Below are 55,879 nucleotides of genomic sequence, written 5' to 3'. Positions count from 1 at the left end.
CGTGCCCGACGCCAGGTATTGCGGCTGGCCGGATCTGGTCTACGGCGGTTTGATCGCGATGTTGGTGGATTGCCATTCCAACTGGACCGCCATGGCCTATCACTACCGGGCGGAAAACCGCGACGCCGCCAGCCTTCCGCGCATCAATTGCGTCACGGGCAACCTCGGCATCAAGTTCATCAAACCGACGCCGATGGGTGTCCCGCTGACCCTGCGGGCGAAAGTCGAAGGTGATGTCGGGCGCAAGACTCGGGTCATCTGCGAGATCTACGCCGGGGATGTGCTCACGGCGGTGGGCGACTCCACTTTTGTTCGCGTGGACACCGCTCAATTGGCCGACGTCGCGCATAACCGATAGGTCGCCGCGTGATAACGTGCGCGCATCCTCTTTTGGAAGCGCACGCCCATGTCCATCGCCGACAATCTTCTCGCGTTTACCTTCGCGGCCACCCTGCTGACACTGACGCCCGGCCTCGATACCGCATTGATCCTGCGAACCGCAACGGTGGAAGGCCGACAACAGGCCTTCCGCGCGGCATTGGGCATCAATGCCGGCTGCTTCCTGTGGGGCGCTGCGGTCGCTTTTGGCCTGGGCGCGTTGATTGCGGTCTCGGAACTGGCCTTCAACGTCCTGAAATACTGCGGCGCCGCTTACCTGGCGTGGCTGGGCCTGAACATGCTGTTGCGCCCGCGCCGCTCGCTGTCGCCCCTCGAAACCGACGCAAAACCAACGGCCAACTGGTTCCTGAAAGGCATGATGGGGAATGTGCTCAACCCGAAAATCGGCATCTTTTACGTCTCTTTTCTCCCACAGTTCATTCCCCAGGGCCATTCGCTGATTGCCTGGACTTTTGGCCTGGTCAGCATTCACGTGGTGCTCGGTTTGATCTGGTTGTTGACGTTGATTCGCGCTACACAACCACTCGCCCTGGTGCTGCGGCGTGAAAAAGTCATCAAGTGGATGGACCGCACGACGGGCATGATCTTTGTTCTGTTTGCAGCGCGGTTGGCGTTCAGCAAGCGGTGAACAGCGCTCCCCTGTAGGAGCCGGCTTGCCGGCGATGACGTCCGAACGGGCAACGTAAAGTTCAAGACCACATCGCCGGCAAGCCGGCTCCTACAGTTTTGTGTTTCCCGGGACTGTGTGAAGAACCCAAAAAAATGCCCGCCTCTTGCGAAGCGGGCATTTCGTTCACGGGTCATGCGTCGTTTTCAGCGCGGCCTGCGTTAAAAACTAGCTTTGACCGACACCATAAAGTTGCGTGGATCACCGTAGTAGTTGCCGAAGGTCTCGGTTCCGATGGTGGCGTAGTAGCGCTTGTCGAACAGGTTGTTGCCGTTGAGCGCAACCCGCCTATTTCTGTCAGCCTGGGGACGCGCTACACAGATCAGCCGTTGGTGCGGTCGGTCGCCTTGGCTTTGCTTTCGGCAACAGCGGCTTCAGCCTTCTGTTTCTGTGCAACCTGGAAGGCTTCCATCGAGACTTTCCGGGCCGACTCCATGCGTGTGAAGGTCCGATCACCGCCACCTGTGGCCATAGCCAGAGTGGAAGCGGTCAGAGCGGCGGCGACGAAAAGAACTTTCATGGATTTCATTTGGGTTTCCTCAAGTAAGAGTTTATTAATAGATAACAGTGGTAGTTATTTGCTAAAGCATTACTTGCTTATTCAACCTGGCTTTAGCATTAAGCCAGGGCGGCGTTTTGTTGCGTCCAGGTGCCTTGCTCCATACGCCCGTCGGTATCTCTGCTTTTTGCCCAGGCGGTGAGCATTACCATCATTGCGAATCCACCAACGATGAGAACCGGATAGGCTGCCAGCAACTCGATCAGCGAGTATTTCCAGGCCAGCGGACGACCAACACCCAACATGGCGGCATAGAACCACGACACACCAGAGAGCGCACCCGAGAACAGCGCCAGCATGCGAAGGCTGAAGGAAAGTTCAAGTAACGAACCGGCTTTTTTCAGCGCCGGCAATACAGCGCTATGCAACAGGAAGCCGTTAAAGGTCAGCAGTACAACGATCCCGATTTTTGCTTGCAACTTTGGATTCTGGAAATACTCCATCCCCTTGCCGGCATAATCGATCCCGATAATGCCAATGCCCGTAATCCAAAGGGCTACAAGTGCAAGTACGACGGTTTTTTGAAGGCTTTCCATATGTGCGTCATCATGGTGACCCGACACGTCCCCCTTCAGGAGTTGCTTGACCATTGCAACGTCACTGGTCAAGACAAGACCGATTGCAACACAGCAGGCGATAAGATGGAAATATACAACGCCCAAACGAAAATATTCCACGGTGGACGAAGAAATCATACTAAGTTCCATGGTTACCTCTTGACTTCAATAGTGAATCAACATAGTTCTCGGCACAGCTTGATTGGAGTTTGCCGTTGCTGATTGTAATTAGGATCCAACAATTATTATTAAATAATCTCGCAGTGTTACGCTGCCAGGATAATAGTGATTTTCGCGAATGAACTTTTAATCATTCGTACTTAGTGCATATGAGGTTTAACTTCCGCTTCTGGGGTCGGCGATATCCAGAACCCTATCGGCGAGCGGATCAGGCAATGCTGGCGGGATTTGCCGGGCTTGCGCCCCATTCGAGGAAACGGATCTTGTGAACCTCACCCAGGCTGTCTTCATAGACCAGGGTCACCGGTACCACGCCTGTCTTGTTGGATGTATCAGTGCGCTGCAATACCCGCTTCACATCGATTTCCATACCGTAGTGGTAATCGACGGCTGAGACATGCGCGCCGGGTTCTTGCAGGCCGTTCTGGTCGAAGACAGTTGGCGCGAGACTGGAAATCACGGCACTGACAATTGTGGCCATGTTCATAAGGCTGTACCTCCACTGAAGTTCTCTTAACGAGGACTTAATGTGACACGTGATCAAAGTGAAGTTCACTTCACCGCGACGAACGCGCCGATCTGAGTCGCCTGTAGTGGCTTCAGGCCCCTAGCAATTCCCCGCGCTTGACGCCTTACGACCATTCGTCCATTAAACGCCGTATTTGTTGGGCCAAACGGCATTTTTGAGTGAGGTCATAACATGTTATGACGGATTTTCGAGCAAGATTTCACGTGCTGGCTGTGACGGCACATGGACCGAAAACGTCTGCGAGCCAGGGTGAGAAATATCGGGTATTGGCCGATTTCTGCCGTCCATGACTGGCCGAAATCGGCCAGTTTCCGCCGTTCGAGCGTCCAGGTTCAGTACTTGATATCCCGGGCTTTTTGACGTCCTTCCTGCTTCGTTTGTCGCTTGTCTTGTCGGCAACCGGGATTGCTCTGGGCATCGGCTGCTCGACAATCCTGTTTCGTCTCACGCGCACCCTGGCGCGTCTCCTGCCTGACATCGCGCGCGGAACGACGCGTCTCCGCTCGTTCGGTGGCCGCCCAAGCTGCCCCGTTCGCCACCAGAAGAAAAATCATCGCTACCCAACCAAACGTCCTGTGCTTTCTCATAATCTGATCTCCAGGAACTCGATGTCGGAATTTAAGTACAGCTGATTTCCAGACGTCCCGCAGGCTGAGGAACTGCCATTCATCCAAGCGATATCCATTGCTCGAGTCCAAGGGGGCAGCTGGTGAGCATCAGTGTCGATGGTGAACGGCAACAATCAGCCAGAAGCGCTCATTCCAGGTCCTCTCGATTTCCCCCTCGCAAATGAAGCCTCTTCCCTGCCAGAGGTTATAGATGCCCTCTCCGCCCCTGACATTGCATAGGTATAGGGGGTATGCCTATCATGCGCAATACATAGGTAGGGGGGGTATCCCATGGGCCATATTGCAGCAAACAAAGGCGATCTTCTCAAACGCGTAAAACGTATCGCCGGACAAATCCAAGCCGTTGAACGGGCATTGGAATCGGATCTCGATTGTGCCAAAACACTGCATCTTGTTGCCGCTACCCGCGGAGCCATCAACGGCTTGATGGAGGAAATCATCGAGGACCACGCGCGGGAGCATGTCGCGAACCCTGCTCTCAGCGAAGAGGAGCGTAACAAGGGCGTCGAAGAACTTCTTGAAGCCATTCGCCGTTACTCCAAGTGAACGCAGGTACACACTCATGAGCAGCTCCAACATCAACTACACACACGACCACATGTTCCTTGGCTCAGCGCACGACGAGAACGCCAAGCGTACGCTTTGGGTTGTGATACTGACCGTTGTGATGATGGTTGGCGAGATCACCGCCGGGTATATGACGGGCTCGATGGCGTTGCTGGCCGATGGCTTTCACATGGCAACCCATGCCGGCGCATTGGGTATCGCGGCGGCCGCTTATGGATACGCAAAACGCCACGCTTTCAGCCAGCGTTACAGTTTCGGTACCGGAAAGGTTGGAGACTTGGGCGGATTCGCCTCGGCGCTGATTCTCGGTATGGTCTCCCTGGGAATTGGCGTCGAGTCCGTCATACGTCTCTTGCAGCCAACGGAAGTTCAGTTCGGCACCGCGACGCTCATCGCGATTGCCGGCTTGATCGTCAACATTGTCAGTGCTCTGCTGCTGGGTCACGGACATAGTCATGGGCACGATCACGATCATGCCCATCATGGGAACGACAACAACCTGAAATCGGCCTACGTCCACGTCATCGCGGACGCGCTGACTTCGGTTCTGGCCATTGCTGCACTGCTCGCCGGCCGGTATCTCGGTTGGGTGTGGCTGGACCCGGTCATGGGCATTGTCGGCGCTATCGTTATCGCGCGCTGGGCATGGATCTTGATGGGGGTCACCGCAGGTGTACTGCTGGATCAGACAGACGCACACGTTGCCGAGGAAATCCGTGAACTGGTTGAGAAACCTGGGGATGCCACCATCACTGACTTGCACGTCTGGCGAGTTGGACCACAAGCTCATGCGGCCATCGTCAGCGTCCTTGGTGAAGCCACTGCGAACGCCGACAGCATTCGTGAACGTCTGAAGCCGGTTCATGAAGTCAGCCATCTGACGGTCGAGTTTCGACCGGCCTGATTCAGCCCCTCCCCTCCACTGCCTCCAAAGGAAACCGTAATGCCCCCAGGGAAACGTGAACTGGCGCAGATCGAACGCCGATTGATTGCCACGCTCACTGATGCGTGCGAAACAGCAAAAGGTGAAATCAAGGGTTTTACCTGGCTCACCCACATCACTGACCTGAACGCATTGGCTGAAACCCTGAAGGTGATCTGGGTGTTCGAAACCCTCGCTGACAAAAAGCTCGCCCAGGTTAACGCGAAGACGCGCATCTTTGAGCTGACGGCCATCGCCTTGAATGAGGCCAACATCGATCTGAGCCCTTCAGATAATAATGTCCGCTTTGACTCCGAAGAAGAATGCCAGCGCACTCACGGTGGCGATTGGCAGAAGCGCCTGGCCAAGGGTTATTGACGATGGCTAAAGAAATCGAAAACCCCTGCATCTCGGTTTGCCAACTGAGTGGCGATCTGTGTGTGAGTTGTGGACGGAGCAAGGAAGACATCAGAAAGTGGAAACGCATGAAGCGGCCTGAAAAAATGGCCGCTGTGCAAAGGGCGAATGTGCGTTTGAAAGGGTTGAAGAAAGCGCAGGGATAGTCGCTTGAGCTGGATGACCGCAATTGGGATTTCAGGGACAGACCACATTTAGAAAATGTGGTCTGTCCCCTAATAACCCATGGCTTCATGGCGCCGAATACAATCGGCCCGCTACCTTTCACAAACTGGCTATCGAAACCGAATTGAGAGCCTATGGATTTTCGTACTCTGGACTAACGTTGGTCATAGCGACCTCCGGTTAGGTCGTTTTTTACAGGCGTCACCGCTGAATGAAAAGCGCGACGACTCAATCACTGCTTTCGGTCAGTGCATCAACCGGAGGCTTTTAACGCTGACTGGAGTGTGAGCAGGTAAAAAACGCCGCTGGTCGATGGCGATTTGGACAAGAACGACTGGAGCTAACCTCTCAATGTCTGGATAATGGCCATATGCCTCCATCCGCATAGCCCATAGATAAGGACATCCATTCAGTGAAGCTGCCGTCCCCCATTTTGCTCCTCGCTTGCGCTCTGCTCCTGCCCACCGTCGCCCAAGCCAACGATGCAGCGTTGACCGAAACGCTCAAGGCACTCACCCACTGCGACGCCACCTTCTTCGCCCGCTTGAACACACACCGCGATGCCTGGGGCGCGATTGCGCCTATTGAACAGCGAAAAGATGCGGCGTGGATAGCCGTCAAAAACCGCGGCAGCAACCCGGAAAATTCGGTGCCTCTGCGCGGTACGCCGATTGTTGCCGGTATGAAACTGCTGTCCTATGTCGACGAGAGCAGCGACCTCGGCCAACTGGGTCACTACTATTTCTGGGGCTTCATTGTTGAAGGCGGCGTAGACGAAGTGGCTAGGCGCCTCGCGCCGCTGATGGAACAACCGGGGCAACTGCAGAATATTGGCTCGTCTTATGTGCGCAGTGAACTCAAGGTCGGTGACCAATGGCGACTCATCCAGCCGCAGCCAGGCACGGCGCCGGGTAGCAAGCGTGTGGAACGCATCTTGATCGTCGAGGCGGAAGGCAAACAGGGCACTCAGTCGCGGGTCAATTGTTCCCTGCAAGGCGCCGTTGACGGTGCGATGCTCGCCCAACTGCGCCCGGACATCACGCCGGCTGATTATCCTCAGCCACTACCGGATACGAGCATTGCCGGCGTCGCCGTACCGGAGGACGTGCTCAAGAGCCTCGACTCGCCGCTGCTCAAACCGAAATTCAAAACGTTGAGCTACACCTATGCCACCCGAACCGGCGATGCGATCAAGGATCGTCCGGTGACGGTTGAGTACACCGCAGACGGCGCTTTGCTGAAGAAGAATGAGATCTACAACGAAGCCTTCCACGTCGAGCGTCTCACCCAGGCGGGCCTGATTCAGTTGAAGTCGAAAATGAACGGCATAGGCGATGGACGTGTGTTGCTCACCCGCGAACTTGAGGTCAAGGCCCCGACGAGCTGGAGCCCCGGCGAGACGTTGAGCGCTCGTCTGGTCATGCAAGAAGTGCCTGCTCAGCCAAGCGACAAACCCATGAAGTGGTCGACGACTTGCACCGTGGGTCAGCGCTTTCCTGCCCGGCAAGTATTCACCTCGCTGACAGGTGACGCCATCGCGCTGGAGTGCGACCAGGGCACCAGTAAAACTTCCGCCGCCTTTATCGAGGATTTGGGGGTTTCCCTGACACTGGAGTCGACGTCGAAAAATACGAAGAGCGTTTACACGTTCACAGCAGTGAATGTTGTGCGTTGAGCAGTCATCGAGACTGAACTGTCTGCCAGACCCGGACAGGACAAATAGCATTGTTTTTTTGCGCAACAATAGGATCTATTGATGAGAAAGTTCGTCCTTCCATTTGTTATCGCACTGCTGTGCCTGCACGGTTGTGCGGAAATGCCCGCGTACTCCAACGTCGATCCCGCCACGGCGGATGACGAGTCGCGTTATACCGTGGTCGAGACAGATACTTATGCGGACAGGGCCCAGCGTCACTTCGCCGATCTCCAGCCGGACCTGAACATCATAAGGATCAACGACAACAAAGTCGGCAACATTCCGTTCTCTACGTACTACTACAAGAACGACTCCCCGCAGCGCGCGGTGTTGAAGCCTGGCACCTACACCATCCAATTGGAATACCAGTTGCCCCGCTACTTCCTGTTTGCGGACCTGAAGTTCGAGGGCAAACCTGGCCAGAAAATAATGGCGCGTTCAAGGTATGTGGGCCTCAATCGGCTTGAAGTGTGGCTGGAGGATGCAGTCACTGGCGAGGTAGTGAGCACCCGCGTGCACTGACGGCCCACGTCCGTAGCACCAGCGTCGCTGCCCAGAAAATCGTTCAAGATCCATCGTGGCCATCGAATGAGGTCTGCATTGCAAAGTCGAATACAACCGGAAATTGAGAGAGCGACCTACGATGAGTTCCTTGAGCTTTGGGACAGAGGCATGTTCGAAAATCAGCGTCTGGGTCAGGCTTTCTACAACCATTTCCGCCTGCATTGTTCTGGCGACCAGGCATTGCTACATCGTCTTTATGCATCTGACGGCAAGAAAGCCCTCAGTGCAATTGCTGATATTTTTCATATCAGGTAACCCACACCACTCTTCATTCGCCAGGCCGATTTGGGTCGATTCCAGGTCCTCACGACTGCAGAAATATCCAAAGGCAGTCACTAGCCGGGGATTTCAGGGACAGACCACATTTCGAAAATGTGGTCTGTCCCCTAATGACCCTCGATGGATAGAATTGATCGACTGACGCTTACAGATACAGGCGATGGATTAAAAGCGGAAAAAAGGGGACAGATCTTCTTTCAAAGGAAATAGATCTTTCCCCCTTTTCACAGTTCTCGCACAGTTCTCGCACAGTTCGTGAATGGATGCTTCTGGCTGTGGATTCAACCGGTCGACGCAACAGATTGGCTAAATCGTTCAGCGGGTGTTTCGTTGTCTAGTGTTCTTCGAGGGCGGCAATTTTCTCCTGCTCTCGCGATTGCTTGACTCGTAGAGTGTTGAAAGAAGAGATTTGCAAAAAATATTCGTCATTTACATGTACCTTCCAGCAGCAAAGGACGCTTGATGAGAACCCCGCTACTCGCCCTTACCCTCGCAGCTCTATTGAGCGCATGCGCCATCCCTTACGAAACCCCGGAAGCCCGCGCCAATATTGAACGCGACCTGAAGCTCAGAGCAGACGAAATCGTCACTATCACCGAAACCAACTGGTGTTTATCTGCCTATGGTGATTTGCAAGTGTGCAGACCCAAGCAAGGCCTGGGTGTGCTGACCAAGAGCAAGCTAGTACTGGCCTTCTATAAGGGCGGCATCTACCAGCAAGCTGAAGTCATCAACGCCAGCGATGTGCAGTGTGCCCACCTGCAAAGTGGCAGAGCCGCAGCCGATACCTTCTACCTGTTCAGTGAACGTTGGGCCGCCATGCTGGCGCCAATTACCGTGGGAGGTGCCTTGGCCCTCGACAAGAAAGCCCAGTTCCTGAGCGTGCTAGTGCCGCCAAACACTGAGAGCTTCACGGCTGGGCAAGGAAATTTTATTCAGGTCACCGATCGCAAGAATTACTCGGCTGTGGCGGTTCCAGGTACCAAAACCTATGTAGGATCCAGCGAGAGTATTTACCAGATTTTTAATCCGTGTACGCAGGGAAAGAATCGCTCAGCCGGATCCTAAGTACTGACCTGACCTGACCTGACCTGACCTTTCGAGTGAAACAGTCCCAGCAGCAATTGCAGCGCAAGAATCCAATGCAGGCCCGATGCGCCGGGCCTGTCGAGAGCCGACAGTCGGCTCTCGACAGTTACAGACGCAATGAAACAGAAGGACTGCATTGGGTCGATATCTGCCTTTCACAACAGGCAACAAACGGCCAGACCATCAGCCGCGACTTGTGCAAGAAAGCCTTACCCACTGAAAAATCACCGCAGATTAAAAATCAATTTGCCTGCCGCCGATTTGAGTTTCCGTATCACTCTGACCGGCAACCATAGCCGAAGCGCTAATTGCATTTTGATTCGCCCACTCACGAAGTTTTGTAAACTCGTCTTTACGCATTTTGCTCATTGGTACTAAACGCGAAATAGTAGTTTCAAAATCAACCATAGTCAGGTCGCTTACATCACCGGAGCCATTCATCCGCCGTGAGAATGCTTCAATCAGCGAGTCCCCAACCCAAGCTTCGATTTCAGCACCAGAAAGCACAATGTCTTTACCAAAATTCGACTCGCCTCCTAGAGCAGCCAATCGATCCAAATCAAATTTTTCTGGGTCACGTTTCAATTTCTTCAGATGTATTTCAAGAATCTTCTTTCTTTCTAATGTCGACGGGAAGTCAACGAAAAATATTTCGTCGAATCGCCCCTTTCTCAACAACTCCGGAGGTAAGCTGCTGATGTTGTTAGCGGTGGCAAACACAAAAACAGGCGCCGTTTTTTCTTGCATCCAAGTCAACAGTGTGCCGAATACGCGTGTAGCCGTGCCACCATCAGATGCTCCTCCGGAAGAGCCGGAAAGTCCTTTTTCAATTTCATCGATCCATAGGATGCAGGGCGAAATAGCTTCGGCAGTACGTAGTGCGGAACGAATATTGGATTCTGAAGAGCCAACCACCCCTTGGAAGATTTTCCCCATGTCTAAACGCAATAATGGCATGTTCCAAGACGACGATACGCATTTCGCCGTTAGAGACTTACCGCAACCAGGAACTCCAGTTAAGAGCAAACCCTTCGGGGTTCCGACACCGAACTCCTGAGCAATCTGCCCAAAACACTGGCTACGCAAATGGAGCCACTTCTTAAGAGTTGCCAGCCCTCCAACATCCTCAAGATTTACCTTTGAGTCGATGTATTCCAAGATACCTGTTTTCCGTATAATTTGTCTTTTTTCGGAAAGCAGATCTTTTACGGTATTTTCATTTACACTCAGACTGGATACCAATGAACGAGACAAGCTATTGTCAATTTCTAATCCCGTGAGGCCCAAAGCGGCATCAATGAGTTTATCTTTGGTTTCGCTAGAAAGATCAATCTTAACGCTGCTGTTGCCTTGCCAGGAATTAACAAAGTTATTTATCTGGGTCTTAACTTCATCTCTTGATGGCAAAGGAAAATCAATCAACGTGATTTCCTTTTGAAGATCATTGGCAATTTCAAAGCTGGGCGCCACGATAATGCAATTGCTTCGATATCCACGTGAGCGGATATTTATGGCTAAATCTCGAAGTCGACGACGATAGACAGGATTTGAGCTTGAGGAAAGGTAGTTATGAGCATCACAAAAAACAAAAATATTTTTGCTGCCCTCCTCCTTCGCCTTTTCTTCGCAAAAGTCCAAGGCCATTTTCAAATCAAAGGTTTTATCCCCAGCCACGACGCCATTTATCTGGACTCCTAGCGTCGAGTTCCAAACGAACAAACGATGGCCAAGCGCCTTGGCGATTTCAGAAACTTCAATGAGTGCACGCTCTTCCTCGAAAGTTTCAATGACCAAAATCGCATAACGCGCTTTGAGGTAATCTGTTATCTGCTTGGTACGGCTCATGCCTATTATCCCTGCGCTTGAACTGAGTTATACATGCATCGGAAGACCGGTTTTGGTAACACCAGATTTTGAAACAACAAATTCGACAACTCTTCTAGTACGGAAAAAGTCAATGTCGACTCTGTCGCTGGTTTTGATAATCTGCTTGTGCTGATAGGGGTGATTCGCGTTATGCCGATACCGACCAGCCAGCGTCAAGTCTACGGCTTTAACAACACGAATCATGGCTTCATTCTGGAATATCTCTTTTGGCGTATAGCCTGTATAAAGTATCCAGTTTTTCTCGCCATTGACGGCATGTATTAATTGCGCCAAGGCTGGCGCCTGGTCGAGCGGTTCCCCCCCAGAGAGGGTAACCCCAGCGATGTCCAGCGCATTTATCTTCTGTGCCAATTCATAAACAGGCATCAGCGTACTCGCTTCGCGAGCGTGGGTCTTCTGATTGAAGCACCCCTTACAATTCAGCGCACAACCCTGCACCCATAATGTCAAGCGTAACCCGGGGCCGTTAACGCTGCTCAACTCCATATGGTGTACATTGATTTCCATTTAGAAATTCGCACTGAGAATTTGAAGGGTTTGCTCTTCATGGACTACGGTATATTCCGGCTTCCACTCAGTCACAAGTTCCGCAGTAGGGCTAGAAAGTAGAGATTCAAGCTCTTCAGTAAGTTTTGTGCAAATATCGCCTTTCACGCCATGCACTTCCTCCGTAATTTCATCGCCCGTAAAGGTGACATGAATGCTGTATTCGTAGTTAGGTCCAAATTCAACCTCGAACCCTTGAAGAGTTTCTTTCACTCTTGCTGGAACACCTGATGCGTCGATGCGCTTGATGGTTTCATCGATGGCTACGCTGATGTACGCTTTCTGAAAGCTTAAAGCCAAATCAGCCATTATCGCTTCGTCGTCGGACGAAATAGTTCCCCGTTCGATGAGGAGTTTGTAGGAGCCCTCCTCAATTTGGCAAACAAATAGATTGAATTTATCAGCCGTTTGGCCACAAATAGCCCTAAATTGCTGCTTGCCCATATAGCCTATTTTGCTCAATACCTTTTTACTGAAGTCGCTGGCAAATACGGAAACCAGACCAGTCGTTGGGCTTAGGCCCATCTTGCCGAACGCTTTGGCAATGGCTTCTTCATTAACATAAGAAAATTCAAACTTTGTACAATGAGACATTGTTAAAGCTCCAGCCTGCGACCGGGAACAACTTCTTCGGCGTTCTGGATAGCAATTATTACGTCAGGGGCTACCTCAATGTTGCGCATAGGCGCCGTGGATGCAAGCGCAGCCTCAGGCGCAACAATTTCTGAAACCGATGTTGGAGTTCCAGAGTTGACAACTACCCGACGTCTTTGTGCTGTCTGTGATGCACCACTACCACAAAGAAGACTTGCATCAATCGCTTCCAGCAGCCTTCTTATTACCAGAATAGGATTTGATGTGAGCTTTTCATATAGCCCAATGCGCAACAAAGCATCGGCTCCATCATTGAATTGCAATTTAACGAAGTAATTTTGATTTTCATCGCCAGCGATCCCAATGCGCGAGACCTGATTCAGATCCCGCGACAGCTTTCTCCAAAGATACCCATCAAACGACGCTACAATGAATTTTGTCGCTGTTGCGGCAAAAGCATTGCTACCAACTTCAACCTCGTCAGCATCAAAATTCTGGTAGCTGACCAGAATTTTCTCCCCCACAGAAAATCCCAGAGCGGTTGCCAAATATTCATTTGTCGAAAAATCGATATCTGCGTGAAATTTTAAGCTTTTTGACAGAACATAAAGGCTAAAGATGCCTACTAATCCATAGCCTATTGCTCTCAGCGCGTCTTCCGGTGCAAGAGCCACAAAAACTGCGAAAATAAAAACAATGATTCCGTAACCGTAATTTATGGCCGTCTTTGTACTGAGCTTTTTATTTCTATAAGCCTGAAATGTTTTGCCGGGAATATATTTTTTTGAAGGTGCAAATAGCAGGAGGCACACACCAAAAAAAATCAGACCAATAAGCCCCATTGCAGCCTGGCGCTTTTGCCCATTTTGCAACCCTTCAAGAAACATCCACGCACCGGTAACGATGAAAACAGGTAAGCATGCCAGTATTGCAAGTCCCGTTTTCTTACCTTTGGTGGCCATCATCATTTTCCACATCGGGATAGTCTTTATCATTCACAAACCTTCTAGAGTTGGTGCAGAAGCGCGTAGTGAGGGGCTGACTGTAGAACTACTCATTGATCTATGCTACATGACAATCTTTGCTTTATCACGCGCTAGGGATGGCCTGAAGTAGCCATACGTTTCGGGCTAACTTCGACCACTGCCGATTTTGAAAGTGGCGAGTCGATCCAAAACGCTCAGATCACTCACTCATTTCTGGTTTTTCAGCCGCAGCGAGCACCTCGCAGCGGCCATTCCCCGTATTACAGGCGCACCTCTCCTGCGTTGCTCTATAAATGTCGGCGGGCCATCCACAGATTTCCGATTTTTTAGTGGCCTGGGCTGTTGCAGTTACACATGCAGCAAGCACGAACGATTAAACACAATATTTCAAGGTAATTACCTTACGCTCAATACCTAACGCTTTGGCATCATCAATAGAGAGCATCACGGGTAGTTGGCTCCGCTACAGATCGTAGCTGCTGTGCACATTACACTCGAGCGGTAGCTCCGGCAAGGCGCCAAGCACTCGTTTGCGAATGCCAAGATCGGACTTCAAAAAACGCCTCCAGTTATTGAAACTGAACGGGGAACACTATCGGCATAGTTGTTGCGACACAAATCAGCTAACCCTGAAAAAGGCTATCAGTGCTAAAGCGCCGTGCGGAAACGATGATTCGGCAAGAACCCCTGTTTCGATTATCGTTTCCAGGTCTTACTTCAACCCGAAGTTACACTTCAGTTCGACGATACGGGCCCACGATGCTGGTGGGCCTCCGGAGTGGTTGGCCGGCCACAAACGACCCAAAGCAGACGGTGGTGGTAGACAGGAAATCGGCCAAAAGTGGTCGTTCAGGTCAGCCGCCGAATCGGTGAGACCCTTTAGTCATGCTCAATTAACAGGGATGGCATTTGGAGTTCCACCTCTTTACGGCACAACGAATGTCGACCGCATACTCCGTATGCGGCCTGCGTTCTCGGGTTCTTAGCGATGTCTAGGGTCGACGATTAGTAGTTCCCTGCCCAGATTCCTGGACGCCGGGTATTCCAAGGCAAAGCACGCTCCAACTGCGCAGCCAGTTGCAGTAACAGATCTTCGCGGCCATAGCCTGCCCCGAACTGCATACCAATAGGCAAGCCATTCGTCGAGTCGTGCGCCAGAGGCATCGACATGGCTGGGCATCCGCTGACGTTGAAAACTGCGGTGAATGGGGAGTGATCGAACACTCTCGCCATCCAGCCGCGCCCATCAAGTGTTTCTTGGCCTGCATTGTATTGGCCAATAACTGGCTGAGCATTGGGTAGCGTCGGGGTTAGAAGCACGTCGTAGTTGCTGAACAGTTGGCCCATGTTCCGGGTCACGATATTGCGTTGGTACATCGCGCCCAACAGTTCGGTCGCGCTTAATTCCTGGCCGAGCCGGTATAGAGCGAGTGTTGCGGGCTCAAGTGTGGACTCATCAATGCCTCGGCCAGTTACAGCCGCAATCGCGTCAATCCAAGCAGCTGTGTTGCTGGACCAGAATCGTGCATTGAGTTCCACAAACGCTTCCCAGCTCAGACCGATATCAGCGATTACGGGCGTGACATGATGGCCCAGGTTTTCAAGTGTCTGGCAGACCATTTTTAAACTGGCGCTCACCTCGGGTGATATCAGCAGACCGTTCAGGGCATGTTCTTGCACGGCAATGCGCAGAGACCCGGGCTCGCGATTCAGCAGCGACATGTAGGCTTGGTTCGGTGGTGCAATGTGGAAAGGATCGCCCACAGCTGGGCCGTGCACAGCGTCCAGCAAGCTGGCGGTATCCCGAACCGAACGACTCAGGACACCGTGCACAGCGAGCCCAGCCCACACTTCATCTACATCAGGGCCCATGGGTAAACGGCCACGACTTGGCTTCAAGCCGAACAGCCCGCAGGACGCTGCGGGTACTCGTATCGAACCGCCGCCATCAGTCGCATGAGCCACCGGCACTACACCGGCAGCCACGGCGGCGGCCGAACCACCGCTGGAGCCACCGGCACTGCGAGTCAGATCCCATGGATTGCGGGTCGGACCGTCCACACGGTTTTCTGTAGTCGTGCTGGCGGCCAGTTCTGGAGTGGTGGTGCGGCCAAGTGTGAGAAGACCGCTACGGCGGAATCTACTCATCAACTCTGAATCTGAATCGGCAACGCAGCCCTGTGCAAGCCGGCTACCCAACTCATTGCGACGATTACGCGCAGTCAGCCCCAGATCTTTAACCAGCATCGGCACACCTTGCAGAGGGCCTGCCTGGGCCTGTGGCTCGTCTTCCCAGGTTTCGATTACCGCGTTGATGTGAGGGTTAAGCGCCTTTATTGCGCAAAGGGCAGCGCTTCGAACTTCGACTTCGCTGATTTGGCGGTCGGCAATCAGAGCTGCCAGGCCCACGGCGTCATGTTCAGCGTACTCGGAAAGATTCATACATATCTCCTGTGATGAGTGATCTATACTGATCGGTATCGTGCGATACTTGTTAGTATCATGCGATACTGTGTAGTATCGATGTCAAGCAGAATTCGATTTCCAGAGAGTGTTAGCCGTGGAAAAGCCCATACGTCCTGAACGCATCGCACAGTTGCCACCCCGTGAGCGCATCATCGATGCCGCTCACGCGCTATTTTTCGAACAGGGCATTTCCCGAGTGACAGTGGACGCCATTGCCGCTTTGGCGGGTTCAACAAAAATGACGCTGTATCGGCATTTCGAGACAAAGGATTTGCTGGTACTGGAGTGGTTGCGGCTTCTCACTGAGCAGTACAGCGCGGTGCTTGACGATCTCGCAGAACAACTGCCTGGTCAGCCCGTTATGCAATTATTGGGATTTGCCGAATTCATCGCGGCGGATCTAGAAAAATCGGGTTATCGCGGTTGCCCGTTCACTAATAGCCTGGCTGAGCTCGCAGACCAGTTGCATCCTGCTCGGCTGTTGATCGAGGCGCATAAACGGCGTCAGTTTCAGCGAGTAGCAGAATTGTGTGAGGAGGCGCGGCTGGTAGACCCACTCGACAAAGCTCAGGAGCTGACCCTGCTACTCGAGGGTGCGCAGGTCGTGGCTCAGAACAAGGGAATGTCCGATGTGGCCAGCCAGCTTTTGAGAATGGTACGTAAGCGTCTTGGAATATCCGCGTGAATAAAAAACAGGCCTACTGGTGAACGCATCAGCAGTTGACCAAGGGGCAAGCTTGTCGATTGGTTGCTCGCTCCGAGTATCTGAGGGCGAGCGTCCGCTTCTGGCCGATTGCGCCCCTCCTTGACTGGCGGCTATGGGTCGTTCGCTGCCCCTCGCGATAGGTCGTTATCAACCATTTGATGTGTCTACACCGTTGAGGAATACCCGCCCAGCTAACGTCCGTACAAACCCGGGAAACGTATCAAGCCAGCAACTCGCTAATCCATCGCGCCTGCCGGGCAACATCCTGCATTTTCTCCTCCGGCACAGCCTGCCGCGCGCGGGCGAACTGGGTCAGGGTCTGTTGCTTGTGGCGCAGGATGCGCTGCCATTTGACCAGGAACGCCGGGGTGCGTGCCTGCATCTGCAGCGGGCCGAAGTACAGTTCTTCGGCGGTGTACGTCACCGGTCCGGCGCGCTCGGCGACGATGATTTCGTAGTCGAAACGGTTTTCGCGCAGCACTTCCTCGCAGAGGATGCGGTAGCCATTTTCCATCAGCCATTGGCGCAGTGGCTGCTCGCCGCCGTTGGGCTGCAGGATCAGGCGTTCCTGGCCGCTCAGGTGCGCCTTGCCGCTGTCGAGGATGTCGCGGATCGTTTCGCCGCCCATGCCGCAGAGGCTGATCGCGGTGATCCCGTCGCCCGGTTCGATTGCCGCCAGGCCATCGGCCAGGCGCACGGTGATGTGCTGGTCCAGGCCGTTTTCGCGCACGGTGCGTTCGGCCGAGTGGAACGGCGTCAATGCCACCTCGCCCGCCACCGCCGACGCGATGGCGCCACGGCGCATCAACGCCACCGGCAAGTAGGCATGATCCGAGCCGATATCGGCCAGGCGCGCACCGGCTGGCATATGCGCAGCCACGCGCTCCAGGCGCATGGACAATGTCTGTTCGTTCAACTGCAGTTCCTTTTCACCACGGATGTCCGGCACCGTTGGCATAAGTGCGGGCCGCACATGATGCTTGGTGAGGGTGGCAGGGTAAAGCGCCGGCGCGGGTTGTGTGATGAACCGCCTGTCGTCTTGCCTTCGGGTAGACAGGCTTGAACGGTTGAGTCGCCCTACTCCCGATCTTTCGTCGTACGGATGAGGTTGCCCCGTAACTTCACGATTGCCTGCTGCAATTGCACGAAGTCGTCGGCATCCAGACCGGTTTGCGGGAAGCCGTCTTCGGAGAGACCTTCACGCAATTTTCGCCCCTCTTTTGTGAGGCTGATCCGCACTTGGCGTTCGTCTTCCGGGTCGCGCTGGCGCAGCACATACCCCATGGCTTCCAACTTCTTCAGGATCGGAGTGAGGGTGTTGGATTCCAGGAACAGTTTTTCGCCGAGGCTGCCAACGGTCTGGTTGTCTTCCTCCCACAGCGCCACGAGGGTGATGTATTGCGTGTAGGTGAGTCCGAGCCGTTCGAGCATTGGCTTGTAAGCCTTGCCGAAGGCGAGGTTGGAGGAATAGACCGCAAAACACAGGAAGTCGGAAAGTTTCAGGTCGAGGGCGGATGTCTTTTCAGTGGGTTTCATGAGCATTCTCCGGGCCAAAGACAAATGGATCGCAAGGCCCGACTATACATCGCATGCGATGGTGTCGGAAGTGCTCGTTCCTCTGATGTTCGTTATCCACGTGCAGCAGGCCCCGTCGAGTGTCACCCCTCACCCGGGTGACACAAGAATTGACCAGCATGCGAAACGGAACCGGGGACGGCTACCAGCGCCGTCTACCGGTTCAACCTCTCAAGCCAGCCGATTACAGATCGGTGATTTCCTTGTGGCGCGGTACCAGCAGTTTCATCACGCTCCACGCCACCAGGTAGGCCACCGCACAGATGGCGAACATGATCATGTAGCCGGTGTGAATATCGTTGATCGATTTGTAGTAGTCGAACACCCAACCGCCAAGCTTCGTCATCGCAACACCGCCCATGCCGCCGGCCAAACCGCCAATGCCGACCACTGACGCGATGGATTTTTGCGGGAACATGTCAGACACGGTGGTGAAGATGTTGCACGACCACGCCTGATGCGCCGACGCCCCGATGCCGATCAATATCACCGGTACCCAAAAGCTGATGTAACCCAGTGGCTGAGCCAGCAACACCAGCAGCGGGAAGAAGGCGATGACCAGCATGGCTTTCATCCGGCCGTCATACGGCGCATCGCCACGTGCCATGAAATAGCTCGGGAACCAGCCGCCGCCAATACTGCCGACCATGGTCATGCTGTACAGCACGGCCAAAGGCAACACGATGGCCGCGCCCTTCATGCCGTACTGCGCCGACAGGTAGGTTGGCAGCCAGAACAGGAAGAACCACCACACACCGTCGGTCATGAATTTGCCGAAGGCGAACGCCCAGGTCTGGCGGTAGGTCAGCAACTTGAACCACGAGACTTTTTTCTCGGCAACGCCCGGTGCCGGGGTGGCAATCACCTGCGCATCGCTGCGAATGAAGGCCAGTTCCTCTGCCGAAAGGCGTTTCTGATTTTCAGGTTTTTCGTACAGCGCAATCCACACGGCCACCCAGACAAAGCCCAGCATGCCGATCACGATGAACGCCGCTTCCCAACCCCACAGGGCGGCAATCAGCGGCACGCAGATCGGCGCCAGGATCGCGCCCACGTTGGCACCGGAGTTGAAGATACCGGTGGCGAAGGAGCGTTCCTTCTTCGGGAAGTATTCGGCCGTGGCCTTGATCGCGATCGGGAAGTTACCCGCCTCGCCTATCGCCAGCACGGCGCGGGACAGCATGAAACCGGCGATAGAGACCGGGATCACCGCAAGACCGAACGCACTGCTCACCGCCGCGATGCCCTCGCCCATCGGCACTGAAAAGGCATGCATCATGGCGCCGGTCGACCAGACAGCGATCGCGATGATGTAGGCCTTCTTGGTGCCGATCTTGTCGACGAAACGGCCGGCAAACAGCATGGATATCGCGTACACAAACTGGAAAACGGAAGCGATGTTGGCGTAGTCGCTGTTGCTCCAGCCAAATTGCGTCGACAGATCCGGCGCCAACAGGCTGAGCACCTGGCGGTCGAGGTAGTTGACGGTGGTGGCGAAGAACAGCAGTGCACAGATCGTCCAGCGATATTTGCCGACGGACTGGCCGACACGTTGCGCATTGATGGGCTCGTTCAGATTCATGGCATCACTTTATTATTGGATTGTGGTGATGATCTCTCGGTTTCAAGCGAGATCAATTCTTACGCGCAGCGAACTGCTCCGTGGCAATCGTCAGACGAGTAGCACGTGCAATCGGGGGGTTGCTACAGATAACGGGGATGACTGAGCGCCTGGGCAGGCAATCAGGACCGGACCACAAGAAGCGGTATGCGGGAAGGCTGGAAAGCGGATTGAGTTCATGATGGGACCCGGTTTTTGTTTTTAGGGGTGTAACATCGTATGTCGTCGTACAACTGCGCCTTTTATAACGATTCCCCTACCCGGCTGTCAATCCGGAAAATGGCCGTTCGTCTCGACAGACAACACGCCGAACGGCAAAGGCTGTGCCGCCCTTGAAGAGATTAGTGGTCCGGGTGTGGCCGTGGGTATTTGAAAATCAGATAGTCGTACGACAACGCATGTCGTGACGAACACTTCAACTGTAGGAGCGAGCCTGCTCGCGATGGTCGTGAACAAAAACGCGTGTTATCTGGATAAACGCGGTGTTCTGAAGTCCATCGTCGGAACGCCGCCCGGAGCCGGCTCGCTCCTACAATTTTCGAGGGGGGGGCTATTTGACCAGCCGTTTTTCTTTGGACGGCCTGTACCCGAAATACGAGCTGTAGCACTTGCTGAAATGACTCGGAGACACAAAACCACAGGCCACCAGCACATCCACCTGGGACAGTTCCGTGTGCTGCAGCAGGCGCCGCGCTTCGGTAATGCGCAATTCCATGTAATAGCGCTGAGGCGTGGTGCCGAGTTGCTCCTTGAACAGACGCTCGAGTTGGCGGCGAGAACGGCCTGCGTAAACGGCCAACTGCTCCAACTCCAGAGGCTCTTCGAGGTTGGCGTCCATCAGCTTCACCACCTCGCGCAAGGGTGCGCTCACGCAGACATTTTCCGTCGGTTTGATCCGCCGGTAACGCGACTCTTCGAACGCGAGGATGTCCTCGATCCCTTCGACAAGAGCCTTGTCGTGCAAGCTCTTGATCCAGTCCAGCGCCATGTGGAACGCGCCCGAAGGACTGGACGCCGTGAGCCGGTCTCGATCAATGACAAAAGGCTCGCTGGTGACATGCGCCGCTTTCGCCACTTCCGCGAGCGCGGGGCGATGTTCGGGATGAATCGCGCAGCGATAGCCGTCGAGCAAGCCGGCACTCCCGAGGAACCAGGCGCCATTCCACAATCCGGCCAGGCTCACGCCATGGTCGGCGGCCGCTCTCAACAGACTGGTCAACTCGTCAGAGGCCTTCAGCTCGGTCCTGTAGCCACCACAAATGACCAACAGATCGAGGTCGTGCACGACGGAGCAATCAATGCGCGCATCCGGCCGGATGACCAGCCCCAGATCGCTGATGACCTCCCCGTCGTGCAAGCCGAACGTGCGCGACGAGAACAGTTTTGGCCGTAGCAGATTCGCCGTGATGATCGTATCCAGTGCCTGCGTAAATGCCGGCAGCGAAAAATGTTCGAGCAGCAAAAAGCCTGTCCGTGTCAGTTGAACAGGCTCGTCGGGGTTGTCGTTCAGATAGCGAAGATTTTTCCCCTTCATGCCTCCGCTAAATTGGCGTCGTTCGATCAAAGTTTTAGGCACTCGGTTACGGCGTAGATAAAACCTAATGCTACCTGCTGACGCTCAAAACACCCTAGCGCCATTTACACCTCTTCACGCCAACTGAAAGCCATGACGAAGCGGGTCCTTGTCATCGACAAAAATGGTGTTGTGCCCGGTAATCTGCGCCCAGCCACCGATGCTGGGGCGAATGCCGTCGAAAGGGCCGACTCTCTCCGCAGACTCGACTTTGCCTTCGAAAATCGTGCCGATCAGGCTCTCATTACGGAACGTCTCGCCCACGCGCAACCGGCCCTTCCCCACCAGTTGCGCCATCCGCGCCGACGTCCCCGTGCCGCCAGGAGAGCGGTCAATCGCCTTGTCGCCGTAGAACACCGCACTGCGCCCATCGGCGGCGGTGCCGTGTTCGTCGTCGCACCAGATGACATGGTGAACGCCGCTGATCCGGCTGTTTTCGGGATGCACGGGATCACACACGCCTGCCAATGCCGAACGAAGTTTCTGACTCAGGCTGACGATGTCTGCGGTCGTCATCCCCGTCAGGCCGGCCCAACTTTCTTGCGGTTCAACCACCGCATAGAAATTGCCGCCATAGGCAATGTCGACGGTGAAGGTTCCAACGCCCGGCACCTCGACCACCACGTCGGCGCTGTGCAGGTAGCTGGCCACGTTGAACAGTCGGATCGAGTCCACGTATTCGCCGCTCATGACGTAATCGACATCGACACGCCCGGCCGGTGTTTCGATGGCCAGCCGACCCGGCTCGCGCGGCGTGACCAGGCCCTCTTCAATCACCACGGTGGACAAGCCGATCGTACCCGCCCCGCACATTGGCAGGCAGCCGCTGACTTCGATGAACAACGCGCCAAAATCGCAATCGTCGCGGTTCGACGGGTAGATGATCACGCCGGACATGATGTCGTGCCCACGGGGTTCGAACATCAGCGCGGTGCGAACCCAGTCATGGTCACGCACGAAAATCTCACGGCGTTCGGCCATCGAAACGGACGGCAGCAGAGGCCCGCCGCCAGTCACGACCCGCACCGGGTTCCCGCACGCATGGGAGTCGACACAAAAAAAGCTACGTCTCATTCTGAAGTCCTCTCAAAGAAGTGCGCGTGGGGAGTGACGCTGCAACGCGCCGCGTGTCAGCCGGTCCAGCAACAGTGCCACCGCGACGATCGCCAGACCGGCGCGCAGCCCCAGGCCCATCTCCATTCTGGAAAGACCTCGTGTCACTTCTGCACCGAGTCCACCGGCACCGACCAGGCCCGCCAACACCACCATCGCCAGGGACATGAGGATGCATTGGTTGAGCCCGACCAACAGCGTCGGCGCGGCCGTCGGCAGTTCGATCTTGAACAGAATGTCCCGGGGTGAAGCGCCGGACGCCTGGCCCAGTTCCAGCAGGTCTTTCGGCAACTGTTTGAACGCCAGGGTGGTCAGCCTGAGCATCGGCGGAATGCCGTAGACGATGGTCGCGATAATCGCCGGCACTCGCCCGAGGCTGAACAGCATCACGGCGGGAATCAGGTAAACCCACGGTGGCACGGTTTGCATGATGTTGAGGATCGGCAGGAAGGCTTCATCCACGCGCTTTACCCGTGCCGCCAATACACCGAGCGGAAAGGCGATGGCCACCGAGATCAACACCGCCACCGAAACCAGCGCGATGGTTTGCATGGAGGCCGCCCAAAGGCCGGCGAACAGGCAAAACGCCAACATCAAGGCGGCAAACACCGCGACGCGTTTGTTGGCGAAAAAGAACGCGCCGACCACGACGATGGCGATGAACAGATAAGGATGCGGCGCCAGCAACGCGGACTCCACCGCGCCCAGCACCGCCTCGATGACTTGGCTGATGCCTTGGAACACACCGTGCAGATTGGCGTTCATCCAATCGACTGCGGGCGCCAGGAATTCACCCGGGGAAAATTGCAGTTCTGAGGCACTCATTGGCTTTCTCCCATCCGCGAGCGGGCAGCGTGCTGCGCCAACCGGTCCAGAATCATGGTCAGAATGACGATGGCGATGGCCGCGTTGATCGACTTGGCGATATCCAGTGTGCGAACGGCGCCGTAGATCGATTCACCCAACCCGCCGGAGCCGACGATGCCGGCGATAACCACCATGCCGAACGCCATCATCAAGCTCTGGTTCACCCCGGCCATGATGCTGGGCTTGGCGAACGGCAGGCGAATCTTGAAAAACATTTGCCAGCCGGTGACACCACTGGCATCGCCCAACTCGATGAACTCTCGCGGGGTCATCCGAATCCCCAGGGATGTCAGGCGTATCGCCGGCGGCACGGCCACGATAAAAGTGGCGAGCAGTGCGGTGGCCGGGCCGTAGCCCAGCAGCGCGATGGCCGGCAACAGGTAGATGTAGGGCGGCATGGTCTGGATCAGGTCCAGCACCGGATCGACCACGCGATCAACCGACGGCGCGAGGCCGGCCAGCACGCCCAATGGAATCGCGACCACCAGCGCCAGTACGGTGGCCGTCAGCACCAGCGCAAGCGTGCTGACCGTCTCTGGCCACAAGCCGATCACGTCGCAGAACACCAGCGCGAGGCCCGCGAGAATCGCGAACCGGGCGCCCACCACCCGCCATCCGATCAGGGCGATGGCCAGCGCGACGAGGTAATACGGCGGATAGGCAATGCACCAGAGCACACTTTTATAAACGCCCGTCAGCAGTGCATTGACACCGTCGAACAAAAACTCGCCATGGTCCGAGAGCCATTCCAGGCTCGAGTCGATGGTCGCGTCGAATTGATCGGAAAAGTCCGGAATGCTCATGTCGATGCCTCCAGAACGGTGTCGGTTGTTGAGGCCGAGAATTCATTCGGAATGCCCTGAACGCCGCGAAGCAGATCGCGCGGCGTAATGATGCCCACCACCACGCCGTTGTCGATGACTGCCAGCGCGTCGCGCTCGGACTTCATCGTCAATCCGATCAGTTCGTTGATGTCTGCGCCCAGCGAAGTCTTGCTCAGCCTGGAAATGTCGCATCCCGGGTTTGCGACCTTGAAAGGCTCGACCGGCGTCATGACCGAGTGAGCCTTGACCAGGTGCAGCCGGGAAATACCTGCCACAAACTCCGCGACATAATCGTCCGCCGGGTTAAGCACGATTTCCTCGGCGGTGCCGACCTGGATGATCACGCCATCCTTCATGATCGCGATGCGATCACCAATGCGGATGGCCTCGTCCAGGTCGTGAGTAATGAAGACCGCCGACTTGCCAAGCTCCTTGGTCAGCTGGCGAAACTCGTCCTGCAACTGCCGGCGAATCAATGGATCAAGCGCACTGAACGGCTCATCCATCAAAATCACTTCAGGGTCGGCGGTAATCGCACGGGCCAGGCCGACACGTTGCTGCATGCCGCCAGACAACTCCGTGGGGTAACGCGATGACCATTCGCTCAGCCCCACTTTGGCCAGTGCCTGTTCGGCCACTTTGTACCGCTCAGCCTTGCCGACGCCCTGCACTTCCAGGCCGAATGCCGTGTTCTCCAGCACCGTTCGATTGGGCAACAACGCCACACTCTGGAAGACCATGCCGATGTGACGCGCCCTCACCTCTCGAAGCTGCGCCGGTGTCAGGGAAGACAGGTCCTTGCCTTTGACCAGCACTTTGCCTGAGCTCGGTGTGATCAGTTTGTTGAGGAGCCTGATCAAGGTGGATTTGCCACTGCCGGACAAGCCCATGATGCAGAAGATTTCGCCTCTTCGAACCTGGAGGCTGACGTCGGAGACCCCGACCACACAGCCGTAGTTTTGCAGGATCTGAGTCTTGGTCAGCCCTTGCTGAGTGACAGCGTTCATCGCTGCCGGTGCGGCTTTCCCGAAGATTTTCCAGACTGACTGGCAATCTATCAGCACTTCGTTAGTGTCTATTTTGGCCGTTGTCATTTTCGTAACCCGTGAACCAGTTTTCTGGTTTCTCTAATGAATCAAAGGGCGGCAGTGGCGTAAGGCATCAGCAATCAGTTCTTGATATTTTCCCAGCGCTTGAGCAACTCGCTGTGGCTATCGGTCCAGCCCTTGATGGCCTGTTCCATGGTCTTGCCATCTTTGACTTCGGCGTTCATCGCGGTGATGTCGGCGATGGGCACGTACACGCTCGCCATCAGTTCACGCGCACGCGGATTGCTTTCAGCGAAGCCTTTGTGGCCGATCCAGTAGTAGCCTTGCAGCGGCGGGAAAATGCCTTTTGGATCTTTCAGGAATTTGAGATCGAATTTCTTGGTCATCCAGGAAGGATCCCAAACGGTGACGACTACTGGCTCTTTACGGTCGACTGCCGATTTCAACGCCGCCGTCATTGCCGTGGTACTGCCTTCCACCAGTTTCAGCTTGAGGTCATAGGCCTTAACCACATTGGTCGCATCGTTCATCAGGCCGGAACCCGGTTCGATACCGATGATCTTGCCGCCCAGTTTTTCCGAATTGGCGTTCAACTGGTCAATGGAATCGATGTCGACGTAACTCGGTACCGCAAGCCCTTGGTAGAGGCCAAACGAAACCGGCGAAAGTTTCTCGATTTTGTTCTTGTTTTTGTTCCAGTAATCGTTTGCCGCGTAGTCCGTTTGCGACGCCAGCACTTGAACATCACCTTTGCTTAATGCCGCATAAGCGATGCCCCACTCGGAGAACTCTACAACTTTTACGGTATAACCAGAGTCTTCAAGCACCTTCTTGGTAATACCCGTAATTGGCGTCAAGTCCTCCCACGTCATAGTACCCATGGTGATATTTTTTTCTTCGGCGTGAACTGGCAAACACATAACGCCGGCCACAGCGACAGCGCAGACAGCCTTCCAAATCTTTTTCATGGCGTGCTCCGATCTACGGTTAAAACTAGAGATTAGGCCTTTATGAAATAAAAGCCGGTGGTTTGAAACTATTCAGCCTTCTCGCCCTGCTCTGAGCGCCTGCCAGCGAATAACCGAGTTGACACCCAACATCGTCAATATCTTTGGAGGAAGCCGGCTAGGCCCTGGCAGTTGACTGAAACTTTGCAAAACCTGTGAATGGTGACCGCTGGCCAACTCGGCAGCCATCACGCCTGCCAATGTGCTTTTAACCGTGCCCAGCCCGTTTTCGCAGCAAGCGGAATAGAGGTTTTCCTCGATTTCGCCAAAGGCGGGAGCACTGTTGCGACTCAGGCAAAGCCGCCCTGCCCAGCTGAATTCCAGCGGCGTTGATTTCAACTCCGGGAAACGTGCATCCAGAGAGTGCCGTTGTTCTTCGGCCACCGCTGCAACACGCATGGGGGTGACTTGAATACTCGGGTCGTAGGTAAACTTGGTGCGGATAACAATCCGCGAAAGTCCATTCGAAGTTATCTTGCGAACTGTCGCGCCCATAGGGTCCGCTGGCAATAAGGCCCAACGATCTTTACCGGTAACCGGCCTTGAAAACTCATCATGACTATAAGCAGCCGTCATTGAGGCGTAAGTAAAGACATGCAGCAACCGGCCTTGAAAGTGACCGAAGTCTTCAATATGGCCATTGACCGCAAGAATGACTTTAGGCGCACTAACGGAACCACGATGAGACTTCGCCTTCCAGCCAATTCCCGCCCGGGACAATTCCACAATCGGTGAACGCTCATACAGTTCAATTTGCCGATCAAGTCCGTTTGCAAGATCCCGAATATATTGCGCTGGCTGAATCATCACCGCACCAGGCGTATACAGCCCGTTGTGGTAATAAGTGGAACCGGTAATGTCCCGCATCTGCGCGGCGTCCAGTACTTCAAACCGCTCGCCAATGCCTTTTAACGATTTGGCATAGTTGTCATTGAGTTTCGTCCCCCGCTCGGTGGCGGCAGCGTTGATCTTGCCGGAAGGGTCGAACGTCTGCGCAGACATGCCATATTCACGAGCAGCGTCGGCGGCAAACGCAATGGCAAAACGGTTCTGGGCAATTTCCAGTGCCGTTGCCGACTCACCGCCCACCGAATACTCCCCGGATGAAAGGCTGTGCGGCACATCGATCATGAACCCCGAGTTCCTGCCCGCCGGCCCCTTGGCGATTTCATGGGCATCCACCACCGCGATGCGGCAGCCCGGATGCAGTTGAGCCAGCCTGCGCGCAGCAGACAGCCCGGCAAAACCCGCACCGATGATCAGCCAGTCCGCCGTGACGTTGCCATCAAGCAGGCGAACAGGCGCAGTGCGTACGGAAATTGCCTCCCAACCTGAAACCCCGGTGTCTACCGGAAGGCGCTTGATGGTATGGGTGCTCATTTTTCGTTCTCTTCATCCGACCGATCAGACACATCGATCCAGATGGTTTTGATTTCGGTGTATTGATCGTGGGCAAAAATCGATTTGTCCCGACCGCCGAACCCGGACTCCTTGTAGCCGCCAAACGGCGTGGAAGCATCGCCCTCGCCGAAGCAGTTCACGGTGACGATCCCGGCGCGAATCTCCCTCGCCAACTTGATGGCACGGCGCAGGCTGCCGGTGTAAACCGAGGCGGCCAGGCCGTACACCGTGTCATTGGCCAAGGCAATGGCTTCAGAAATCGAGCTGAACGTGGTGACCGACAGGATCGGACCGAAGATCTCTTCCTGGAACAACCGACTCTCTGGCGCGACACCGTCAATCACGGTCGGCTCGACGAACGCACCATCTTCGGTACCACCGCCGTACACAACATCAAGTTTGCCGGCGCTGGCATGCTCAAGGTACGACTTCACTTTCGCGAAATGTTCGGGGCTGACCAACGCGCCGACGCGGTTTTGCGGGTCGAGTGGATCACCCATTTTCCATTCGCGGATGTAGGCGCCCATGCGTTCCAGCAGTTCATCCTTCACAGACGCGTGGACGATCAGCCGCGAGGTTGCGGAGCAGTTCTCGCCCATGTTCCAGAACGCGCCGTTGACGACATGCTGAGCGACGAGGTCGAGGTTTTGCGCATCGTCCATCACCACGGCCGGGTTTTTCCCGCCGCACTCGAGAACGATGCGTTTCAGGTTCGAATCGGCTGCGTAGTGCAGGAAACGGCGGCCGGTCGCGGTGGAGCCGGTGAAGCTCACCATGTCGACGTCGTGATGCAGGCCAATCGGCTCGCCGACCTCTTTCCCGGTGCCGGTGACAATGTTGAGCACACCGGCGGGGACGCCCGCCTCGAACGCGAGTTGCGCCACACGCAACGTCGTCAGCGTGGTCTGCTCGGCGGGTTTGACGATCACCGAACAGCCTGCGGCGAGTGCCGGGCCGATTTTCCAGGCCAGCATCAGCAGCGGGAAGTTCCAGGGCAGCACGCAGCCCACCACCCCGATGGGTTCACGCACGACCATGGTCAGCGCGTCACTGCCCACAGGGGCGGTGTTGTCATAAATCTTGTCGATCAACTCGGCGTGCCAGCGCAGCGTATGAATGGTGTCCGGCACATCGACCAACTGGCACTCGCTGACTGGCTTGCCGCTGTCGAGACTCTCAAGGACCGCCAGTTCGTGGCTATGCCGTTCGAGCAAATCGGCAAACTTCAACAGGACGGTTTTGCGCTCTTTTGGAGAAATGGATCTCCAGCGGCCATCCTCAAACGCTTCCTTGGCGTTGCTGACCGCGAGATCGACATCTGCCGACGCGCAAGCGGCGACGTCCGCCAGAAACTCACCGGTCGCCGGATTGTTCGTGGCGAAGGTTTTGCCCGAGATCGCGGGTTTGAACGCGCCGTTGATGAAGGCATTGCAGGGGAACGAAATGTCTTTGGCGATGGCGGCGTATTCGGCCTTGGTCAGGAGATCACCCATGGCTGGCTCCTGATGTGATGCGTGCAACGTCGCGCTTCACATTGGCAATGATGGTTTGCAGGCTTTGCTTTTCTTCCAGGTCGAGAGGTTGCAGCGGCAAGCGCACGTCCCCTACTTTCAGGCCGGCCAGTTCACAACCGTATTTGATCGACTGTACAAACTTGCCGCCGTCCAGGGCGTTCATCAGCGGCATCATCGCCGACATGATCCGGCGGCCCTTGTCGAAGTCCTTTTCGAGCACACAGGCTTCATAAAGCGCCACGTGTTCGGTTGGCAGGAAGTTGGAGCCGGCACACACCCAGCTTCGGGCGCCCCAGGCAAAAAACTCCAGCGCCTGATCATCCCAACCGCAGGACAGCGCGATGTTCGGGAACTCACGGGCCAGCAGATGAACGCGGCCCATGTCGCCGGAGCTTTCCTTGATGGCAACTACATTTTTGGAGGCGCTTACACGGGTGAGGTAATCCTCGTCCATCGAAACGGACATGCGGCCGGGGTAGTTGTAAAGCATGATCGGCAAGTCGGCAGCGCGATCGATGGTCAGCGCGTGGATTGCGTTTTCCTGGGAAGTCGGCAGCGCGTACGGCGGGCTGGTGACGAGAATGGCGTCCGCTTTGATCGCTTTGGCATCCTTGGCGTATTGCACCGAATCTTCGGTACGAATGGCGCCGGTGCTGACGATCAACTGGACCCGGTTGCCGATGACATCCTTGGCATAAGCGGCAAGCTCGGTACGCTCTTCCGAGGTCTGCGCATAATATTCGCCGGTCGAGCCGCCGATGATAATGCCGTGCACTTTCGCCTCGATCAGCGACTCCAGTACTTCGGAGTACACGCTCCAGTCTATTTCCCCATCCGGTTTATGAGGTGTCACTGCGGGGGTGTAGATGCCTTCAAATTTCAAGATGATTTCTCCGGAAATGAATTGCGTGGAAGATCAACGAGCGCGTCCGCCTTGATGCCTTGGGGCGCGATAAAAATCTCCATGTTTTCCCGGGACAGTTCCCAGTGTTCAAACACGAGATCGACTACTGCGGATTCATCGCGGCGTTCAATCGCCTCGATAAACAAATCGTGGTGCCCCGCCGACAGCTCAAGACGCTCTTCCATGTCCTCGTTTTGAGGCCGGAAAAAGGTATTGCCGATACGGGAGTGATCAATCAGCAATCTTTCCAGGCTGGGCTGGAGGTATTGATTGCCGGCCATTTCGCCCATGATCGCGTGGAAGCGGTTGTTCTCGACGACCATGGCCAGCGCATCCCTTGAGGTAGTGGCGATGCGGAACCGGTGCTGCGTGTCCTTCAAGTCGACCAGTTGGCGCGGCTTGTAGTTTTGAACGGCCAGACGGCCAACGGCTGCGTAAATCATCGGTGCGACGAGGAAGAAATTGCGCAGGGTCGAGTGATTCATTGGAATCACCCGGGCACCGCGGTTTTCCCGAATGTCGACATAACCTTCACCGGCCAGGCGTCGGAATACTTCCCGGACCGGCGTGCGGGACAAGCCATATCGCTCGCTGAGAATGACCTCATCCAGCGCTTCGTCAGGGTCCAGTTCCATCGTCAGGATTTGACGTTTCAGATCTTCGTAAAGACTGGTTTTGCCGTTTTTCACAACGACCTCCAAGGGCAGTTTTGCGGTCAGGTGCGGCTGACTGATGAGTCGAGACTCGCACGGGTTTTTGGGTCGGTCAATAGATTGTATTTCTTGTGTATACATAGAAAACACAGGAAAAACACAACGCGATTTCGATTAATTTCTTTTTAATTCATTTAGTTATGCGCTCACCTCAAAAATGAACTAGTCGGTTACAGAAAAGAAACACGTCGTTTTTGGAATGCTTATTTCTAGATCATTCCATCATAAAGCTTATTGCCAAGCGCACTTTGCCAGCAGCCCGGTTGACCCGTAGCGACATGGCGCAAGGCGTTTGCGACACAGCTTTGCGAGCACTTCCCGGCGAGCAACGGAACGAGCGATAGTGTGTCGCCGGTTGAGCGGCTCCGTTCTCCTTCAGGATCGACCAAGATGGGCAGTGAAGAAACCAGTAAGAAGGTCAAGGGCTACCGCCGACTGATACCGTCCATGACAGCCTTGATGGAATTCGAGGCCGTTGCGCGGTTGAGCAGCTTCACGCTGGCGGCGCAAGAATTGGGCGTGACCCAGGCGGCCGTCAGCAAGCAGGTCAAATACCTGGAGGAAACCCTCGGCACCCGGTTGTTTCATCGACTGCACCGGGCGATCAAACTGACCAGCGAAGGCTACGTGCTGTATTCGGTGGTCGCCGAATCCATGCAGCGCATGGCGAACGTGTTCGACAAGATTTCCGAGGGGATACCCGAGCAGGAACTGGTGCTCGCCTGCACCGCGGCGTTTTCACACCTGCGCATCCTGCCCCGGCTGGCTGCATTGCGCCTGTCGCAACCCAAGCTGCAGTTGCGCCTGATCACCCAAGTCCACAATCCGGACGTGCACCGACAAGACGTCGACATCGCCGTGCGCTTCGGCAATGGAAAATGGGAAGACGGCACGGCGATTTTCCTGTTTGACGAAGAAGTGTTCCCGGTGTGTTCCCCCACCTGGCTGACCACGCACCCTGCCCCGCTGTCGGTCAACGACTTCCTGCACATTGACCTGATCGATTCGGACACCACGCTCGAAGGCTGGATGACATGGAACAGCTGGTTCAAGGAGCTGGGCGAGAGTCGTCCCAAGGTGAATTACTGCCTGCGCTGCAGCAGTTACAACGACACGGTGCAGGCCGCGTTGCAGGGCTATGGCGTCGCGCTGGGCTGGAACCGTTTGTTGCGTCCACTATTGCAGAGCGGCGAATTGGTGCGGATTACTGACTACGCGGTGAAACCGAAAGATGCCTATTACCTGATTGTTCCGAACGGCCGGGAAATAACCCCGCTGGTGAACGCCATCGTCGATTGGTTACGGGATGAGTCGCTACTTTCACACTAAGGTCAGTTGTCGATTCTTCGCATAACTTTTAGCTATGCGAGGGTGAAATTAAAGCGCATTGACGCAAATCCGGACCATTTTGATACTTGCCTCACCGTCACTTACTGACGATTCAACATCGCCCCCGTGAGGCAACAGATGACAACTACCGTCGCGAAATCCCAACAAGAACTGGTGACTGCACGCACCCCAGGCCATGGCATGCATGGCGCGTTGTTCGGGCGTCAGGACATTTTCGACAGCGACGTCGATATCTTTTTCACCCGGCACTGGATTCTGGTCGGCGTGACGGCGGACATCCCGGAGCCTGGGGATGTTTCGACCATAGACATCGGCAAGTCCTCGATCATCCTCGTGCGTGACGACGACGAGCAGGTGCAAGCGTTTCGCAACGTTTGCCGCCATCGCGGGGCGCGCCTGAAGCAGGCCGGCAAATCAACGGTGGGCATGCTCGTGTGCCCGTATCACCAGTGGACCTACGACCTTGATGGCAGCCTCAAGCATGCCGCTCACATGGGCAAGGATTTCGATCCGACCTGCAAAAGCCTGACTCGTGTTCATACGAAAGTGGTCGGCACTCATGTGTTTGTTTGCCTGGGTGACCAACCACCGGCAGACATCGCCTACCTGGAACAAACCATGGCGCCCCGGCTGGCGCCCTACAACCTCACGTATTCGAAGATTGCTTATGAAGCCGAGATCATTGAAGACGGTAACTGGAAGTTGGTCATCGAAAACAATCGCGAGTGTTATCACTGCTCTGCGACGCACCCTGAATTAACCGCCTCATTCCTGCCGGAGGATTTTGGGTTCTGCGCTGAAGGTCTGAGTGAGGAATCGCTGCAAGCGCTGGATGAATATGAAGAACGCAATGCGGCAGCCAAACGCAGCTGGGAACGTGACGGGTTTATCTGCGACGCAGTGGAACACCTGGACACAGACGCGGTGACCCAGTTCCGCACGCAGCGGCTGGTCATTGCCGGCAATGGCGAATCGCAAACGCTCGACACGAGGGTGGCCTGCACACGGCTGTTTGGTGACCTGACCCGCCGCGATCTCGGCGACGTGCACTTGTGGACTCATAACTCCTGGACGCATGTGATGAGCGATCACGCCGTCATTTCATACATCATCCCGCTCGCGCCCGACAAAACGTTGGTGCGCACCAAATGGCTGGTCCATGCCGACGCCATCGAGGGCGTGGATTACGACATCGAAAAACTGACCGAGGTCTGGAAAGCCACCAATCAGCAGGACGCCAACCTTGTCGCGATCACCCACAGCGGTACGCAAGATCCCGGCTACTCGCCAGGCCCCTTCTCGGCATTTACCGAATCCTACGTGGATCAATTTTCTCGCTGGTACGCCGCGCGGCTTGCCGCACAGGGAGTGTGAGCAATGACCATGACCCTCCTTGAAAAGCCGCCGGTTACAACGAGCGCCGTGTCTGCACCGAACGTATTCACCCATCCGGACACGTGGGCCACCAACGGTGCACAGTGGAACAGTGGCGAGCAAAAAGCGCTGCACTGTTGCGCCGTACGCGACGAAACCCACGACGTAAAAACCTTTACCTTTCGAAGTGCGGATTTCAGCGCCATCAGTTTTGAGCCAGGGCAGTTCATTACGGTATCGCCGACCATCTCGGGGCAACGCGTGTCGCGCTGCTACACGCTGTCATCGTCGCCCACCCGCCCTTTTGCGCTGTCGATCACGGTCAAGCGTGTTCCCGGCGGGACCGTATCGAACTGGCTGCACGATCACTTGCGCGAAGGCGACAGGCTGCTTGCCTCCGGCCCTGCGGGCAGCTTCACACCGACAGGCCGTCCAGCCGACAAGCTGCTTTATCTATCGGCGGGCTCCGGCGTGACACCGCTGATGTCCATGACCCGCGCGGGTTTCGACCTGGCAGCCCGACTGGATATCGTCTTCGTGCACAGTGCTCGAACCCCTGACGATATTATTTTCCATGAAGAACTGACACGGATGCAGGCCAGCATGCCGGGACTTCGTGTCGTGAATATCTGCGAAGGACACGGCGACAGCACGGATTGGGCCGGGCCGATTGGCCGCCTGGATCTGGCCTTGCTCAGCGAACAGGTGCCGGACTTCAAGGAGCGGGAAGTGTTCACTTGTGGGCCGCAAGGCTACATGAGCGCGGTCAAGTCGCTACTCAAACAGGGAGACTTTGATTTCCACCACTATCACCAGGAAAGCTTCGATATCACGGCGCTGGATGAGGCCCCTCTGATCGAAACGGCCTGCGTGCTCGATCAGCCGGAGAGCCTGTTTACGATCACGCTGTCCCGCTCCGGTAAAACCTTCAGCATGCCGGGCAACCAGACCGTGCTGGCCGCTGCGAAGAAGGCCGGCGCCATCATCCCCTCCTCTTGCAGCCAAGGGGTCTGCGGCACCTGTAAAACGGCGGTGCTGCAAGGCACGGTGGCGATGAACCACAACGGCGGCATCCGCCAGCGTGAAATCGACAAGGGATTGCGCCTGCTGTGCTGCAGTAAGCCAACGTCAGACCTGGTCATCGATTTGTAGGGTCCATCAGAACGCTCAATGTGGTCTACGCTCCAGCCTTGGGTACCTTGTTCTGCCCCGGGCGACGTGCGTTTCGGCATGGTGGTTTGCAGCGGATGCGGTACGCAACTCTCCATGCATCCTTCCGGGAAAACCACATGATCCGCACCCTGCTGACTGCTTCTTTGCTGCTTGCGCTAAGCCTGCCCGCCCATGCCGGCGTCACGCCATTCCCCACTTCGTTCCGCACCCAGGACATCGCCGTGGAAGGCGCGAAAATCCACGTGCGCGTCGGCGGCAAAGGGCCTGCCGTGGTGCTGCTGCATGGCTTCGGCGACACCGGCGACATGTGGGCGCCTCTCGCTGCCGACCTGGCCAAGGACCACACGGTCGTGGTGCCGGACCTGCGCGGCATGGGCTTGTCGTCGATCCCGGACGGCGGCTACGACAAGAAAACGCAAGCGGGCGACGTTCGCGCGGTGCTGGCAGCGTTGAAAATCGACCACTCGGTGGTCATCGGCCACGACATCGGCACCATGGTCGCCTTCGCCTACGCCTCGCGTTATCCGCAGCAAACCGATCGCCTGGTGGTGATGGATGCGCCCGTACCGGGCATTCCGCCGTGGAACGAGATTGTGCGTTCACCGATGCTGTGGCACTTCGACTTTGGCGGTCCGGATGCCGAGCGCCTGGTGGCCGGTCGTGAGCGTATCTACCTCGACCGCTTCTGGAACGAGTTCGCCGGCGACCCGAGCAAAGTGGACGAAGCCACCCGCCAGCATTACGCCAAACTCTACGCCCGCCCCGGCGCGATGCACGCGGCGTTCGCGCAGTTCCGCAGCATTCGCCAGGACGCCGTGGACAACGAAGCATCGATGAAGACACGCCTGACCATGCCCGTGCTGGCCGTCGGCGGGGAAAAATCCTTTGGCAACAACGAAGCCATCGTCATGCGCAACGCCGCGGACAATGTCACGGAAGTGGTGATTCCAGGGGCAGGACATTGGTTGATGGAAGAGGCGCCTACGCAGACTATTCGGGCGATTCGCGACTTTTTGCAGTGACCGTCTGTGGCAGGGCAAAAACTGTCTACGGATCGTTGTCGAAGCCTGCCGCCCTGCCTGTTCGACGGACAGTCGCTCGACACTGCATCTGCCCACCACTTAAAGTGCTGCCCCTCAACAATGGATTGCCACCAAAAATGACTGAGACCTTCCAGGGCAGTTGCCTTTGCGGCGCCATCCAATACCAACTCCGGTCACGCCCCAAAGCTGTTTCGCACTGCCATTGCAGCCAATGCCGCAAAAGCCATGGCGCTGCATTTGCGAGCTACGGCAGTGTCTTGAGGGGCGACTTTGACCTGGTACAGGGTAACGACGACATCCGTTCTTACCCTTCCTCTGAATCTGTCGAGCGCCAGTTTTGCGCTCGCTGCGGCTCGTCGCTCTTCTGGTCAAATAGCCAGGGCGATTACTCCGACTGGATCTCCATAGCCCTCGGTACGCTGGACACGCCCTTTACTTGCGATAAACAGAAGCATGTCGAGGTGACGTCCAAGGCTGTATGGCATGACATTCAGGATCACTGGCCGCAGTCCCGATAATCGCTTTGTGGCTCGAGAATACTCATCCGCCCCTGCATCATGCCGCTCGCTCCCCTTTCCCGTGGCACTCGTGCCAACAGTGCAGAGCCTGCTACCACGCATCAGGCATTTACACTGCCAGCCCCAGGGGAGAAACCTATCGAAATGGAATTCATCTCATGTTTGAACGTAGCAAACTGGTTCCAGAGTTAATGGTCACCGACCTTGGTAACAGCCTGGGTTTTTGGGTGCATTGCCTTGGCTTCGAAGTAGCGTATCAACGCCCCGAAGATGGATTCGCTTACCTCGACTTGAACGGTGCTCAGGTGATGCTCGAGCAGATTGATCCGGACGCAGGCCAATGGCTTACGGCCCCCCTGACGAAGCCATTTGGAAGAGGAATCAACCTGCAGATCGACGTTGCCGCTGTCGCCCCCATCACCCAAAAACTTGGCCAAGCCGGATTTCCACTCTATCGAGCATGCAAAGACACCTGGTATCGGGCTGATAACGTAGAAGTAGGCCAGCGCGAGTTCATCGTCCAGGATCCCGATGGTTATCTCGTCAGATTGGTTGAGCGGTTGGGTGAGCGGCCGGCGGCCAAAAGCTGACCTTGCAGGTCAGCTGCCTGACGACCAGTTTTCCACTGCTATGCTGATAAGACCTGTTTCTGCACTGGGGACGAGTAGCATGGCAGCACAAGGCAAGCATTCCCCATTCACGCTCAAGGTTATGGCCTGCTGGGCTGGGATTTTCCTTGTCGCTTGGGCTGTCATAAAGCTGCTCGACACTCACCTGGACCTGAGATTGTTGGCAGATAGCACGAGCTGGCCGCAACGTTTTTCGGATTGGCTTTCGCTGGAAACGCCAATGCCGAATTGGTCGCTGCTGATGATAATCGCGATTTTAATCAGCACTCTGTCTGCAGCGATTTACTACGCCCGCAACACTGATGGAGCTTACGACGAGCTACATGAGATAGAGCGAAAAGTTTACAAAATGAACAACCCTCAGTTCCCACGACTGACAGATAACCAAACGCTATTAATGGAAGCTTTGGCCTATCATGCAAATTTCAGGAAAGTTGCAAACCTGAACTCAATTTGCAAACTTGTCTCACTCAGCACAGCAGAAGTTGAAGCCGATCTAAAGCAACTTCAAGACAAACGCCTTATCAAACAAAAAGTGACACGGGGCACGTTTGGCGCCACCACTTTTGAACTTACCTTGGCAGGCAAGGATTATGCGTTAGAGCGTTTTCAGCTAACGTAGTACAGACAAAGTGGAGGTAGGCTGGAGGTGCTTTTTTGAGTAACGTAGTTCGCCCTCCAGGCGACATGACTCACCTTTTCACAAGATCAAGTGGCCCCATGTGGATAATGTCCAAGGATGTGATCTTTCCCTACTGGACCGTCACTTTCCGGCTAGAACCAAACATACAGCTACTTCCAGACGCCACTTTGTAGACCACAGGTTTACAGACGTTGGTAGCGCCGTTCGAAATCACTGGCCAACTGTTCAAGCGTGACGCTTCCCAAGCGATCTATAAGCAGTGCCTGCGCCGCATCAAACGCTTCGGTCAGCGCGGCATTCACCGCTTGCTCCACCAGGCATTCTGGATGGTCGGTCGACAGACCGATGGCGAAAAGCGAGGACGAGCCCAAGGCCTGATGGATGTTCAACAGTGTTATATCCGCTAACGGTTTCGCCAGCGTCCACCCCCCACGGTGCCCCTTTTCCGAGCGCACATACCCCCCGTCCTTGAGCAGCGCCATGGTCCGCCGGACCACCACCGGGTTGGTACCGAGCATCTGCGCGATGGTATCGGACGTGGCGGGCTGTTCGTGGCGAGCCATGTGGATCAGCACGTGCAGCATGCGGGACAAGCGAGTGTCATTTCTCATGGATGGCAGCTTCCTGAAATTGCGTGTGCCGAGTATCGCTCGACACAGCATAAGTTACGAGACTATTGACACCCCGACATCACGTAACTTACGTTGTATCTAGAGTTTTCGAGCAGGTCGAAGACCCAGGGAGACTGATCAATGGTTTATGACGTGATCATCGTTGGCGGCAGCTATTCCGGTATTTCCGCAGGCTTGCAACTGGCACGGGCGCGCCGAAAGGTGTTGGTGATCGATGCAGGTCAGCGCCGTAATCGGTTTGCTCACAATTCACATGGATTTCTTGGGCAGGACGGTCGTGATCCCGGCACGATAGCCAGCGAGGCACGTGCCCAGTTGCTGGCCTATCCAACAGTCGAGTGGCTTTCGCAACCCGCCGTCCATGCAAAGACGGGCGATGGTGGATTTGTGATAACAGCCGCGAACGGGGAGCAATTCGCAGCGAGGCGTCTGATCCTGGCCACAGGGGTGGTGGATGAGTTGCCTGCGGTTCCCGGGCTGTCAGAGCGCTGGGGGCAGCGAGTGTTTCATTGTCCGTATTGCCATGGATATGAACTGTACGGCGGGCAGATTGGAGTTTTGGCGGCGTCGACAGTTGCCATCCACCAATCGCTAATGTTGCCCGACTGGGGGCCAACGACACTCTTCCTCAACGAGGTATTCGAGCCTGATGCCGAGCAGTTGGCGAAGCTGGCCAGGCGTGGGGTTGCGGTGGAGCGCGAACCTGTCTTGTCGGTTGGCGGGGAACAAGCCGATGTGACACTGGCCAGCGGTCGTGTGATCAAATTTGCAGGGCTGTTCACTCAGCCTCTCACGCGTATGGGCAGCCCGCTGGCAGCGCTGCTTGGTTGCGAGTTTGAAGCCGGGCCGACGGGAGAGTTCATCAAGGTCGATGCGATGCGCGAAACCAGTGTACCCGGCGTGTTTGCCTGCGGGGATGCAGCAATAGCCGCAGGCAATGTGGCCGTCGCAGTGGGTGACGGCGCACGCACGGGCGGCGCGGCACACCAGTCGCTGATCTTTCGCTGAATACGGGTAGCAAGCGGATGAAGCGCGCCCGTCGCCCTCCGTTCTCAAGCCGATTGCCTGCGCCAGGTGCCGGGTGATGTGCCGAACTGGCGTTTGAATGCGCGACTGAACGCGGCTTCGGATTCGTAGCCCACTGCAAAGCCGATTTGCGCCACATTGCCGCGACCTTCGCGCAGGTGTTGAGCCGCCACGTGCATGCGCCAGAGCGTCAGGTATTGCATCGGTGGCTGGCCGACCAATGCCGTGAATCGTTCCGCGAAAACCGAGCGCGACATGCCCACTTCAAGCGCCAGGGCTTCTGCCGTCCAGCCCTCGGTTGGGCGAGCATGAAGCAGCGCCAATGCGCGCCCGATATGCGGATCCCGCAAACCCGCCAGCCACCCGCGCCGTTCAGCGGGGAGGCTCGCGACATACTGGCTGACGGCTTCGACGAAGAGCAATTCCGATAGCTTGGCGATGACCGTTGTCGAGCCGACGCGCCCCGCCGCGATCTCGCTGACAGCAAACCGGAATGAGCTTTCAATCCAGGCTCCCGAAGCCGTCGCGCGCACGTCCAGTTTCAATAAGGATGGCAGCGACGAGAGCAACGGACTGAAAGGGGTTTCAGTGCCGAGGAACCCACACAATAACTGCGTGACCTCGCCGCCTCCGCCGCACTTGATACGTGAAATGCCGCCGACTTCCGGCGGCTGAATAACGTCGCGCGCCGACATGGGATCAACGCTCAGGTCGCTGCCAAACGTATGAACGTCATTGCGCGGAAGCAGAATGAGTTCGCCTGCCCGCACGTCGAGGGTGGCTTCACCGGCGATTTTCAATTGCATGTGCCCCGCAGCGACAAAATGCGACGCAATGACATGTCGAGGGGCCGCCAGGAACGGTTTGCAATCGTCCGCAGAGATTTTTCCGCTGAGGCACCAGGGCGCAGTGAATTCCGCCTCGAGGAAGACTCCTCCAGAGAGCCGAATGACACGCAAGACATCAGAAAGCGCATCCAGCAATTGCCAGCCCTCCTTTCCGGAGTCCGGAGCATGTAATCAGGCGCACCGGTCATTCTGCGCCTGAACGGCGAGGCCTAGATTAGCACCAACGCGGACTCAGTGATCAGGACGCCCCCCAGAGGTTTCACTCATGGTCACAGGCTCCGACGTTAACCGTAATGGCCCCCTTCCAGTTCGACCAGGAAGCAGGAGATCGATATGAACACCGTCGCAACCTTACCCGACGCAGATTCGGGCAACGCCGCCCGTTATGCTCAACTCGTCAGGTCCTCGAAAAAAGCCGAATGGCAGATCGATCGCGATTTGCTCCAGGACCGCCGCTTCGACTTCTCGCGCAAATTCTTGCCCGACGGACTCTCGCGGATCGACCGCCTGACCTTTCTCACCCTGGAAGAGGCGCGCCTGCTCAGCCAGATTCAGGGCCGAACCTATGCGTATATCTTTGGCCTGGTCGAGCGTTTCATCAGTGCCAAAATGCTCGATCAAGGTCGGGCCCATGTCTTTGACGATCAGCTCGCGCTTGAAGCGCTGGTGCGATTTTCCAATGACGAGATCAAGCATCAGGAGCTGTTCCGGCGCATAGAAACGATGATGGATGCGCAATTGCCGGCGGGATATCGCCAAGTGGCCGATCCAAACGATGTGGCGCGTGCGGTACTGGCGGCCAGCACCTGGTCGGTGCTGGCGCTGACCTGTCATATCGAGCTGTTTGTTCAAACGCATTACGCAAAAAGCATCGCCCCGCGCGAGGAGTTGTGCCCGCTCTTCAAGGATGTCTTCAAATTTCACTGGAAGGATGAAAGCCGGCACGTCGTACTCGATGAGCTGGAATGGAAAGCGGAGCATGCGAAACTTTCGCCAGTCGAGCGCGACCAGGCAGTGAACGATCTGATTGCGCTGGTGGCAGCCGTCGATGCAATCCTGCAGGCGCAATCGGCATCCGATGCCAACTACTTCATTCGCAATGTTCCACGCTCGTTCAGTGTTGACGAGACCGCGCAAATCAATGCCTCCGTGCTGGGCGCCTACCGCTGGCAATACATTATCTCGGGCGTGCAGCATCCACACTTTGGCCAACTGCTTGCGCGCATGACAACACCCGCGCAGATGTCCAGGATTCAGACCGCATTGGCTCCCATCATGAGCAACTGATCTACAGGGTGCGGCCGACCTCGCGTCGGTCGCGCGGATGTGCAATGACGTGCTGGATTGAGGATGGCAGCCATGACGATACCGATGTGGATGTTGCTTGGATTCGCGACCTGGACTTTGCTGCTGTTGATGGCAACCGTCGGGGTGTATCGCTGGGTCAGAATCCTGTTCTCGAATGTTCCGATTGCCTCCTTCCGAAGCGATCAGCCCGATGGCGAGGATTGGTATCGGCGCGGAACTCGAGCGCATGCGAACTGTGTGGAGAACCTGCCGGTCTTTGGCGCCATCGTGTTCGTGATTTCAGCCCTTGGTATCAACACACCCGCCGTTGACTACTTGTCCATGCTCGTCCTGATCGCTCGTGTGTGCCAGTCTCTGGTTCACGTATCTCATGTGCAGACAAACAGGTTCGTGGCGGTTCGGTTTACCTTCTTTTGCGTTCAGTTGGTCTGTTTCCTTGCGCTCATTGTGATAGCCGCGAGTTACGGCGCATGAGTAAGGGATGAAGTGCTTGCTTGCCGCAAACGTCGAGGGCAATGCGTTGCCGCTCTCGGCAAGCATGCGGCACGGCCCCATCTCAGCGACGCTGTTCGGCTCGCAAACAAACCCCATGTAACCCCTTCTGATCCTGAGGGTGACGTCGTTATCATGGACGCCGGTTTGACAGGAGAAATGCAATGGAACTGAAGTTCAGTCACGTCGATGTACTGGTCACGAATCTCGAAGAAGCCTGTGCTTACTACGCACAGACACTGAAGGCCAGGATCTCGAAAACGCTCGTCTGGGAACGCGGTGGCCTGCACGTGCGCTACGCGATTGCGTTGATCGGTCAGGAGCGTTTCATGCTCGTGCAACCGTTGACGGGGAACCTGAAGGAACTCCTGGATTCTTCGGGTGAAGGCATGATTTATCGCCACTGCTACTCCACGCCGGACATCGAGCAGGCCTATGACGAATTGATCGCCACGGGTGTTCAGCCAGAAGACGAAAACGGCAAACCCCTCGCCCGCGCGAACCTGCAATCCCCGTCCGGGGCCCGCATCATCTGGTTGCCCAAACGCTTCGGGCACTTCTCCATCGAGATATTGGAAGACAAGGCGCTGGAAGCATTTATCGAGGAGGCGTTTGCCTGAAAGAGGCCGGGGTGAATGTTCGCCATCGGCCTGCCGCCACCGCACAAATGCCAAAGGCCCGTCCAGGGCCGGGTTATCGGATAGCCGGGAACTCTTCGACGCTGTCAGGCCAGGCAGATAGAACCTCAAAGCCATCGTCAGTGACCGCCACCATGTGCTCCCACTGGGCCGAAAGGGAGTGATCCTTGGTGACAACTGTCCAGCCGTCCGCCAGGGTTTTCACGTGACGCTTACCCGCGTTCAACATGGGCTCAATGGTGAAAATCATGCCCGCTTTCAACTGCAATCCCTGGCCGGGATAGCCGTAATGGAGGATCTGCGGCTCATCGTGATAGACCTTGCCAATACCGTGACCGCAGTATTCGCGCACAACACTGAATCCATCCCTTTCGGCGACCGACTGAATGGCATAACCGATATCGCCCAGCGTGGCACCGGGGCGAACGACTCGAATACCGGCGCACAGCGCTTCGTAGGTGGTCTTGACCAAATGCCGAGCCTGCGGACTGGGTTCACCCACGTAATACATTCGACTGGTGTCGCCATACCAACCGTCCTTTTTGACAGCGACGTCGATATTCACAATGTCGCCATCCTTCAGGACAGTGGCCGAAGGCAGGCCATGGCAGACCACCTGATTGACGGACGTCAGCACGGTTTTCGGGTAGCCGAGATACCCGATATTCCCCGCAATGGCCTTTTGCACATTGACGATGTAGTCGTGACAGCGCTGATCGAGCTCGTCGGTGGTGACACCCGCTTTCACATAAGGCCCAATCATGGCCAGCACCTCGGCCGCCAGCGTTGCAGCGGCACGCGAGCTGGCGATGTCTGCCCGGGTATTGATGCGCACGTTCGCCCTCATTTCCTGGCTCCGATGGCTGCATGAACCTGTGGGCCTTGCGAACTTTCTTCGAGGGCGCAGAGCTTCTTCAAATCAAGACCGCCTTGCAGTTCTGCACGAATCAACATGCGGCAAATGTCGCTGTGATCCAGGTCGGGGTGTAATTCGGCAAGCATCCCGATACGCATCCAGTGCTCGGCCTGAGCGTTGATCGAACGGCTCAACGCGTCGCTGGCGACGCGCAGATGTTCATGCATGTCTTCAGAAATTTTTACGATGCCCATCAGTTTCACTATATGAAATGGATATGGAACGTATATTAGTCGGTTTGGGCGCTAAATCAAATGCACGTTATGGCAATGAGGAAGGAATACTGATGGATCTGATCGATCCGCCTGCAAAGGTAGTAATGATTTGGGCGAATGAGTCAGCCCTACGGACTCTGCAGCGGCCTCGTTCTCAAAGACCGCACTCCTGCAACGCCCCATGCCAGGCAATGAATTGACAATCAGACAGCATTTGACCACCCCATATGGAAAAACGTATATTCGATTAACCATATGTACTCAGAGAAGTCACCATGCGCGTTTTGTTCATGTGCACCGCCAATAGCTGCCGCAGCATCCTCTCCGAAGCGATGTTCAATCATCTCGCGCCGCAAGGTTTTCAGGCAGTCAGTGCCGGCAGCTTCCCCAAGGGCCAGGTTCTGCCGCGCAGTCTTGTGACGCTGCAAGAAGCCGGCATCGCGATTGACGGTTTGAGCAGTAAAGGCAACGACGCCTTCGAAGCCAACCCACCGGACATTGTCATCACCGTCTGCGACAAGGCTGCCGGCGAGGCGTGTCCGGTTTACTTCGGGCCGGCGCTGAAGGCTCATTGGGGATTGGAAGATCCATCCGAGGTGAAGGGCGACGAAGCGGTCGTGACCGCGGCCTTCCACTCGACCCTGGCGCGCATCGAAACACGCTGCCGGGCCTTCCTCGCCCTGCCCTTCGGCGAACTTGACCGGGATGCGTTGAAGCGCGAACTCGATCGCATCAGCACCCTGTAACCGGAGCCCTCATGTCCCACGAACTGCCCAATCTCGACGCCTCCCTGATTCAATCCATTGCCGGTGACGACATCCCGCACAAGCCACGAATCCTGCTGTTGTACGGATCGACCCGACCGCGTTCATTCAGCCGTCTGCTGATCGAAGAAGCCGCCCGATTACTCGAACATTTCGGTGCAGAAACGCGAATCTTCAATCCATCCGGTCTTCCTCTGCCGGACGATGCACCGACCGATCACCCGAAAGTCCAGGAACTGCTCGAACTGATGCAATGGTCGGAAGGACAGGTCTGGTGTTCGCCTGAACGTCACGGCTCGATGTCGGCCGTGTTCAAGGCGCAGATAGACTGGGTGCCGCTCGCGCTAGGCGCCATTCGCCCGACCCAGGGCAAAACCCTCGCGGTCATGCAAGTCAGTGGTGGCTCTCAGTCGTTTAACGTGGTGAATCAACTGCGTGTGCTGGGGCGCTGGATGCGGATGTTCACCATCCCCAACCAGTCTTCCGTGCCGAAGGCTTATCTGGAATTCGACGAAGACAACCGCATGAAACCGTCCGCGCTTTATGACCGGGTGGTGGACGTCATGGAGGAACTGGTGAAGTTCACCCTGTTGCTGCGGGAGCGCCCGGACCTGGTTGACCGTTACTCGGAACGCAAGGAGTCGGCAGAGGAACTGACCCGGCGGGTGAATCAGCGGTCGATTTGAACATCAAGCATGAGCGCTTGAATGCCTCATTTTGACAGTGACGAACATTTTGACGCGGTCGTGAATTTCCTGGAGAGCATGTCGAAAAGGTTCATGCCGTTCACTGCTCGCCGGATCCTCAAAATTCCACGTCATCACTTCGTCAGAGATCGGCATCTTGCCCGCCTCTTCCGATGATTTGTCACACAGCGTGATGACATAGTCGAACTGCTGGCCTTCAAACTCGCTGATTGATTTGCTGCGCAAGCCGGTTGCGTCGACGCCGATATGTTCCAGCGACTCAAGCGTTCGCGGATCGACTTCACTGGCTTCCAGCCCCGCGCTGAAGGCTTCAAAGTGTTCGGAGTCGGTATGTTTCAGGAGAGACTCCGCCATCAATGAACGAATGTCATTTTTAGCGCAGACGAACAGCACCCGGGATTTTTCGGTCATGAGCAACGCCCCCTCTTTCAAGACAGTGAACGGAACATCGGTGCTGTTATTAGAGCAGTGATTGCGCCGAAGGGAAGTCCTGACCGATGGGGAGCACGTGAAATAAAGTGCGGATTGAAGAATTGTCACGAGGCTGTCATTTATCTTAAGTAATACTGACTTCAACCCGTTGCGGGCTCTTTCAATGGCTGCCATTTTTGGCAGCTTTTTTTGCCTGCCGCTTTTGCCGTCTCAAACATCAATTAATCCCCGCGACCCTGCCTCCCCCCAGCGCTTTATAGATCGCAACAAATAAACACCGATGTGGCGAGATAGAGAAAACCCTATCTCGCCACACCGATGTCGTTGTAGTCGGCAGCCCCCACTATCAGCCCTGCGCTTTGCTCATTTTGGTGAACAGCTCGGTTGGCACTTTCTTGCCGTTGGAGGTGAACTGGTTGGTGCGGAATTTGTAGACCTCGCCTTCGGAAAGGAAACCGTCGTTGTTGGTGTCCATCGCCTTGAACTCTTCAGCACCCTTTGGGGCCACGGTCAGCAATTCTTTCAGGGAAACGCGGCCGTCGTGGTCGGTGTCGGTACGGGCGAAGGAAGCATCGCCACATTTGCCTTCACCGCACTTGCCTTCACCGGCCTTGGTGACTTTGGCGCCGGTTTCGCTGGCGCCGCACTTGCCTTCGCCACACTTGCCTTCACTGGTCTTTTCCGCCGCGGCGAGTTGGTAGCCTTGAGGCAGTGCGTCAGCGGCGAAGGCAGACGAAGCGAGGTTCATGCAGCCGACCAGTGAAACAGCGATCAGGCCAATACGGGATTTGTTCGAAAGACGGGACATGGTTATTTCTCCGGATACTGTGTGCGGTGAGGCCGCTCAGGGTCATGCCGCCAGGGCTATAAGCCGTGGTGCGAGGTGCGTTTGCTTTCTCGCTAAGGCCAGGCTATTTGACTGCAACCGTGTATCCCGGATGTATCCGGATCGAGGGGCATTTGTACGCCAGCATCTTTACAGCGGGTCTGGATACACAGCGATACATTTGGCCCACTGTTTTTTATCCTGGCGGCCTCGAAGCCCCCTGAACAAATCGACATCAAACCTATCCCTGAGCAATTCCAACACGATCGTAGTCGGGGCCCCGCCGCAGAAGGTGTCCGGGCCAGACTCGCTCATCCTGCAGCCCTGCCATACTGTTCATCATGGCCAGTGCAACCTTCCGCTTCTACGAGGAGCTCAACGATTTCCTGCCGGCCGAACGACGGCGGCAGTCATTCACCTGCAAGTGCGCGCGAGGGGCAACGGTCAAGCACATGATCGAGGCGCTCGGGATACCGCACACGGAGGTCGAACTGGTGTTGCTCAACGGCGAGTCGGTGGGTTTCGAGCGGGTGATCTTCGATGATGACCGGTTGGCGGTGTATCCCAAGTTCGAAACGCTGGACATCAGCCCGCTGTTAAAGGTTCGGGCTCAACCTTTACGGGTGCTGCGCTTCGTCGCGGATGCGCACCTGGGCGGGCTGGCCAACCTGCTGCGCATGAGCGGCTTCGACACCCTCTACGACAATGGCTTCGAGGATGGCGAGATCGCTGAGATCGCTGCGCAGCAAGGACGTATCGTGCTGACCCGTGACCGCGAACTGCTCAAGCGGCGGATCATCAGCCATGGCTGTTACGTGCACGCCCTGAAACCGTCGCTGCAGCTGCGCGAATTGTACGAGCGCCTCGACCTGGCGCGTAGCGCGCGGCCATTCAGCCTGTGCCTTCATTGCAACCTGCCGCTGCACGAGATCAGCCCGGAACTGGCCCGGCCGCAGGTGCCGCCACGCGTTGGCGCGCTCTATTCGCACTTCCTGCGCTGCGACGCCTGCCAACGGGTTTACTGGGAGGGTTCGCACTGGCGCAGCATGTGTGCACTGCTGGCACCTCTGCTGGACCGATAGTTAACCATTGGTCGAGAAAAACTCAGGGCAGAAGTCCTCCCCTTAACTACTGATCTAGTATCAACGCAAGTTTCGGCAGGAGATTCTCATGTCGTTGGCTGAAGAACAAAAACCGCAGCGTCGCAAAGAAGCCCGGCTGTTTGTCTTTCTTGTCGTCTGCCTTTTTCCGCTGCTGTCGGTCGCGATAGTGGGCGGCTATGGCTTCCTCATCTGGTTTTTCCAAATGCTCTACGGCCCGCCCGGACCACCTAACTGATAGTTCTCTTTCAGAGCCTGTTGGAGTCAGCGCATGGACGAAACTCTGCATATAGCCAGCCTGGTGGTACTTGCCCGACCTGAACTATTCGACGCCGTCAAAGCCAACTTGCGTCTATTGGACGGCCTGGAATTACATCACGAAAGTGCCGCCGGAAAACTGGTGGTCGTGCTTGAGGCCAGCCACGAAAATCAGATCCTGCAACGTATCGAGCAAATCAACAATCTGCCGGGTGTGCTCAACGCCGCGTTGATCTATCACGAACTCCTAGAGCCCACAGGAGACACCGAATGAGCATGTCCCGCCGAGAGTTCGTCAAGGCCCAGGCCGCGGCCATCGCAGCCGCCGCCGCTGGCCTGCCGATTGCCACCTCCGCCAGTAACCTGATTACCGAAGCGGACATGGTCACCCTGGACTGGAACAAGGCGCCCTGCCGTTTCTGCGGCACCGGGTGCAGCGTGATGGTCGCGACCCGCGACAACCGGGTGGTCGCCACCCATGGCGACGTCAAGGCCGAGGTCAATCGCGGACTCAACTGCGTGAAGGGCTATTTTCTCTCCAAAATCATGTACGGCGTGGACCGCCTGACCCAGCCTCTGCTGCGCATGACCAACGGCCAGTTCGACAAACAGGGCGAATTCCAGCCGATCAGCTGGGACCAGGCCTTCGACATCATGGAAGAAAAGTTCAAGCAAGCCCTGAAGAACAAAGGTCCGGAATCGATCGGCATGTTCGGTTCCGGGCAATGGACGGTTTGGGAAGGTTACGCAGCCAACAAATTGATGAAAGCCGGTTTTCGCAGCAACAACATCGACCCCAATGCCCGCCATTGCATGGCCTCGGCGGTGATGGGTTTCATGCGCACTTTTGGCGCGGATGAACCGATGGGCTGCTACGACGACATCGAAGCCACCGACGCCTTTGTGCTGTGGGGCTCGAACATGGCGGAGATGCACCCGATTCTATGGAGCCGGGTCACCGACCGGCGCCTGAGCCAGCCGCATGTGAAAGTCGCGGTGCTGTCGACCTTCGAGCATCGTAGCTTCGAACTGGCCGATATTCCCATGGTATTCACGCCGCAATCCGACCTGCTGATCCTCAATTACATTGCCAACCACATCATTGAAAACGGTAAGGTCGATAAGGATTTCATCAGCAAGCACACGCGCTTCGCCAAAGGCGCCGATGACATCGGCTACGGTTTGCGTCCCGACGACCCACGGGAAAAACAGGCGAAGAATGCCGACAAGGCCAATACCTGGACCGACATGTCCTTCGAGCAGTTCGCCGCGTTCGTCAAACCCTACACCCTGGAACGTACCGCGAAAGAGTCCGGCGTGGCCCCGGAACGCCTCAAGGCCCTGGCTGAACTTTATGCGGACCCCGAACGCAAGGTCGTGTCGTTCTGGACCATGGGTTTCAACCAACACACGCGCGGGGTGTGGGCCAACAACCTGATCTATAACATCCACCTGCTCACCGGCAAGATCAGCGAGCCGGGCAACAGCCCATTCTCGTTGACCGGCCAGCCGTCGGCCTGTGGCACTGCGCGGGAGGTCGGCACCTTCTCCCACCGCTTGCCCGCCGACATGGTAGTGACCAACCCCAAGCACCGCGCCACCGCAGAACAGATCTGGAAACTGCCGGCCGGCACCATCCAGGAGAAAGTCGGTTTTCACGCGGTGCAACAGAGCCGCATGCTCAAGGACGGCGTCCTCAACGTGTATTGGACCCAGGCCAGCAACAACATGCACGCTGGGCCGAACATCATGCAGGAAGTCTTGCCTGGCTGGCGCAACCCGGAAAACTTCGTCATCGTCTCGGACGTTTACCCCACCGTTTCCGCCCAGGCCGCCGACCTTATCCTGCCCAGCGCCATGTGGGTGGAAAAGGAAGGTGCCTTTGGCAATGCCGAACGTCGCACGCAGTTCTGGCATCAATTGGTCAGCGCACCGGGAGACGCCAAATCGGACTTGTGGCAGCTGATGGAGTTTTCCAAACGCTTCACCACCGACGAAACCTGGCCCGCCGAGTTGCTGGCCAAATCGCCGCAATACAAAGGCAAAACCCTATTCGAGGTTCTATTCAAGAACGGTCAGGTCGACCAGTTTCCCGTCGAGCAAATCGAGGCCGGCTACAAGAACGACGAAGCCAAGGCCTTTGGTTTCTATGCGCAAAAAGGCTTGTTCGAAGAGTACGCCCGGTTCGGTCGTGGCCACGGCCATGACCTGGCGCCCTTCGACCTTTACCACAGCGAACGTGGCCTGCGCTGGCCGGTGGTCGACGGCAAGGAGACCCGCTGGCGTTATCGCGAGGGCCTCGATCCTTACGTGGAGGCCGGCAGCGAAGTGCAGTTCTATGGCTACCCGGACAAGAAGGCGATCATCTTCGCCCTGCCCTACGAACCACCGGCCGAAATCCCGGATGCTGACTACCCGTTCTGGCTGAGCACCGGCCGGGTCCTCGAACACTGGCATACGGGCAGCATGACCCAGCGAGTCGAGGAGTTGTACAGAGCGGTGCCGGACGCCCTGGTGTACATGCATCCGGAGGACGCCAAGGCCTTGAAGGCACGGCGTGGCAGTGAAGTGAAGCTGATCAGCCGCCGCGGTGAAATCCGCGCGCGTATCGAAACCCGCGGGCGCAACAAACCACCCCGCGGCCTGGTGTTCGTACCGTTTTTCGATGCCAACAAGTTGATCAACAAGGTCACGCTCGACGCCACCGACCCGATCTCCAAGCAGACCGACTACAAGAAATGCGCCATCCGCATCGAGTTGATCAGCGCGGCTTGAGGAGAACCGTCATGACTTTTCGAATCCTGCCCCTGGTACTGCTTGCCGCAATGGGCATGGTGCTCGCCGCCGAGGTCGATTACCCGCTGGATGCCCCCGGCCCCGACGGTCGCCGCCCCGGCGGCACCCTCACCCGGAGCATGCCCGCGCCACCGATTGCCAACGATGAAAACAAGGACCTGAAGCGCGAGCGCAACTATCCTGACCAGCCGCCGACCATTCCCCACAGCATTCGCGGGTACCAGATCGACAAGAACGGCAACAAATGCCTGACGTGCCACAGCCGGGCCAATAGCGCGCGCACCCAGGCGACGATGATCAGCATCACCCACTACATGGACCGCGACGGTCAGGCGCTGGCGGCAGTCTCGCCCCGGCGCTACTTCTGTACTCAGTGCCACGTGCCGCAAAAAGAGGTACTGCCGCTGGTGGGCAACACCTTTGAAACCATCGACAAAATCCTGCAAGACGATGCCAACGCTGCGCAAAAACCTTGAGGAGGCGCCATGAAAGCACTGTTCGCCCTGCTTAAGGATTATTGGGGCATCCTCTGTCGACCCAGCGTTTACTTCAGCCTGGGGTTTCTGACACTGGGCGGCTTTATCGCCGGGATCATTTTCTGGGGCGGTTTCAACACAGCGCTGGAGCTGACCAACACCGAGAAGTTCTGCATTTCCTGCCACGAGATGCGCGACAACGTCTATGTCGAGTTGCAGGACACCATTCACTACACCAACCGTTCCGGTGTGCGCGCCAGTTGCCCGGACTGCCACGTCCCCCATGAGTGGACGCACAAGATCGCGCGCAAGATGCAGGCGTCGAAGGAAGTCTGGGGCAAGCTGTTCGGCACCATCGACACCCGCGACAAATTCCTCACCTTGCGCCGTGAACTGGCGGAACATGAATGGGCCAGGCTCAAGGCCAACGACTCGCGCGAATGTCGCAACTGCCACAACTTTGAGTTCATGGACTTTACCCGCCAGGGCAAACGCGCTGCGGCCATGCACTCCACCGCATTGGCCAAGGGCGAGGCCACTTGCATCGACTGCCACAAGGGTATTGCGCACAAGTTGCCCGATATGAGTGGCGTGAAAGGATGGTGATGCATCCGAAATATCCGACCGGCCGCCCCACACCGTCAGCGTAGGGCGACAGATCTCACACCAGCATCAGTTCGTTGCTACCACTTTTTTGCCGCCACTGTCCCACCCTCCTCCCAACGCCTTATAGATCGCGACGATGCCCCGGTACTGATCAGTCTCACCCAACGCCTGCGCATCCTCGGCGTTCAGGCGTTCACGCTGCGCATCCAGCAACACCAGATAATCCACCGTGCCTTCCTTGTACTGGATCGCCGCCAGGTCTGCCGCAGCTCGGCTGGACTCGCTTTGCCGGATCAACGACAGCAACCGCTGCTGGCGTTTGCCGTAGTCGCTGAAGGCGTTTTCCGACTCTTCCAGCGCCAGCAGCACTTGCTGTTCGTAGGTAGCCAAGGCGCCTTCGGCATTCGCGTCGGCACCCCGGATGCGCGCTCGCACACTGCCCAGGTCAAAAGCTGCCCAGGTAATGCTCGGTCCCAATCCCCAGGCTCTGGCGGCACTGGAACCAATCTGCGATCCACGGCCAGCGGTGAAACCGAGGAAGCCGCTCAAGCTCACTCTCGGGAACAGGTCGGCGGTGGCCACGCCGATTTCCGCCGTGGAGGACGCCAGCCTGCGCTCGGCGGCGAGCACATCGGGACGCCGGCGCAGCAGCTCGGCGGGATCACCGATCGGCAACGCTTTGGCGATGGCGGGTAACTGCGCAGGGCTCAACGACACGCTCAACGTATCCGGGCGTTCACCCAACAGCGTGGCGATGCGGTTTTCCTGCCGTACCTGTTCCGCTTGCAGTTGCGGAACCGTCGCCTCGACAGCCGCCAAACGTGCGTCAGCACGCACCACGTCGAGCTCATTGCCCACGCCGGCATCGCGCAGGCTGACCGTCACGCTGCGCGAATCCTGCTGATTCTTCAGGTTGGCCAGGGCAATTTTTTCCCGCAACTGCGCGCCGCGCAATTGGCCGTAGGCATCCACCAGCTCGGCGATCATTGTCACGCGAAGCTGAAACAAGTCTGCGGCGGCAGCGTCTTCCTGGGCGCTGCTGGATTCCAGTTGACGCTGGATCCGGCCGAACAGATCGACTTCCCAAGCCATGTCGAGGCCCAGGTCGTAGCGCTCGATATTGACGCGGCTTTCGGTCAGGCCAGGCACTTGCGACTTGCCATGCTGGCTGCTGACGCGGCTGGTGACGACCGGCAAATTGTCATTGCTGACATCATCACGAATAGCCCGGGCCGCTTTCCAGCGGGCAAACGCGACGCGCAAGTCGCGGTTGCCCTCCAGGGATTTGCTCACCAACTGATTGAGCGTGGGGTCATCAAACTGTTGCCACCACACCGTTTCAAATCGCGATTGATCGTAGGCACTGCCTTGGGCAGACACGACGTTGGCGGGCGCGGTGTCCGGCGTTTTGTAGTCGGGACCTACCGTGCAGGCGCCGAGCGCGACGACCAGGAGGCTGGGTAAAAAAAGCTTCAAGGTGTTCATGAATGTGCCTCCTGATTGAGCACGTTTGCCTGATGAGCCTTGGTGACCTTGTGCGCGTTTTTGCGCTCGATGTAGCGACGAATCAGCACGAAGAACACCGGCGTCAGCAGCAACCCGAAGAAGGTCACGCCGAGCATTCCGGAGAACACCGCGACGCCCATCGCACGGCGCATTTCCGAGCCGGCACCCGTGGACGTCACCAGCGGAATCACCCCCATGATGAACGCGAAGGACGTCATCAGAATCGGCCGCAGACGCATGCGGCAAGCGTCCAGCACCGCATCCAGCGGCGACATGCCCTGGTCCTGTTTATCCTTGGCGAACTCGACGATCAGGATCGCGTTTTTGCAGGCCAGGCCGACCAACACGATCAGGCCGATCTGGGTGAAGATGTTGTTGTCGCCCTTGGAAATGATCACCCCGGCAATCGCCGACAGCAGGGTCATCGGCACGATCAGGATCACCGCCAATGGCAGGCTCCAGCTTTCATACAGCGCCGCCAGCACCAGGAACGCCAACAGCACGCAGAGCGGGAACACCAGAAGCGCCGTGTTGCCCGACAGGATTTGCTGGTAGGTCAGGTCGGTCCACTCGTACGTCATGCCGTTGGGCAACTCTTCCTTGAGCAACTTTTCAATCGCGGCTTGTGCCTGTCCGGAGCTGTAGCCGGGGGCGGCGCTGCCGTTGATTTCTGCGGTGAGGAAACCGTTGTAGTGCGAGACCCGGTCAGGGCCTGACGTCGGGCTGACCTTGACGAACGTGGCCAGCGGGATCATTTCGCCGCGATCATTGCGCACCTTCAACTGACCGATCTGTTCCGGCTCCTGGCGGAACTGCTGCTCGGCCTGCACGTTGACCTGATAGGTCCGGCCAAAACGGTTGAAGTCGTTGGCGTACAGCGAGCCCAGGTAGACCTGCAAGGTGTCGAAAATATCGTTGATCTTCACCCCGTGAGTCTTGGCTTTCTCCCGGTCAATGGCGGCTTCGACCTGCGGCACGTTGACGGTGTAGCTGGTGAACAGGTTGGCCAGCTCCGGCGTGCTACGGCTCTTGGCGATGATGTTCATCGTCTCTTTGTACAGCTCGTCGTAGCCCAGGTTGCCACGGTCTTCGATCTGCAGACGGAAGCCACCGATGGTGCCCAGGCCTTGTACCGGCGGTGGCGGGAACACGGCGATGTAGGCGTCCTGAATGCCGCCGAACTTGCCGTTGAGCGAAGCGGAAATCGCCTTGGCAGACAGGCTCGGGTCTTTACGCTCTTCGAACGAACTCAAGCCGATGAACGCAATACCGGCGTTCGGGCTGTTGGTGAAACCGTTGATTGAAAGGCCCGGGAATGCCACGGCACTGTCGAAACCCGGCTCGTTCATGGCGATGGTGCTCATGCGACGGATCACCGACTCGGTGCGGTCGAGACTCGCGGCGTCCGGCAATTGCGCGAAGGTCACCAGGTACTTTTTGTCCTGGGTCGGCACGAAGCCGGTCGGCGTGGTGCTGAAACCCATCCAGGTCATGGCGATCAGACCGGCGTACACCAACAACGCCACGCTGCTGCCACGAATGACTTTGGCCACGGCAACCATGTAGCCGTGACTGGCCTTTTCGAAGAAACGGTTGAACGGTTTGAACAGCCAGCCACCGAGCAAACGATCCAGCACTCTGGAGAACCGGTCTTTCGGTGCGCCATGGGCCTTGAGCAACACCGCCGCCAACGCCGGCGACAAGGTCAGGGAGTTGAACGCCGAGATCACCGTGGAAATCGCAATGGTCAACGCGAACTGCTTATAGAACTGCCCTGTCAGCCCGGAGATGAACGCAGCTGGCACGAACACCGCGCACAGCACCAGCGCCGTGGCGATGATCGGCCCGGTCACTTCGCCCATGGCTTTCTTGGTCGCCTCGACCGGTTCCAGTCCGGATTCAATGTTTCGTTCGACGTTCTCCACCACCACAATGGCATCGTCGACCACGATCCCGATGGCGAGTACCAGGCCAAACAGCGACAGCGCGTTGAGCGAAAAACCGAGCAGATGCATCACGGCAAACGTACCGATCAGCGACACGGGCACGGCCACCAAAGGAATGATCGAAGCGCGCCAGGTTTGCAGGAACAGGATAACGACCAGCACCACGAGAATCAGTGCTTCGAACAGCGTGTGCACCACCGCCTCAATCGAGCTGCGGACGAAAATCGTCGGGTCGTAGACGATCTCGTAATCCATGCCTTCCGGGAAGTTCTTCTTCAGCTCGGCCATCTTCGCCCGAACCTGGTCGGAGACGTCGATGGCGTTGGAACCTGGCCGCTGGAAGATCGGCATCGCCACCGCTTCCTGGTTGTTGAGCAAGGCGCGCAAGGCGTACTGGTTGGAACCCAGTTCGATCCGGGCAATGTCCTTCAGGCGCGTGATTTCGCCGTTCGGACCACTGCGCACGATCACGTTTTCAAACTCTTCCTCGCTGACCAACCGCCCCTGGGAGTTGATCGACATCTGGAAGCTGGTGGCATTCGGCGCGGGCGGCGAACCCAGTTGCCCGGCGGCGACTTGACGGTTCTGTTCACGCACCGCTGTGACCACATCAGTGGCAGTCAGATTACGCGAGGCGGTTTTGTCCGGATCGAGCCAGATACGCAGCGAGTAATCGCCGATGCCGAACATCTTAACATCGCCGATCCCTTCCAGGCGCGACAGCTCGTCCTTGACGTTGAGGATCGCGTAGTTGGACAGGTAGAGCATGTCGTAGCGTTTGTCCGGCGACACCAAGTGCACCAGCAACGTCAGCTCGGGAGACGCCTTGTCGACGGTGATACCGATACGCGTCACTTCCTCGGGCAGCTTGGGCTCGGTACGGGTCACACGGTTCTGCACCTGGACCTGGGCGTTGTCCAGATCGGTGCCCAACGCGAAGGTCACGGTCAGGGTGAGCCGGCCGTCAGCCGTGGATTGCGAGGACATGTACAGCATGTTCTCGACGCCGGTGATGGCTTGCTCCAAAGGGGCTGCCACGGTTTCGCCGATGACTTTCGGGTTGGCGCCCGGGTAGTTGGCGTGAACGACGAC

60 protein-coding genes (2 of these 60 only partly in view) are annotated in these 55,879 nt (G+C 56.7%); 30 read left to right on the top strand and 30 right to left on the bottom strand.

Annotated elements, in window-relative coordinates; genetic code table 11:
- Both KGB27_RS03545 and KGB27_RS03540 read left to right on the top strand, forming a co-directional pair.
- On the top strand, positions 1-358 hold the 3' portion of the coding sequence (locus KGB27_RS03545) for a PaaI family thioesterase (protein ID WP_223553212.1). 137 nt of this gene lie to the left of the window's left edge; only the last 358 of its 495 coding nucleotides appear in the window; its start codon lies off the left edge, out of view; its stop codon occupies positions 356-358.
- Between the two features lie 48 nt (positions 359-406).
- Positions 407-1,027, top strand: a complete 621-nt coding sequence (locus tag KGB27_RS03540) for a LysE family translocator (RefSeq protein WP_223553209.1) — start codon at positions 407-409, stop codon at positions 1,025-1,027.
- Positions 1,028-1,388: 361 nt separating this feature from the next.
- On the opposite strand, the gene KGB27_RS03530 is transcribed toward KGB27_RS03540, so the two are convergent.
- The 4 genes from KGB27_RS03530 to KGB27_RS03515 all read right to left on the bottom strand — a co-directional run bounded on the left by KGB27_RS03530 (position 1,389) and on the right by KGB27_RS03515 (position 3,565).
- Positions 1,389-1,595, bottom strand: coding sequence for a co-regulatory protein PtrA N-terminal domain-containing protein (locus KGB27_RS03530; protein WP_008033360.1), 207 nt, complete (start codon positions 1,593-1,595; stop codon positions 1,389-1,391).
- A gap of 89 nt (positions 1,596-1,684) precedes the next feature.
- Positions 1,685-2,332: a hypothetical protein gene (locus KGB27_RS03525; RefSeq protein ID WP_223553207.1), complete on the bottom strand. Its 648-nt coding sequence runs from the start codon at positions 2,330-2,332 to the stop codon at positions 1,685-1,687.
- A 238-nt stretch (positions 2,333-2,570) separates the two neighbouring features.
- Positions 2,571-2,849: a DUF2790 domain-containing protein gene (locus tag KGB27_RS03520; protein ID WP_008044187.1), complete on the bottom strand. Its 279-nt coding sequence runs from the start codon at positions 2,847-2,849 to the stop codon at positions 2,571-2,573.
- Positions 2,850-3,223: 374 nt separating this feature from the next.
- Positions 3,224-3,565, bottom strand: a complete 342-nt coding sequence (locus KGB27_RS03515; protein WP_223435654.1) for a hypothetical protein — start codon at positions 3,563-3,565, stop codon at positions 3,224-3,226.
- 225 nt (positions 3,566-3,790) lie between these two features.
- On the opposite strand from KGB27_RS03515, the gene KGB27_RS03510 reads away from it, so the two are divergent.
- The 8 genes from KGB27_RS03510 to KGB27_RS03475 all read left to right on the top strand — a co-directional run bounded on the left by KGB27_RS03510 (position 3,791) and on the right by KGB27_RS03475 (position 9,198).
- Entirely contained in the window at positions 3,791-4,066 is a 276-nt protein-coding gene (locus KGB27_RS03510; protein ID WP_008033367.1) for a metal/formaldehyde-sensitive transcriptional repressor, read from the top strand.
- Positions 4,067-4,082: 16 nt separating this feature from the next.
- Complete coding sequence (dmeF, locus tag KGB27_RS03505) at positions 4,083-4,991, top strand: CDF family Co(II)/Ni(II) efflux transporter DmeF (protein WP_223481103.1); 909 nt, start codon at positions 4,083-4,085, stop codon at positions 4,989-4,991.
- Positions 4,992-5,030: 39 nt separating this feature from the next.
- Positions 5,031-5,387, top strand: a complete 357-nt coding sequence (locus KGB27_RS03500; protein ID WP_223553205.1) for a hypothetical protein — start codon at positions 5,031-5,033, stop codon at positions 5,385-5,387.
- Positions 5,388-5,389: 2 nt separating this feature from the next.
- Entirely contained in the window at positions 5,390-5,572 is a 183-nt protein-coding gene (locus KGB27_RS03495; protein ID WP_008033373.1) for a DUF1289 domain-containing protein, read from the top strand.
- Positions 5,573-6,003: 431 nt separating this feature from the next.
- Positions 6,004-7,266, top strand: a complete 1,263-nt coding sequence (locus tag KGB27_RS03490) for a hypothetical protein (protein ID WP_223435644.1) — start codon at positions 6,004-6,006, stop codon at positions 7,264-7,266.
- Positions 7,267-7,347: 81 nt separating this feature from the next.
- A complete protein-coding gene (locus tag KGB27_RS03485; protein WP_192229330.1) occupies positions 7,348-7,809 on the top strand; it encodes a hypothetical protein in 462 nt (153 codons plus the stop codon).
- Between the two features lie 150 nt (positions 7,810-7,959).
- The gene (locus KGB27_RS03480) at positions 7,960-8,106 is read left to right on the top strand and encodes a hypothetical protein (RefSeq protein ID WP_317850697.1); all 147 of its coding nucleotides are present in this window, start codon (positions 7,960-7,962) and stop codon (positions 8,104-8,106) included.
- Positions 8,107-8,592: 486 nt separating this feature from the next.
- Positions 8,593-9,198: a hypothetical protein gene (locus KGB27_RS03475; protein ID WP_008044181.1), complete on the top strand. Its 606-nt coding sequence runs from the start codon at positions 8,593-8,595 to the stop codon at positions 9,196-9,198.
- A 255-nt stretch (positions 9,199-9,453) separates the two neighbouring features.
- Here KGB27_RS03475 and KGB27_RS03470 read toward each other — a convergent pair whose 3' ends face one another.
- The 5 genes from KGB27_RS03470 to KGB27_RS03450 form a co-directional block, all read right to left on the bottom strand.
- Complete coding sequence (locus KGB27_RS03470) at positions 9,454-11,064, bottom strand: AAA family ATPase (protein ID WP_223553203.1); 1,611 nt, start codon at positions 11,062-11,064, stop codon at positions 9,454-9,456.
- 27 nt (positions 11,065-11,091) lie between these two features.
- Positions 11,092-11,613 (bottom strand): 4Fe-4S single cluster domain-containing protein, encoded by a 522-nt coding sequence (locus tag KGB27_RS03465; protein ID WP_008044179.1) that lies wholly within the window; start codon positions 11,611-11,613, stop codon positions 11,092-11,094.
- Entirely contained in the window at positions 11,614-12,246 is a 633-nt protein-coding gene (locus tag KGB27_RS03460) for a DUF2997 domain-containing protein (RefSeq protein WP_223553201.1), read from the bottom strand.
- A 2-nt stretch (positions 12,247-12,248) separates the two neighbouring features.
- Positions 12,249-13,241, bottom strand: a complete 993-nt coding sequence (locus tag KGB27_RS03455; RefSeq protein WP_223553200.1) for a hypothetical protein — start codon at positions 13,239-13,241, stop codon at positions 12,249-12,251.
- 996 nt (positions 13,242-14,237) lie between these two features.
- Positions 14,238-15,674, bottom strand: coding sequence for an amidase (locus KGB27_RS03450; protein ID WP_223553199.1), 1,437 nt, complete (start codon positions 15,672-15,674; stop codon positions 14,238-14,240).
- Between the two features lie 118 nt (positions 15,675-15,792).
- On the opposite strand from KGB27_RS03450, the gene KGB27_RS03445 reads away from it, so the two are divergent.
- On the top strand, positions 15,793-16,383 hold the full coding sequence (locus KGB27_RS03445; protein WP_223553198.1) for a TetR/AcrR family transcriptional regulator: 591 nt from the start codon (positions 15,793-15,795) through the stop codon (positions 16,381-16,383).
- A gap of 241 nt (positions 16,384-16,624) precedes the next feature.
- On the opposite strand, the gene KGB27_RS03440 is transcribed toward KGB27_RS03445, so the two are convergent.
- From KGB27_RS03440 to KGB27_RS03380, 13 genes are all read right to left on the bottom strand, one after another.
- Positions 16,625-17,320, bottom strand: coding sequence for a tRNA (adenine(22)-N(1))-methyltransferase (locus tag KGB27_RS03440; RefSeq protein ID WP_317850696.1), 696 nt, complete (start codon positions 17,318-17,320; stop codon positions 16,625-16,627).
- Between the two features lie 161 nt (positions 17,321-17,481).
- Positions 17,482-17,940 (bottom strand): MarR family winged helix-turn-helix transcriptional regulator, encoded by a 459-nt coding sequence (locus tag KGB27_RS03435; RefSeq protein WP_008033385.1) that lies wholly within the window; start codon positions 17,938-17,940, stop codon positions 17,482-17,484.
- A 223-nt stretch (positions 17,941-18,163) separates the two neighbouring features.
- Positions 18,164-19,561, bottom strand: coding sequence for an MFS transporter (locus KGB27_RS03430; RefSeq protein ID WP_008033386.1), 1,398 nt, complete (start codon positions 19,559-19,561; stop codon positions 18,164-18,166).
- A gap of 589 nt (positions 19,562-20,150) precedes the next feature.
- Positions 20,151-21,134, bottom strand: coding sequence for a GlxA family transcriptional regulator (locus KGB27_RS03425; RefSeq protein ID WP_008038798.1), 984 nt, complete (start codon positions 21,132-21,134; stop codon positions 20,151-20,153).
- A 114-nt stretch (positions 21,135-21,248) separates the two neighbouring features.
- Positions 21,249-22,247 carry a 4-hydroxyproline epimerase gene (locus KGB27_RS03420; RefSeq protein WP_223553196.1) on the bottom strand — a complete coding sequence of 333 codons (999 nt, stop codon included), beginning with the start codon at positions 22,245-22,247 and terminating at the stop codon, positions 21,249-21,251.
- A 12-nt stretch (positions 22,248-22,259) separates the two neighbouring features.
- A complete protein-coding gene (locus KGB27_RS03415; RefSeq protein WP_223553194.1) occupies positions 22,260-23,111 on the bottom strand; it encodes an ABC transporter permease in 852 nt (283 codons plus the stop codon).
- Positions 23,108-23,956: an ABC transporter permease gene (locus tag KGB27_RS03410; RefSeq protein ID WP_008038802.1), complete on the bottom strand. Its 849-nt coding sequence runs from the start codon at positions 23,954-23,956 to the stop codon at positions 23,108-23,110. The genes KGB27_RS03415 and KGB27_RS03410 overlap by 4 nt, the downstream gene beginning before the upstream one ends.
- Positions 23,953-25,071: a glycine betaine/L-proline ABC transporter ATP-binding protein gene (locus tag KGB27_RS03405; protein WP_008033396.1), complete on the bottom strand. Its 1,119-nt coding sequence runs from the start codon at positions 25,069-25,071 to the stop codon at positions 23,953-23,955. The genes KGB27_RS03410 and KGB27_RS03405 overlap by 4 nt, the downstream gene beginning before the upstream one ends.
- 74 nt (positions 25,072-25,145) lie before the next feature.
- Complete coding sequence (locus tag KGB27_RS03400; protein ID WP_008038804.1) at positions 25,146-25,994, bottom strand: glycine betaine ABC transporter substrate-binding protein; 849 nt, start codon at positions 25,992-25,994, stop codon at positions 25,146-25,148.
- Between the two features lie 72 nt (positions 25,995-26,066).
- Positions 26,067-27,413: an NAD(P)/FAD-dependent oxidoreductase gene (locus tag KGB27_RS03395; protein WP_192228240.1), complete on the bottom strand. Its 1,347-nt coding sequence runs from the start codon at positions 27,411-27,413 to the stop codon at positions 26,067-26,069.
- Positions 27,410-28,927: an aldehyde dehydrogenase gene (locus KGB27_RS03390; protein ID WP_008038808.1), complete on the bottom strand. Its 1,518-nt coding sequence runs from the start codon at positions 28,925-28,927 to the stop codon at positions 27,410-27,412. Before KGB27_RS03390 ends, KGB27_RS03395 begins: the two co-directional genes overlap by 4 nt.
- Positions 28,920-29,831 carry a dihydrodipicolinate synthase family protein gene (locus KGB27_RS03385; protein ID WP_192228242.1) on the bottom strand — a complete coding sequence of 304 codons (912 nt, stop codon included), beginning with the start codon at positions 29,829-29,831 and terminating at the stop codon, positions 28,920-28,922. Before KGB27_RS03385 ends, KGB27_RS03390 begins: the two co-directional genes overlap by 8 nt.
- Positions 29,828-30,541 carry a GntR family transcriptional regulator gene (locus tag KGB27_RS03380; RefSeq protein ID WP_008033405.1) on the bottom strand — a complete coding sequence of 238 codons (714 nt, stop codon included), beginning with the start codon at positions 30,539-30,541 and terminating at the stop codon, positions 29,828-29,830. The genes KGB27_RS03385 and KGB27_RS03380 overlap by 4 nt, the downstream gene beginning before the upstream one ends.
- A gap of 414 nt (positions 30,542-30,955) precedes the next feature.
- On the opposite strand from KGB27_RS03380, the gene KGB27_RS03375 reads away from it, so the two are divergent.
- From KGB27_RS03375 to KGB27_RS03345, 7 genes are all read left to right on the top strand, one after another.
- The gene (locus KGB27_RS03375; protein ID WP_223553192.1) at positions 30,956-31,894 is read left to right on the top strand and encodes a LysR substrate-binding domain-containing protein; all 939 of its coding nucleotides are present in this window, start codon (positions 30,956-30,958) and stop codon (positions 31,892-31,894) included.
- 138 nt (positions 31,895-32,032) lie between these two features.
- Entirely contained in the window at positions 32,033-33,289 is a 1,257-nt protein-coding gene (locus KGB27_RS03370) for an aromatic ring-hydroxylating oxygenase subunit alpha (RefSeq protein ID WP_223449517.1), read from the top strand.
- Positions 33,290-33,292: 3 nt separating this feature from the next.
- Entirely contained in the window at positions 33,293-34,441 is a 1,149-nt protein-coding gene (locus KGB27_RS03365) for a 2Fe-2S iron-sulfur cluster-binding protein (RefSeq protein ID WP_411736696.1), read from the top strand.
- 137 nt (positions 34,442-34,578) lie between these two features.
- The gene (locus tag KGB27_RS03360; RefSeq protein WP_223553190.1) at positions 34,579-35,484 is read left to right on the top strand and encodes an alpha/beta fold hydrolase; all 906 of its coding nucleotides are present in this window, start codon (positions 34,579-34,581) and stop codon (positions 35,482-35,484) included.
- A 137-nt stretch (positions 35,485-35,621) separates the two neighbouring features.
- Complete coding sequence (locus tag KGB27_RS03355; RefSeq protein WP_223553188.1) at positions 35,622-36,023, top strand: GFA family protein; 402 nt, start codon at positions 35,622-35,624, stop codon at positions 36,021-36,023.
- A 158-nt stretch (positions 36,024-36,181) separates the two neighbouring features.
- Positions 36,182-36,613: a bleomycin resistance protein gene (locus KGB27_RS03350; RefSeq protein WP_223481116.1), complete on the top strand. Its 432-nt coding sequence runs from the start codon at positions 36,182-36,184 to the stop codon at positions 36,611-36,613.
- A gap of 79 nt (positions 36,614-36,692) precedes the next feature.
- Positions 36,693-37,274, top strand: coding sequence for a hypothetical protein (locus tag KGB27_RS03345; protein WP_177318171.1), 582 nt, complete (start codon positions 36,693-36,695; stop codon positions 37,272-37,274).
- Between the two features lie 203 nt (positions 37,275-37,477).
- Here the strand turns inward: KGB27_RS03345 and KGB27_RS03340 are convergent, their stop codons facing one another.
- Positions 37,478-37,906, bottom strand: a complete 429-nt coding sequence (locus tag KGB27_RS03340; protein WP_008038831.1) for an Rrf2 family transcriptional regulator — start codon at positions 37,904-37,906, stop codon at positions 37,478-37,480.
- Between the two features lie 141 nt (positions 37,907-38,047).
- On the opposite strand from KGB27_RS03340, the gene KGB27_RS03335 reads away from it, so the two are divergent.
- Positions 38,048-38,935 carry an NAD(P)/FAD-dependent oxidoreductase gene (locus KGB27_RS03335; RefSeq protein ID WP_223553186.1) on the top strand — a complete coding sequence of 296 codons (888 nt, stop codon included), beginning with the start codon at positions 38,048-38,050 and terminating at the stop codon, positions 38,933-38,935.
- A gap of 44 nt (positions 38,936-38,979) precedes the next feature.
- Here the strand turns inward: KGB27_RS03335 and KGB27_RS03330 are convergent, their stop codons facing one another.
- On the bottom strand, positions 38,980-39,936 hold the full coding sequence (locus KGB27_RS03330) for an AraC family transcriptional regulator (RefSeq protein ID WP_008038834.1): 957 nt from the start codon (positions 39,934-39,936) through the stop codon (positions 38,980-38,982).
- A gap of 198 nt (positions 39,937-40,134) precedes the next feature.
- On the opposite strand from KGB27_RS03330, the gene KGB27_RS03325 reads away from it, so the two are divergent.
- The 3 genes from KGB27_RS03325 (at position 40,135) to KGB27_RS03315 (ending at position 42,221) form a co-directional block, all read left to right on the top strand.
- Positions 40,135-41,088: a diiron oxygenase gene (locus KGB27_RS03325; protein ID WP_223553183.1), complete on the top strand. Its 954-nt coding sequence runs from the start codon at positions 40,135-40,137 to the stop codon at positions 41,086-41,088.
- Positions 41,089-41,160: 72 nt separating this feature from the next.
- Positions 41,161-41,583: an MAPEG family protein gene (locus tag KGB27_RS03320; protein WP_192228253.1), complete on the top strand. Its 423-nt coding sequence runs from the start codon at positions 41,161-41,163 to the stop codon at positions 41,581-41,583.
- Positions 41,584-41,765: 182 nt separating this feature from the next.
- The gene (locus KGB27_RS03315) at positions 41,766-42,221 is read left to right on the top strand and encodes a VOC family protein (protein WP_223435618.1); all 456 of its coding nucleotides are present in this window, start codon (positions 41,766-41,768) and stop codon (positions 42,219-42,221) included.
- A 73-nt stretch (positions 42,222-42,294) separates the two neighbouring features.
- On the opposite strand, the gene map is transcribed toward KGB27_RS03315, so the two are convergent.
- Positions 42,295-43,086 carry a type I methionyl aminopeptidase gene (map, locus tag KGB27_RS03310; RefSeq protein ID WP_207284485.1) on the bottom strand — a complete coding sequence of 264 codons (792 nt, stop codon included), beginning with the start codon at positions 43,084-43,086 and terminating at the stop codon, positions 42,295-42,297.
- The gene (locus KGB27_RS03305) at positions 43,083-43,349 is read right to left on the bottom strand and encodes a ParD-like family protein (protein ID WP_008038842.1); all 267 of its coding nucleotides are present in this window, start codon (positions 43,347-43,349) and stop codon (positions 43,083-43,085) included. The genes map and KGB27_RS03305 overlap by 4 nt, the downstream gene beginning before the upstream one ends.
- A gap of 296 nt (positions 43,350-43,645) precedes the next feature.
- Here KGB27_RS03305 and KGB27_RS03300 point away from each other — a divergent pair, with 296 nt between their 5' ends.
- Together KGB27_RS03300 and arsH are read left to right on the top strand one after the other, a co-directional pair.
- On the top strand, positions 43,646-44,116 hold the full coding sequence (locus KGB27_RS03300; protein ID WP_008033448.1) for an arsenate reductase ArsC: 471 nt from the start codon (positions 43,646-43,648) through the stop codon (positions 44,114-44,116).
- Between the two features lie 11 nt (positions 44,117-44,127).
- Positions 44,128-44,820 (top strand): arsenical resistance protein ArsH, encoded by a 693-nt coding sequence (gene arsH, locus KGB27_RS03295; RefSeq protein WP_008038847.1) that lies wholly within the window; start codon positions 44,128-44,130, stop codon positions 44,818-44,820.
- 3 nt (positions 44,821-44,823) lie between these two features.
- Here the strand turns inward: arsH and KGB27_RS03290 are convergent, their stop codons facing one another.
- Together KGB27_RS03290 and KGB27_RS03285 are read right to left on the bottom strand one after the other, a co-directional pair.
- Positions 44,824-45,252: an arsenate reductase ArsC gene (locus KGB27_RS03290; protein ID WP_223481221.1), complete on the bottom strand. Its 429-nt coding sequence runs from the start codon at positions 45,250-45,252 to the stop codon at positions 44,824-44,826.
- Between the two features lie 367 nt (positions 45,253-45,619).
- On the bottom strand, positions 45,620-46,081 hold the full coding sequence (locus KGB27_RS03285; protein WP_192228256.1) for a hypothetical protein: 462 nt from the start codon (positions 46,079-46,081) through the stop codon (positions 45,620-45,622).
- A gap of 359 nt (positions 46,082-46,440) precedes the next feature.
- Here KGB27_RS03285 and KGB27_RS03280 point away from each other — a divergent pair, with 359 nt between their 5' ends.
- The 6 genes from KGB27_RS03280 (at position 46,441) to KGB27_RS03255 (ending at position 51,335) form a co-directional block, all read left to right on the top strand.
- Positions 46,441-47,181 (top strand): Mut7-C ubiquitin/RNAse domain-containing protein, encoded by a 741-nt coding sequence (locus KGB27_RS03280; protein ID WP_223481198.1) that lies wholly within the window; start codon positions 46,441-46,443, stop codon positions 47,179-47,181.
- An 88-nt stretch (positions 47,182-47,269) separates the two neighbouring features.
- The gene (napE, locus tag KGB27_RS03275; RefSeq protein ID WP_008038857.1) at positions 47,270-47,437 is read left to right on the top strand and encodes a periplasmic nitrate reductase, NapE protein; all 168 of its coding nucleotides are present in this window, start codon (positions 47,270-47,272) and stop codon (positions 47,435-47,437) included.
- Between the two features lie 33 nt (positions 47,438-47,470).
- A complete protein-coding gene (locus tag KGB27_RS03270) occupies positions 47,471-47,731 on the top strand; it encodes a chaperone NapD (protein WP_008038861.1) in 261 nt (86 codons plus the stop codon).
- Positions 47,728-50,232, top strand: a complete 2,505-nt coding sequence (napA, locus tag KGB27_RS03265) for a nitrate reductase catalytic subunit NapA (protein ID WP_223553181.1) — start codon at positions 47,728-47,730, stop codon at positions 50,230-50,232. Before KGB27_RS03270 ends, napA begins: the two co-directional genes overlap by 4 nt.
- A gap of 11 nt (positions 50,233-50,243) precedes the next feature.
- Positions 50,244-50,729, top strand: a complete 486-nt coding sequence (locus KGB27_RS03260) for a nitrate reductase cytochrome c-type subunit (RefSeq protein ID WP_008038876.1) — start codon at positions 50,244-50,246, stop codon at positions 50,727-50,729.
- Positions 50,730-50,738: 9 nt separating this feature from the next.
- Positions 50,739-51,335, top strand: a complete 597-nt coding sequence (locus KGB27_RS03255) for a cytochrome c3 family protein (RefSeq protein ID WP_008038883.1) — start codon at positions 50,739-50,741, stop codon at positions 51,333-51,335.
- Between the two features lie 66 nt (positions 51,336-51,401).
- On the opposite strand, the gene KGB27_RS03250 is transcribed toward KGB27_RS03255, so the two are convergent.
- On the bottom strand, positions 51,402-52,820 hold the full coding sequence (locus tag KGB27_RS03250) for an efflux transporter outer membrane subunit (RefSeq protein ID WP_223553179.1): 1,419 nt from the start codon (positions 52,818-52,820) through the stop codon (positions 51,402-51,404).
- Positions 52,817-55,879 carry the 3' portion of an efflux RND transporter permease subunit gene (locus tag KGB27_RS03245; protein WP_223553176.1) on the bottom strand. 132 nt of this gene lie beyond the right edge of the window, so the window shows 3,063 of its 3,195 coding nt (coding positions 133-3,195); its start codon lies off the right edge, out of view; the stop codon is at positions 52,817-52,819. The genes KGB27_RS03250 and KGB27_RS03245 overlap by 4 nt, the downstream gene beginning before the upstream one ends.

The organism is Pseudomonas sp. BF-R-01 (assembly GCF_019946615.1).
Classification (GTDB): Bacteria; Pseudomonadota; Gammaproteobacteria; order Pseudomonadales; family Pseudomonadaceae; genus Aquipseudomonas; species Aquipseudomonas migulae.
This window is presented reverse-complemented; position numbering and strand designations above follow the sequence as displayed.

Excerpts from the sequence above, each read along its gene's own strand:
- KGB27_RS03335 (WP_223553186.1), top strand. The coding sequence starts at position 38,048 with ATGGTTTATGACGTGATCATCGTTGGCGGCAGCTATTCCGGTATTTCC.
- KGB27_RS03465 (WP_008044179.1), bottom strand. The coding sequence starts at position 11,613 with ATGGAAATCAATGTACACCATATGGAGTTGAGCAGCGTTAACGGCCCC.
- KGB27_RS03485 (WP_192229330.1), top strand. The coding sequence starts at position 7,348 with ATGAGAAAGTTCGTCCTTCCATTTGTTATCGCACTGCTGTGCCTGCAC.
- KGB27_RS03280 (WP_223481198.1), top strand. The coding sequence starts at position 46,441 with ATGGCCAGTGCAACCTTCCGCTTCTACGAGGAGCTCAACGATTTCCTG.
- dmeF (WP_223481103.1), top strand. The coding sequence starts at position 4,083 with ATGAGCAGCTCCAACATCAACTACACACACGACCACATGTTCCTTGGC.
- KGB27_RS03370 (WP_223449517.1), top strand. The coding sequence starts at position 32,033 with ATGACAACTACCGTCGCGAAATCCCAACAAGAACTGGTGACTGCACGC.
- KGB27_RS03260 (WP_008038876.1), top strand. The coding sequence starts at position 50,244 with ATGACTTTTCGAATCCTGCCCCTGGTACTGCTTGCCGCAATGGGCATG.
- KGB27_RS03435 (WP_008033385.1), bottom strand. The coding sequence starts at position 17,940 with ATGAAACCCACTGAAAAGACATCCGCCCTCGACCTGAAACTTTCCGAC.
- KGB27_RS03530 (WP_008033360.1), bottom strand. The coding sequence starts at position 1,595 with ATGAAATCCATGAAAGTTCTTTTCGTCGCCGCCGCTCTGACCGCTTCC.
- KGB27_RS03420 (WP_223553196.1), bottom strand. The coding sequence starts at position 22,247 with ATGAGACGTAGCTTTTTTTGTGTCGACTCCCATGCGTGCGGGAACCCG.
- KGB27_RS03250 (WP_223553179.1), bottom strand. The coding sequence starts at position 52,820 with ATGAACACCTTGAAGCTTTTTTTACCCAGCCTCCTGGTCGTCGCGCTC.
- KGB27_RS03350 (WP_223481116.1), top strand. The coding sequence starts at position 36,182 with ATGTTTGAACGTAGCAAACTGGTTCCAGAGTTAATGGTCACCGACCTT.
- KGB27_RS03540 (WP_223553209.1), top strand. The coding sequence starts at position 407 with ATGTCCATCGCCGACAATCTTCTCGCGTTTACCTTCGCGGCCACCCTG.
- KGB27_RS03340 (WP_008038831.1), bottom strand. The coding sequence starts at position 37,906 with ATGAGAAATGACACTCGCTTGTCCCGCATGCTGCACGTGCTGATCCAC.
- KGB27_RS03520 (WP_008044187.1), bottom strand. The coding sequence starts at position 2,849 with ATGAACATGGCCACAATTGTCAGTGCCGTGATTTCCAGTCTCGCGCCA.
- KGB27_RS03325 (WP_223553183.1), top strand. The coding sequence starts at position 40,135 with ATGAACACCGTCGCAACCTTACCCGACGCAGATTCGGGCAACGCCGCC.
- KGB27_RS03305 (WP_008038842.1), bottom strand. The coding sequence starts at position 43,349 with ATGGGCATCGTAAAAATTTCTGAAGACATGCATGAACATCTGCGCGTC.
- KGB27_RS03405 (WP_008033396.1), bottom strand. The coding sequence starts at position 25,071 with ATGACAACGGCCAAAATAGACACTAACGAAGTGCTGATAGATTGCCAG.
- napE (WP_008038857.1), top strand. The coding sequence starts at position 47,270 with ATGTCGTTGGCTGAAGAACAAAAACCGCAGCGTCGCAAAGAAGCCCGG.
- KGB27_RS03450 (WP_223553199.1), bottom strand. The coding sequence starts at position 15,674 with ATGAATCTTTCCGAGTACGCTGAACATGACGCCGTGGGCCTGGCAGCT.
- KGB27_RS03495 (WP_008033373.1), top strand. The coding sequence starts at position 5,390 with ATGGCTAAAGAAATCGAAAACCCCTGCATCTCGGTTTGCCAACTGAGT.
- KGB27_RS03395 (WP_192228240.1), bottom strand. The coding sequence starts at position 27,413 with ATGAGCACCCATACCATCAAGCGCCTTCCGGTAGACACCGGGGTTTCA.
- KGB27_RS03425 (WP_008038798.1), bottom strand. The coding sequence starts at position 21,134 with ATGAAGGGGAAAAATCTTCGCTATCTGAACGACAACCCCGACGAGCCT.
- KGB27_RS03400 (WP_008038804.1), bottom strand. The coding sequence starts at position 25,994 with ATGAAAAAGATTTGGAAGGCTGTCTGCGCTGTCGCTGTGGCCGGCGTT.
- KGB27_RS03510 (WP_008033367.1), top strand. The coding sequence starts at position 3,791 with ATGGGCCATATTGCAGCAAACAAAGGCGATCTTCTCAAACGCGTAAAA.
- KGB27_RS03375 (WP_223553192.1), top strand. The coding sequence starts at position 30,956 with ATGGGCAGTGAAGAAACCAGTAAGAAGGTCAAGGGCTACCGCCGACTG.
- KGB27_RS03390 (WP_008038808.1), bottom strand. The coding sequence starts at position 28,927 with ATGGGTGATCTCCTGACCAAGGCCGAATACGCCGCCATCGCCAAAGAC.
- map (WP_207284485.1), bottom strand. The coding sequence starts at position 43,086 with ATGAGGGCGAACGTGCGCATCAATACCCGGGCAGACATCGCCAGCTCG.
- KGB27_RS03365 (WP_411736696.1), top strand. The coding sequence starts at position 33,293 with ATGACCATGACCCTCCTTGAAAAGCCGCCGGTTACAACGAGCGCCGTG.
- KGB27_RS03315 (WP_223435618.1), top strand. The coding sequence starts at position 41,766 with ATGGAACTGAAGTTCAGTCACGTCGATGTACTGGTCACGAATCTCGAA.
- KGB27_RS03255 (WP_008038883.1), top strand. The coding sequence starts at position 50,739 with ATGAAAGCACTGTTCGCCCTGCTTAAGGATTATTGGGGCATCCTCTGT.
- KGB27_RS03285 (WP_192228256.1), bottom strand. The coding sequence starts at position 46,081 with ATGTCCCGTCTTTCGAACAAATCCCGTATTGGCCTGATCGCTGTTTCA.
- KGB27_RS03525 (WP_223553207.1), bottom strand. The coding sequence starts at position 2,332 with ATGGAACTTAGTATGATTTCTTCGTCCACCGTGGAATATTTTCGTTTG.
- KGB27_RS03345 (WP_177318171.1), top strand. The coding sequence starts at position 36,693 with ATGGCAGCACAAGGCAAGCATTCCCCATTCACGCTCAAGGTTATGGCC.
- KGB27_RS03460 (WP_223553201.1), bottom strand. The coding sequence starts at position 12,246 with ATGTCTCATTGTACAAAGTTTGAATTTTCTTATGTTAATGAAGAAGCC.
- KGB27_RS03290 (WP_223481221.1), bottom strand. The coding sequence starts at position 45,252 with ATGACCGAAAAATCCCGGGTGCTGTTCGTCTGCGCTAAAAATGACATT.
- napA (WP_223553181.1), top strand. The coding sequence starts at position 47,728 with ATGAGCATGTCCCGCCGAGAGTTCGTCAAGGCCCAGGCCGCGGCCATC.
- KGB27_RS03475 (WP_008044181.1), top strand. The coding sequence starts at position 8,593 with ATGAGAACCCCGCTACTCGCCCTTACCCTCGCAGCTCTATTGAGCGCA.
- KGB27_RS03480 (WP_317850697.1), top strand. The coding sequence starts at position 7,960 with ATGTTCGAAAATCAGCGTCTGGGTCAGGCTTTCTACAACCATTTCCGC.
- arsH (WP_008038847.1), top strand. The coding sequence starts at position 44,128 with ATGTCCCACGAACTGCCCAATCTCGACGCCTCCCTGATTCAATCCATT.
- KGB27_RS03470 (WP_223553203.1), bottom strand. The coding sequence starts at position 11,064 with ATGAGCCGTACCAAGCAGATAACAGATTACCTCAAAGCGCGTTATGCG.
- KGB27_RS03320 (WP_192228253.1), top strand. The coding sequence starts at position 41,161 with ATGACGATACCGATGTGGATGTTGCTTGGATTCGCGACCTGGACTTTG.
- KGB27_RS03455 (WP_223553200.1), bottom strand. The coding sequence starts at position 13,241 with ATGATAAAGACTATCCCGATGTGGAAAATGATGATGGCCACCAAAGGT.
- KGB27_RS03300 (WP_008033448.1), top strand. The coding sequence starts at position 43,646 with ATGCGCGTTTTGTTCATGTGCACCGCCAATAGCTGCCGCAGCATCCTC.
- KGB27_RS03430 (WP_008033386.1), bottom strand. The coding sequence starts at position 19,561 with ATGAATCTGAACGAGCCCATCAATGCGCAACGTGTCGGCCAGTCCGTC.
- KGB27_RS03355 (WP_223553188.1), top strand. The coding sequence starts at position 35,622 with ATGACTGAGACCTTCCAGGGCAGTTGCCTTTGCGGCGCCATCCAATAC.
- KGB27_RS03410 (WP_008038802.1), bottom strand. The coding sequence starts at position 23,956 with ATGAGCATTCCGGACTTTTCCGATCAATTCGACGCGACCATCGACTCG.
- KGB27_RS03270 (WP_008038861.1), top strand. The coding sequence starts at position 47,471 with ATGGACGAAACTCTGCATATAGCCAGCCTGGTGGTACTTGCCCGACCT.
- KGB27_RS03415 (WP_223553194.1), bottom strand. The coding sequence starts at position 23,111 with ATGAGTGCCTCAGAACTGCAATTTTCCCCGGGTGAATTCCTGGCGCCC.
- KGB27_RS03500 (WP_223553205.1), top strand. The coding sequence starts at position 5,031 with ATGCCCCCAGGGAAACGTGAACTGGCGCAGATCGAACGCCGATTGATT.
- KGB27_RS03360 (WP_223553190.1), top strand. The coding sequence starts at position 34,579 with ATGATCCGCACCCTGCTGACTGCTTCTTTGCTGCTTGCGCTAAGCCTG.